This is a genomic window from Micromonospora sp. NPDC005197 (assembly GCF_040608295.1).
Classification (GTDB): Bacteria; Actinomycetota; Actinomycetes; order Mycobacteriales; family Micromonosporaceae; genus Micromonospora.
The window spans coordinates 1-57,671 of the sequence record NZ_JBEXHY010000026.1 but is presented as its reverse complement, the minus strand read 5'-3'; the positions used below and the strand labels follow the sequence as shown (position 1 = coordinate 57,671).

The 57,671-nt window shown below is 71.6% G+C and carries 48 protein-coding genes and 1 pseudogene (1 of these 49 running past the window's edge); 26 read left to right on the top strand and 23 right to left on the bottom strand.

What is annotated here, in order from left to right; genetic code table 11:
• Nucleotides 1-971, top strand: the 3' portion of a protein-coding gene (locus ABZU46_RS12365; protein ID WP_354856793.1) for an MBL fold metallo-hydrolase. Its footprint begins 172 nt before the window's first position; the window shows 971 of its 1,143 coding nt (coding positions 173-1,143); the start codon falls outside the window, past its left edge; it ends in the stop codon at nucleotides 969-971.
• A gap of 68 nt (nucleotides 972-1,039) precedes the next feature.
• Here ABZU46_RS12365 and dgt read toward each other — a convergent pair whose 3' ends face one another.
• Complete coding sequence (gene dgt / locus ABZU46_RS12360) at nucleotides 1,040-2,551, bottom strand: dGTP triphosphohydrolase (RefSeq protein WP_354856790.1); 1,512 nt, start codon at nucleotides 2,549-2,551, stop codon at nucleotides 1,040-1,042.
• Nucleotides 2,552-2,708: 157 nt separating this feature from the next.
• Here dgt and ABZU46_RS12355 point away from each other — a divergent pair, with 157 nt between their 5' ends.
• The 3 genes from ABZU46_RS12355 to ABZU46_RS12345 all read left to right on the top strand — a co-directional run bounded on the left by ABZU46_RS12355 (nucleotide 2,709) and on the right by ABZU46_RS12345 (nucleotide 6,999).
• Nucleotides 2,709-5,183, top strand: coding sequence for a Tex family protein (locus tag ABZU46_RS12355; protein ID WP_354856788.1), 2,475 nt, complete (start codon nucleotides 2,709-2,711; stop codon nucleotides 5,181-5,183).
• 448 nt (nucleotides 5,184-5,631) lie between these two features.
• Entirely contained in the window at nucleotides 5,632-6,516 is an 885-nt protein-coding gene (locus ABZU46_RS12350) for an aminoglycoside phosphotransferase family protein (RefSeq protein WP_354856805.1), read from the top strand.
• 21 nt (nucleotides 6,517-6,537) lie between these two features.
• Nucleotides 6,538-6,999 carry a hypothetical protein gene (locus ABZU46_RS12345; protein WP_354856786.1) on the top strand — a complete coding sequence of 154 codons (462 nt, stop codon included), beginning with the start codon at nucleotides 6,538-6,540 and terminating at the stop codon, nucleotides 6,997-6,999.
• On the opposite strand, the gene ABZU46_RS12340 is transcribed toward ABZU46_RS12345, so the two are convergent.
• From ABZU46_RS12340 to ABZU46_RS12325, 4 genes are all read right to left on the bottom strand, one after another.
• The gene (locus ABZU46_RS12340; protein WP_354856784.1) at nucleotides 6,935-7,882 is read right to left on the bottom strand and encodes a DUF389 domain-containing protein; all 948 of its coding nucleotides are present in this window, start codon (nucleotides 7,880-7,882) and stop codon (nucleotides 6,935-6,937) included. The two genes, ABZU46_RS12345 and ABZU46_RS12340, sit on opposite strands and share 65 nt — an antisense overlap.
• Nucleotides 7,883-8,028: 146 nt before the next feature.
• Nucleotides 8,029-9,270: a glycosyltransferase family 4 protein gene (locus ABZU46_RS12335; protein ID WP_354856782.1), complete on the bottom strand. Its 1,242-nt coding sequence runs from the start codon at nucleotides 9,268-9,270 to the stop codon at nucleotides 8,029-8,031.
• A gap of 5 nt (nucleotides 9,271-9,275) precedes the next feature.
• Nucleotides 9,276-10,202, bottom strand: a complete 927-nt coding sequence (locus ABZU46_RS12330; RefSeq protein WP_354856780.1) for an NAD(P)-dependent oxidoreductase — start codon at nucleotides 10,200-10,202, stop codon at nucleotides 9,276-9,278.
• Nucleotides 10,199-10,939, bottom strand: coding sequence for a sugar transferase (locus tag ABZU46_RS12325; RefSeq protein WP_354856778.1), 741 nt, complete (start codon nucleotides 10,937-10,939; stop codon nucleotides 10,199-10,201). Before ABZU46_RS12325 ends, ABZU46_RS12330 begins: the two co-directional genes overlap by 4 nt.
• Nucleotides 10,940-11,205: 266 nt before the next feature.
• Here ABZU46_RS12325 and ABZU46_RS12320 point away from each other — a divergent pair, with 266 nt between their 5' ends.
• Genes ABZU46_RS12320 through ABZU46_RS12310 form a run of 3 tightly spaced genes read left to right on the top strand, consistent with a single transcriptional unit; the run spans nucleotide 11,206 to nucleotide 14,766 of the window.
• On the top strand, nucleotides 11,206-12,249 hold the full coding sequence (locus tag ABZU46_RS12320) for a polysaccharide biosynthesis protein (protein ID WP_354856776.1): 1,044 nt from the start codon (nucleotides 11,206-11,208) through the stop codon (nucleotides 12,247-12,249).
• Entirely contained in the window at nucleotides 12,246-13,238 is a 993-nt protein-coding gene (locus ABZU46_RS12315; protein ID WP_354856773.1) for an SDR family oxidoreductase, read from the top strand. Before ABZU46_RS12320 ends, ABZU46_RS12315 begins: the two co-directional genes overlap by 4 nt.
• Nucleotides 13,239-13,296: 58 nt before the next feature.
• Nucleotides 13,297-14,766, top strand: coding sequence for an O-antigen ligase family protein (locus ABZU46_RS12310; protein ID WP_354856771.1), 1,470 nt, complete (start codon nucleotides 13,297-13,299; stop codon nucleotides 14,764-14,766).
• Between the two features lie 37 nt (nucleotides 14,767-14,803).
• On the opposite strand, the gene ABZU46_RS12305 is transcribed toward ABZU46_RS12310, so the two are convergent.
• Genes ABZU46_RS12305 through ABZU46_RS12290 form a run of 4 tightly spaced genes read right to left on the bottom strand, consistent with a single transcriptional unit; the run spans nucleotide 14,804 to nucleotide 19,627 of the window.
• Nucleotides 14,804-16,057, bottom strand: a complete 1,254-nt coding sequence (locus tag ABZU46_RS12305) for a glycosyltransferase (RefSeq protein WP_354856769.1) — start codon at nucleotides 16,055-16,057, stop codon at nucleotides 14,804-14,806.
• Nucleotides 16,054-17,241 carry a glycosyltransferase gene (locus ABZU46_RS12300; protein WP_354856767.1) on the bottom strand — a complete coding sequence of 396 codons (1,188 nt, stop codon included), beginning with the start codon at nucleotides 17,239-17,241 and terminating at the stop codon, nucleotides 16,054-16,056. Before ABZU46_RS12300 ends, ABZU46_RS12305 begins: the two co-directional genes overlap by 4 nt.
• On the bottom strand, nucleotides 17,238-18,665 hold the full coding sequence (locus ABZU46_RS12295; protein WP_354856765.1) for an oligosaccharide flippase family protein: 1,428 nt from the start codon (nucleotides 18,663-18,665) through the stop codon (nucleotides 17,238-17,240). The genes ABZU46_RS12300 and ABZU46_RS12295 overlap by 4 nt, the downstream gene beginning before the upstream one ends.
• A complete protein-coding gene (locus ABZU46_RS12290; RefSeq protein WP_354856763.1) occupies nucleotides 18,662-19,627 on the bottom strand; it encodes an NAD-dependent epimerase/dehydratase family protein in 966 nt (321 codons plus the stop codon). The genes ABZU46_RS12295 and ABZU46_RS12290 overlap by 4 nt, the downstream gene beginning before the upstream one ends.
• A gap of 168 nt (nucleotides 19,628-19,795) precedes the next feature.
• Between ABZU46_RS12290 and ABZU46_RS12285 the strand changes: the two genes are divergently transcribed.
• Nucleotides 19,796-21,826: a hypothetical protein gene (locus tag ABZU46_RS12285; protein WP_354856760.1), complete on the top strand. Its 2,031-nt coding sequence runs from the start codon at nucleotides 19,796-19,798 to the stop codon at nucleotides 21,824-21,826.
• A 27-nt stretch (nucleotides 21,827-21,853) separates the two neighbouring features.
• On the opposite strand, the gene ABZU46_RS12280 is transcribed toward ABZU46_RS12285, so the two are convergent.
• The gene (locus ABZU46_RS12280) at nucleotides 21,854-22,372 is read right to left on the bottom strand and encodes an acyltransferase (protein ID WP_354856757.1); all 519 of its coding nucleotides are present in this window, start codon (nucleotides 22,370-22,372) and stop codon (nucleotides 21,854-21,856) included.
• 129 nt (nucleotides 22,373-22,501) lie between these two features.
• Entirely contained in the window at nucleotides 22,502-23,668 is a 1,167-nt protein-coding gene (locus tag ABZU46_RS12275; RefSeq protein WP_354856754.1) for a glycosyltransferase, read from the bottom strand.
• A 238-nt stretch (nucleotides 23,669-23,906) separates the two neighbouring features.
• On the opposite strand from ABZU46_RS12275, the gene ABZU46_RS12270 reads away from it, so the two are divergent.
• The gene (locus ABZU46_RS12270; protein ID WP_354856803.1) at nucleotides 23,907-24,620 is read left to right on the top strand and encodes an acetyltransferase; all 714 of its coding nucleotides are present in this window, start codon (nucleotides 23,907-23,909) and stop codon (nucleotides 24,618-24,620) included.
• Here ABZU46_RS12270 and wecB read toward each other — a convergent pair.
• Together wecB and ABZU46_RS12260 are read right to left on the bottom strand one after the other, a co-directional pair.
• Nucleotides 24,549-25,673, bottom strand: coding sequence for a UDP-N-acetylglucosamine 2-epimerase (non-hydrolyzing) (wecB, locus tag ABZU46_RS12265; protein WP_354856752.1), 1,125 nt, complete (start codon nucleotides 25,671-25,673; stop codon nucleotides 24,549-24,551). The genes ABZU46_RS12270 and wecB overlap by 72 nt on opposite strands.
• A 55-nt stretch (nucleotides 25,674-25,728) precedes the next feature.
• Nucleotides 25,729-26,976 carry a glycosyltransferase gene (locus ABZU46_RS12260; RefSeq protein WP_354856750.1) on the bottom strand — a complete coding sequence of 416 codons (1,248 nt, stop codon included), beginning with the start codon at nucleotides 26,974-26,976 and terminating at the stop codon, nucleotides 25,729-25,731.
• Between the two features lie 214 nt (nucleotides 26,977-27,190).
• Here ABZU46_RS12260 and gmd point away from each other — a divergent pair, with 214 nt between their 5' ends.
• Genes gmd through ABZU46_RS12245 form a run of 3 tightly spaced genes read left to right on the top strand, consistent with a single transcriptional unit; the run spans nucleotide 27,191 to nucleotide 30,542 of the window.
• Complete coding sequence (gmd, locus tag ABZU46_RS12255; RefSeq protein ID WP_354856749.1) at nucleotides 27,191-28,204, top strand: GDP-mannose 4,6-dehydratase; 1,014 nt, start codon at nucleotides 27,191-27,193, stop codon at nucleotides 28,202-28,204.
• Nucleotides 28,201-29,421 carry a glycosyltransferase gene (locus ABZU46_RS12250; protein WP_354856746.1) on the top strand — a complete coding sequence of 407 codons (1,221 nt, stop codon included), beginning with the start codon at nucleotides 28,201-28,203 and terminating at the stop codon, nucleotides 29,419-29,421. The genes gmd and ABZU46_RS12250 overlap by 4 nt, the downstream gene beginning before the upstream one ends.
• Nucleotides 29,418-30,542 (top strand): DegT/DnrJ/EryC1/StrS family aminotransferase, encoded by a 1,125-nt coding sequence (locus ABZU46_RS12245; RefSeq protein ID WP_354856743.1) that lies wholly within the window; start codon nucleotides 29,418-29,420, stop codon nucleotides 30,540-30,542. The genes ABZU46_RS12250 and ABZU46_RS12245 overlap by 4 nt, the downstream gene beginning before the upstream one ends.
• 57 nt (nucleotides 30,543-30,599) lie before the next feature.
• On the opposite strand, the gene ABZU46_RS12240 is transcribed toward ABZU46_RS12245, so the two are convergent.
• Nucleotides 30,600-31,871 carry a hypothetical protein gene (locus tag ABZU46_RS12240; RefSeq protein ID WP_354856741.1) on the bottom strand — a complete coding sequence of 424 codons (1,272 nt, stop codon included), beginning with the start codon at nucleotides 31,869-31,871 and terminating at the stop codon, nucleotides 30,600-30,602.
• A complete protein-coding gene (locus ABZU46_RS12235; protein WP_354856740.1) occupies nucleotides 31,868-33,073 on the bottom strand; it encodes a hypothetical protein in 1,206 nt (401 codons plus the stop codon). The genes ABZU46_RS12240 and ABZU46_RS12235 overlap by 4 nt, the downstream gene beginning before the upstream one ends.
• A 250-nt stretch (nucleotides 33,074-33,323) precedes the next feature.
• On the opposite strand from ABZU46_RS12235, the gene ABZU46_RS12230 reads away from it, so the two are divergent.
• Entirely contained in the window at nucleotides 33,324-34,250 is a 927-nt protein-coding gene (locus tag ABZU46_RS12230; protein WP_354856738.1) for an NAD(+)/NADH kinase, read from the top strand.
• A 163-nt stretch (nucleotides 34,251-34,413) separates the two neighbouring features.
• A complete protein-coding gene (locus ABZU46_RS12225) occupies nucleotides 34,414-36,291 on the top strand; it encodes a nucleoside-diphosphate sugar epimerase/dehydratase (protein WP_354856736.1) in 1,878 nt (625 codons plus the stop codon).
• A 68-nt stretch (nucleotides 36,292-36,359) separates the two neighbouring features.
• On the opposite strand, the gene pgm is transcribed toward ABZU46_RS12225, so the two are convergent.
• Entirely contained in the window at nucleotides 36,360-37,997 is a 1,638-nt protein-coding gene (gene pgm, locus ABZU46_RS12220; RefSeq protein WP_354856734.1) for a phosphoglucomutase (alpha-D-glucose-1,6-bisphosphate-dependent), read from the bottom strand.
• Between the two features lie 28 nt (nucleotides 37,998-38,025).
• Nucleotides 38,026-39,258, bottom strand: a complete 1,233-nt coding sequence (gene glgC / locus ABZU46_RS12215) for a glucose-1-phosphate adenylyltransferase (RefSeq protein ID WP_354856733.1) — start codon at nucleotides 39,256-39,258, stop codon at nucleotides 38,026-38,028.
• A gap of 72 nt (nucleotides 39,259-39,330) precedes the next feature.
• Between glgC and glgA the strand changes: the two genes are divergently transcribed.
• On the top strand, nucleotides 39,331-40,536 hold the full coding sequence (gene glgA, locus ABZU46_RS12210; RefSeq protein ID WP_354856730.1) for a glycogen synthase: 1,206 nt from the start codon (nucleotides 39,331-39,333) through the stop codon (nucleotides 40,534-40,536).
• A gap of 13 nt (nucleotides 40,537-40,549) precedes the next feature.
• A complete protein-coding gene (locus ABZU46_RS12205; RefSeq protein WP_354856727.1) occupies nucleotides 40,550-41,044 on the top strand; it encodes a hypothetical protein in 495 nt (164 codons plus the stop codon).
• Here the strand turns inward: ABZU46_RS12205 and ABZU46_RS12200 are convergent.
• A complete protein-coding gene (locus ABZU46_RS12200) occupies nucleotides 41,016-41,960 on the bottom strand; it encodes an inositol-3-phosphate synthase (RefSeq protein WP_354856725.1) in 945 nt (314 codons plus the stop codon). The genes ABZU46_RS12205 and ABZU46_RS12200 overlap by 29 nt on opposite strands.
• A gap of 108 nt (nucleotides 41,961-42,068) precedes the next feature.
• Here ABZU46_RS12200 and ABZU46_RS12195 point away from each other — a divergent pair, with 108 nt between their 5' ends.
• Nucleotides 42,069-43,319, top strand: a complete 1,251-nt coding sequence (locus tag ABZU46_RS12195) for a DUF222 domain-containing protein (protein ID WP_354856722.1) — start codon at nucleotides 42,069-42,071, stop codon at nucleotides 43,317-43,319.
• Nucleotides 43,320-43,341: 22 nt separating this feature from the next.
• On the opposite strand, the gene ABZU46_RS12190 is transcribed toward ABZU46_RS12195, so the two are convergent.
• Nucleotides 43,342-44,520, bottom strand: coding sequence for a helix-turn-helix domain-containing protein (locus tag ABZU46_RS12190; RefSeq protein WP_354856720.1), 1,179 nt, complete (start codon nucleotides 44,518-44,520; stop codon nucleotides 43,342-43,344).
• Nucleotides 44,521-44,950: 430 nt separating this feature from the next.
• Between ABZU46_RS12190 and ABZU46_RS12185 the strand changes: the two genes are divergently transcribed.
• Complete coding sequence (locus tag ABZU46_RS12185; RefSeq protein ID WP_354856718.1) at nucleotides 44,951-45,178, top strand: winged helix-turn-helix domain-containing protein; 228 nt, start codon at nucleotides 44,951-44,953, stop codon at nucleotides 45,176-45,178.
• Between the two features lie 234 nt (nucleotides 45,179-45,412).
• Here ABZU46_RS12185 and ABZU46_RS12180 read toward each other — a convergent pair whose 3' ends face one another.
• Together ABZU46_RS12180 and ABZU46_RS12175 are read right to left on the bottom strand one after the other, a co-directional pair.
• Nucleotides 45,413-45,868 carry a type II toxin-antitoxin system VapC family toxin gene (locus ABZU46_RS12180; protein ID WP_354856715.1) on the bottom strand — a complete coding sequence of 152 codons (456 nt, stop codon included), beginning with the start codon at nucleotides 45,866-45,868 and terminating at the stop codon, nucleotides 45,413-45,415.
• Nucleotides 45,858-46,115, bottom strand: coding sequence for an AbrB/MazE/SpoVT family DNA-binding domain-containing protein (locus ABZU46_RS12175; protein WP_354856713.1), 258 nt, complete (start codon nucleotides 46,113-46,115; stop codon nucleotides 45,858-45,860). Before ABZU46_RS12175 ends, ABZU46_RS12180 begins: the two co-directional genes overlap by 11 nt.
• Nucleotides 46,116-46,231: 116 nt before the next feature.
• On the opposite strand from ABZU46_RS12175, the gene ABZU46_RS12170 reads away from it, so the two are divergent.
• Together ABZU46_RS12170 and glgB are read left to right on the top strand one after the other, a co-directional pair.
• Nucleotides 46,232-48,463, top strand: coding sequence for a maltotransferase domain-containing protein (locus ABZU46_RS12170; RefSeq protein ID WP_354856710.1), 2,232 nt, complete (start codon nucleotides 46,232-46,234; stop codon nucleotides 48,461-48,463).
• On the top strand, nucleotides 48,451-50,553 hold the full coding sequence (gene glgB / locus ABZU46_RS12165) for a 1,4-alpha-glucan branching protein GlgB (RefSeq protein ID WP_354856709.1): 2,103 nt from the start codon (nucleotides 48,451-48,453) through the stop codon (nucleotides 50,551-50,553). The genes ABZU46_RS12170 and glgB overlap by 13 nt, the downstream gene beginning before the upstream one ends.
• Nucleotides 50,554-50,669: 116 nt before the next feature.
• On the opposite strand, the gene ABZU46_RS12160 is transcribed toward glgB, so the two are convergent.
• Nucleotides 50,670-50,996, bottom strand: coding sequence for a hypothetical protein (locus ABZU46_RS12160; protein ID WP_354856707.1), 327 nt, complete (start codon nucleotides 50,994-50,996; stop codon nucleotides 50,670-50,672).
• 1,004 nt (nucleotides 50,997-52,000) lie between these two features.
• On the opposite strand from ABZU46_RS12160, the gene ABZU46_RS12155 reads away from it, so the two are divergent.
• Both ABZU46_RS12155 and ABZU46_RS12150 read left to right on the top strand, forming a co-directional pair.
• On the top strand, nucleotides 52,001-52,363 hold the full coding sequence (locus tag ABZU46_RS12155) for a hypothetical protein (RefSeq protein ID WP_354856706.1): 363 nt from the start codon (nucleotides 52,001-52,003) through the stop codon (nucleotides 52,361-52,363).
• A complete protein-coding gene (locus ABZU46_RS12150) occupies nucleotides 52,360-52,890 on the top strand; it encodes a DUF6036 family nucleotidyltransferase (RefSeq protein WP_354856705.1) in 531 nt (176 codons plus the stop codon). The genes ABZU46_RS12155 and ABZU46_RS12150 overlap by 4 nt, the downstream gene beginning before the upstream one ends.
• A 16-nt stretch (nucleotides 52,891-52,906) precedes the next feature.
• Here ABZU46_RS12150 and ABZU46_RS12145 read toward each other — a convergent pair whose 3' ends face one another.
• Complete coding sequence (locus ABZU46_RS12145) at nucleotides 52,907-53,947, bottom strand: phosphatase domain-containing protein (RefSeq protein WP_354856704.1); 1,041 nt, start codon at nucleotides 53,945-53,947, stop codon at nucleotides 52,907-52,909.
• An 84-nt stretch (nucleotides 53,948-54,031) separates the two neighbouring features.
• On the opposite strand from ABZU46_RS12145, the gene ABZU46_RS12140 reads away from it, so the two are divergent.
• From ABZU46_RS12140 to ABZU46_RS12125, 4 genes and pseudogenes are all read left to right on the top strand, one after another.
• Entirely contained in the window at nucleotides 54,032-55,738 is a 1,707-nt protein-coding gene (locus ABZU46_RS12140; protein WP_354856702.1) for a hypothetical protein, read from the top strand.
• Nucleotides 55,739-55,790: 52 nt separating this feature from the next.
• Nucleotides 55,791-56,588 (top strand): peroxide stress protein YaaA, encoded by a 798-nt coding sequence (gene yaaA / locus ABZU46_RS12135; RefSeq protein ID WP_354856700.1) that lies wholly within the window; start codon nucleotides 55,791-55,793, stop codon nucleotides 56,586-56,588.
• A gap of 106 nt (nucleotides 56,589-56,694) precedes the next feature.
• The gene (locus tag ABZU46_RS12130; RefSeq protein ID WP_354856698.1) at nucleotides 56,695-57,387 is read left to right on the top strand and encodes a hypothetical protein; all 693 of its coding nucleotides are present in this window, start codon (nucleotides 56,695-56,697) and stop codon (nucleotides 57,385-57,387) included.
• Nucleotides 57,388-57,467: 80 nt separating this feature from the next.
• A pseudogene (locus ABZU46_RS12125) lies at nucleotides 57,468-57,671 on the top strand (hypothetical protein); the annotation flags it as partial.

Sequence of the window (57,671 nt, the reverse complement as noted above, 5' to 3'; positions counted from 1 at the left end):
TTCGCGACGGGACCTTCCACAACCAGGCCGACACCCGCACGATGGTCGCCGAGCCGGGTCGCAACCTGGTCCGGGAGCTGATCTTCGGAAAGCAGAAGCGGCGGCCCACCGCGCCCGTGCCGCTGTCGCGCCCCAGCGCGTCGCCGGCCGCCGACACCGCCGACGAGCTGAACATCGTCTGGTACGGCCACGCCTCGGCGCTCATCGAGATCGAGGGTCGGCGGGTCCTGCTCGACCCGGTGTGGAGTGACCGCTGCTCGCCGTCCGGGCTGGTCGGGCCGCGCCGGCTGCACGAGCCGCCGGTACGCCTGGACGAGCTTCCCCCGCTGGACGCCATCCTGATCTCCCACGACCACTACGACCACCTGGACATGCCCACCGTGCGGGCGCTGGTGGCCGGGCAGTCGGCACCGTTCGTGGTGCCGCTCGGGGTGGGCGCCCACCTGGACCGGTGGGGTGTGCCCGCCGAGCGGATCATCGAGCTGGACTGGTCCGAGTCGCACCGGGTCGACGGGTTGGAGATCACCGCCACCGCCGCCCAGCACTTCTCCGGCCGAGGGCTGCGTCGCGACGGCACACTCTGGAGTTCCTGGGTGGTCGCCGGGACCCGACGCAAGGTCTTCTACACCGGCGACTCCGGCTACTTCGCCGGGTACGCGGCGATCGGCGCGGAACACGGGCCGTTCGACGTGACGCTGATGCAGATCGGCGCGTACGACCGGGCGTGGCCGACCATCCACATGTTCCCGGAGGAGGCGGTCGACGCCCACCTGGACCTGCGCGGCGGGCTGTTCATCCCGGTGCACTGGGCGACGTTCAACCTGGCCCTGCACGACTGGTCCGAGCCGGTGAACCGGCTGTGGGCCGAGGCGAAGGCCCGCGACGTCCGGCTGGCCGTGCCCCGCCCCGGCGAGCGGGTGGTCGTCGACGACCCGCCCGCCGTCGACGGGTGGTGGCAGTCCGTCGCCTGACGTCGTCAGGCCAGCGCAGGCCCGGCCTGACGTCGTCAGGCCAGCGCGGGCCCGGCCTGACGGTCGGGTCAGAGCACGAAGGCGTCCGTCCAGAGCGCGCCGGAGCGGCCGGAGAGCGCGTCCAGCATCGCGACCGCCTGGCCGTCGGTGAGCTGCGCGACGAAGTCCACGATGGCGCGGCCCCGGGCGCGGCCGATCCGGTGCGGCGTACGCGGGTGCAGCTCCGCCTCGGCCAGCTCGACCAGGTCGTGCAGCCGGCGGGGCAGCCGGGACTCCTCCTCCGGGTCGAGCAGCCACTCCCACAGCGCCTCGACGAGGGTGCCCAGCAGCCGGGCCTGACCACGCTGGTGCAGGGCCAGATCGGGGCGGGCCAGCACGAACCGGTGGTGGACGAACTTGAGCACCTGCACCTCGTGCCACTGCGCGCAGCCGAGCAGCACGTACCCGGAGCGCACCGACGGCTGGTCGGTCACCGTGATCGCCTCGACGAAGCGGGTGGACCAGCGGGCGGAGAACCGCGACACGTACTGTTCCGCCTCGATCGAGCCGTCGAACGGCATCGCCAGCAGCCCGTCCACCAACTCCTCGCGGACGTGCTCGACGGCGGCGGCGAACGCGTCGTCGTCGGCGATCCAGGCGTCCTTGCGGTGCAGCTGCCGACGCAGCCGCTCGATGGCGGCACCGGGCCGCCGGGAGGCGGTGGCCAGCGCGGCGTCGGTGATCGCCCGGAAGTGCCCGCTCTCGCGCTGCCAGGCCATCAGCTCGGCCGACACCGCACCCTGCTGGAGCACACCGACCCGGTAGAAGTCCTCCACGTCGTGGATGGCGTACGCGATGTCGTCGGCGGTGTCCATGACGGACGCCTCCACGGTCTGCTGCCAGTCCGGGATGCGGCCGGCGAACGGCTCCCGAGCCTGCCGCAGGTCGTCCAGCTCGGTCCGGTACGCCCCGAACTTCAACGAGCCGCTCTCCGGGTCGTCCGGCGGCGGGGTGGCGCCGCGGGGCGGCGGGTCCAGCAGGCGCGGGTGCGGGTCGGGGTAGTCCAGCCGCGTCCACGGGTACTTCAGCATCGCCGCGCGGACCGCGGCGGTCAGGTCCAACCCGGTGGTGGCCGCGCCCCGGATCTCGGTGCTCGTGACGATCCGGTACGACTGGGCGTTGCCCTCGAACCCGTCGGCGAGGCCGAGGCGCTGGCGGGCCAGCCGGTCGAGCACCCGCTCCCCCAGGTGCCCGAACGGCGGGTGGCCGAGGTCGTGGGCGAGCGCCGCGGCCTCCACCACGTCGGGGTCGCAGCCGCCGAGCTTGTCCAGCAGGCCGCGCCACCTGTCGTCGGCCGTCAGGCGCTCGGCGATCGCCCGGGCCACCTGGGCGACCTTCAGGCTGTGCGTGAGCCGGTTGTGCACCAGCAACCCGGAACCGACCGGGCTGATCACCTGGGTGACCCCGCCGAGCCGGGCGAAGAACGGCGAGCCGACGATCCGGTCCCGGTCGGCGCGGAACGGGTTGGCCGTGAGGTCGCCGAGGGCCCGGGCGCTGCCGCCGAAGAGCCGCCGGGCGCGCGGCTCCGCAGGTGATTCCATGATCGCCACGCTAGCGCAGGCCCGGCGGGGGTTGTCGACGGATCAACCCGGACGGGCGCGGTGGGCGAGACGGTGTACCCGGCCGGGCGCGGCGACAGCGGCCGGGGGCGCCCGGCACAATGCAGGCGGTACCCACTCCCGAAGGCGGATCGAGATCGTGACCCAGTCTGTTCATCAGCGGATCGCCGACGAGCTCGGCGTGGCCGAGCGTCAGGTGCGGGCGGCCGTGGAGCTGCTCGACGGCGGCGCCACAGTGCCGTTCATCGCCCGCTACCGCAAGGAGGCCACCGGCCTGCTCGACGACACCCAGCTGCGCACCCTGGAGGAGCGGCTGCGCTACCTGCGGGAGCTGGACGAGCGGCGGGCCGCCGTGCTGGAGTCGATCCGCAGCCAGGGCAAGCTGGACGAGGCCCTGGAAGCGCAGATCATGGCCGCCGACTCGAAGTCGCGGCTGGAGGACATCTACCTGCCGTACAAGCCGAAGCGGCGGACCCGGGCACAGATCGCCCGCGAGGCCGGGTTGGCGCCGCTGGCCGAGACGCTGCTGGCCGACCCGAGCCAGGATCCGCGGGCCACGGCCGCCGGGTTCGTCGACGCGGACAAGGGTGTCGCCGACGCCGCCGCCGCGCTGGAGGGCGCGCGGGCGATCCTCATCGAGACCTTCGCCGAGGACGCCGACCTGATCGGCACGCTGCGCGAGCAGATGTGGTCGCGGGGCCGTCTGGTGTCGCGGGTACGCGAGGGTCAGGAGACGGCCGGCGCCAAGTTCTCCGACTACTTCGACTTCTCCGAGCCGTACCCGAAGCTGCCCTCGCACCGGATCCTGGCGATGTTGCGGGGCGAGAAGGAGGGCGTGCTCGACCTGACCATGGAACCCGAGGAGGCCGGCGAGGCGGACGCCGTGCCGACGGGCCCGAGCCGGTACGAGGCGGTGATCGCCGGTCGGTTCGGGGTGTCCGACGCCGGCCGCCCGGCCGACCGCTGGCTGGCCGACACGGTCCGCTGGGCGTGGCGTACCCGGATCCTCATCCACCTCGGGGCCGACCTGCGGATGCGGCTGTGGCAGGCGGCCGAGGAGGAGGCCGTACGGGTCTTCGCCACCAACCTGCGTGACCTGCTGCTGGCCGCGCCGGCCGGCACCCGGCCCACGATGGGACTGGACCCGGGCCTGCGCACCGGGGTGAAGGTGGCAGTGGTGGACGCCACCGGCAAGGTGCTCGCCACCGACACGATCTACCCGCACGAGCCACGTCGACAGTGGGACGCGTCGATCGAGACCCTGGCCCGGCTGGCCGGGGCGCACGGGGTGGAGCTGGTCGCGATCGGCAACGGCACCGCCTCGCGGGAGACCGACAAGCTGGCCGGCGACCTGATCAAGCGGCACCCGCAGCTCAACCTGACCAAGGTGATGGTGTCCGAGGCCGGCGCTTCGGTCTACTCCGCGTCCGCGTACGCCTCACAGGAGCTGCCGGGGATGGACGTGTCGCTGCGCGGCGCGGTCTCCATCGCCCGCCGCCTCCAGGACCCGCTCGCCGAGCTGGTCAAGATCGACCCACGCTCGATCGGCGTCGGGCAGTACCAGCACGACCTGTCCGAGGTGAAGCTGTCCCGGTCGCTGGACGCGGTCGTGGAGGACTGCGTCAACGCGGTCGGCGTGGACGTCAACACGGCCTCCGCGCCGCTGCTGACCCGGGTTTCCGGGATCGGGGCCGGGCTGGCCGAGAACATCGTGCTGCACCGGGACGCCAACGGGCCGTTCCGCTCGCGGACCGAGCTGAAGAAGGTGGCCCGGCTCGGGCCGAAGGCGTTCGAGCAGTGCGCCGGCTTCCTGCGCATCCCCGACGGCGACGACCCGCTGGACTCCTCCAGCGTGCACCCCGAGGCGTACCCGGTGGTGCGGCGCATCCTCGCCAGCACCGGTCAGGACCTGCGCTCGGTGATCGGCCGGAGCGCGATCCTGCGCGGGCTGCGGGCCACCGACTTCGTCGACGACCGGTTCGGCCTGCCCACCGTCACCGACATCCTCGCCGAGTTGGAGAAGCCGGGCCGCGACCCGCGACCGGAGTTCCGCACCGCCACCTTCGTCGAAGGCGTGGAGAAGATCGGTGACCTGACGCCGGGCATGGTGCTGGAGGGTGTGGTCACCAACGTGGCCGCCTTCGGCGCGTTCGTCGACGTCGGGGTCCACCAGGACGGTCTGGTGCACGTGTCGGCGATGTCCCGGACCTTCGTCAAGGACCCCCGCGAGGTGGTCAAGTCCGGCGACGTGGTCAAGGTCCGGGTTCTCGACGTGGACGTACCGCGTAAGCGGATCTCGCTGACCCTGCGCCTGGAGGACGAGCCCGCCGCCGGTGGCGGCGGCCGGACGAGCCAGGAGGGCCGCGGCGGCCCAGCGCAGCGCGGACCGCAGGGTGGACGCGGCGGACAGGACGGTCGCGGCGGGTCCGGTGGCGGCCAGGTCGGGTCCGGCGGTCGCGGCGGGTCCGGCGGCGGCCAGGGCGGGTCCGGCGGTCGCGGCGGGTCCGGCGGTCGCGGCGGCCAGGGCACACGGGGCGGGCAGCAGCGGCAGGGCGCGCCGGCGCCAGCGAACGACGCGATGGCGGAGGCTCTGCGCCGCGCAGGATTGGCCTGATCCGTCAGCCAGCGCGAGGAAGCGCCGGGGATGCCCCGCAGGGGCGGTCATCCTCGGCGCCTCCCGAGCCCGGTCGCGCGGTGACCGACTCGCCGGGCCATCGGCGGGCACTGTCGAGCTGCCCCACCGGTGGGGCGCGCGAGCTGCCCCACGCCCCCAACCGCCCGCCCGACCCACGGCCTGGCTGGGCGCCTGCGGCTCCCGGTTTCGGTGCAGATCTTGGACAGTTTCCGTTCGGCGCGGACGGAAACTGTCCAAGATCTGGAGTTGTCGGCCTGTCCAGGCGAGCCCGCCCCAGATCTGGGGCAGCTCGACAGGGGGCGTTCGAAGGTCGGGTGCCGAGCCATCCGTGACCGTGTCAGCCAGCGGCGGGGACCGTGTCAGCCAGCGGCGGGCGGGAAACGGGTCGCGTGTCGGCGGGCTTCTGGGTGATGATCTCGCGGTGCGAATGCATGCCGACCAGGTGGACGTGAGCGCGGACGTGGTTGCCGCGCTGGTGGCCGAACAGTTTCCGCGCTGGCGAGGTCTGCCGGTGCGCCCCCTCCGTTCGGCCGGCACCGTGAACGCCCTGTTCCGGCTCGGCACGGAATTCGTGCTGCGGTTTCCGCTGCGCCCCTCCGCCGACCCCGCGCTGCGCGACACGCTGCGGCAGGAGCAGGAACACGCTGTGCTGCTCGCCGCGCACCTGCCGATCGCGGTGCCCGAACCGCTCGCCCTCGGTGCGCCGGGTGACGGGTACCCCGGGTGGTGGACGGCGTACCGGTTCATTCCCGGGGAGACGGCCCAGCCCGATCGGATCGACGACCCGGACGTCTTCGCCCGTGACCTGGCCACCGTCGTGGTCGCCCTGCACGGCGTCGACACCGGCGGACGGTCGTGGCCGGGGTTCGGCCGGGGCGGGCCCCTGGCGGACCAGGATGCCGACGTACGGGCAGCCCTCGCCGTCAGCGGCGAACTCACCGACACCGCCGCGCTCGCCGAGGTGTGGGACCGGTGCCGGGACGCGCGCCGGGACGACCCGGTCGACGTATGGATCCACGCCGACCTGATGCCGGGCAACCTGCTCGTGCGCGATGGGCGGCTGGCCGCGGTCATCGACCTGGAGTTGGTCCAGGTCGGCGACCCCGCGGTGGATCTGATGCCGGCGTGGAACCTGTTGGACCCCGGGTCGCGGGAGACGTACCGGCGGGCGTTGGGCGTGGACGACGCCACCTGGGAGCGGGGGCGCGGCTGGGCCCTGGCGCAGGCGATCAACGCGCTGCCGTACTACGTCGACACCAACCCGGTGATGGCCGACATCGCCCGGCACACCCTGCGGGCCGTGCTCGACTGAGTCGGGGCGTACCGTCGGCTCGTGGGTGAGGACGACGGCCGCGAGTGGCGGGAGCGGCAGCAGCGCGCGGTGCGGGCGCACGCCGACGCGGACGCGCGGCGGCGGGCCGCCGAGCAGGCGCAGGCCGCGGAGCTGGTGGCCTGGTTCGTGGCCGAGGCCACCCGGTGCGGGCTGCCCACCACGCGCCTGGTCGCCCGGGGTTACGACGGGCGCGGGCGCTACCGGACCCGGCTGACCGGCTGGTACGTCGACCGGGCCGAGACCCGGGCGGTGGACGTGTCCGGCCGGTTCCACCTGCTGACCGTGCCGGGCGGTCTGCGGGCCCGGCTGTTCGGCGCTGACCCGGAGCCCAGCCCGGCGCCGTTGGTGGTGGGGGCCGGTGGCCGCGACGGCGAGTCGATCCCGTTGCGGACCCTGCTCACCCGGTTACTTGACGACGGGACCGGCGAGCCAGACCCCACCACCAGACCTGCTGCACCATGAGGGTGAGCAGTCCGGCCAGGACGATCGCACTCAGGTTGATCACCAGTTGGAGTGCCGAGCCGCCCGCTTCGTCCCATACGCCGTAGGCGGCGGCGACCGCCACGTTCGCCGCGGCCGGGACCGTGGTCACCGAGATCAGCACCCCGACCAGGCTGCCCGACTTCTTCGACGTCAACGAGAGCATCCCGGCCACGCCGGCGAGTAGACCGACCACCCAGGACAGCGCGTCCGGCCGCCAGATGAAGTCGGTGAGCGGGCGTTCGGCGAGCAGCATCTCCCGACTGACCAGGCCGGCTGCGGTCAGCGCCCAGGTGCTCAGCACGGTCGCCACCATGGCCGCCAGGAAGCCGACCACGAGAGCCTGCACCGAGCGGCCGATCACCCCGAGCCGGCGGCGCAGCAACGCCACGCACAGCGCGGCGAGGGGGCCGAACTCCGGACCGACGACCATCGCCCCGACGATGAGAATCGGCTGGTCCAGCAGCACCCCGATGCCGGCGATCATGGTGGCCACCACGATCAGTACGAGGTACGTGCCGGACAGTTCCGTCTGCTCGCCGGTCTTCGCGGCGATCTCGTCCCAGACCACCGCGTCCGCGCCACTGCCCGGTGCCCGGTCCGCCGCCCGGTCGGCCGCCGCGGAGATGGTCAGCTCGATGTCCTCGGCCGCGATGCCGCCGCTGGTGTCCACGCCGATCCGCCGCAACTCCCGCAGCACGCGGTCGGCGCTCTCCCGCACCACGTCGCAGAGGATGAGATCACCCTGCGGTTGCCGGGCGGCACCAGGCAGCACAGCGAGGTGAGTCACCCCCGCCTCTGCGGAGAGCAGGTCGACGACCTCCGTCGATCTGCTCTCCGGGGTGATCACCCTCAGGTGCAGCACGCGCCATCCCCTCGCCGGTCCGGCCGGCGCTTCCCTCGCCCGACCGGCCGTCGCGACTCTACAGCTCGCTCCGTCGTGACCGGGAGCTGCACAAGGCCGAGGTCACAACGTGCGCCTCGGCCTGGTCGGAGACTGCTGCACCGGGGTCAGCGCCGCCGGTGACTCTCCATCGCCTCGCGCAGCGCCCGCTCGACCCGCTCGGCGCCGGCGGCAAGGGAGAAGACCCGGTCGTAGTGCGCCCGACCGGCCTGACCGAGCAGCTCAAGCTTCTCCCGGCCCAGGTCGCAGAGTTCCCGCAGGGCATCGGCGATCGAGTCGGGGTCACCCGGTCGCGCGGTGATGCCCGCCCCGCTGTCCCGTGCGACGGCGGCGGCGTCCCCCTCCGCGGCGACCAGCAGGGCCCGCCCGGCGGCGAGGGTGGCCTGCACCTTGCTCGGCATCGTGTACGCCGACATGCCGCCGGGCCGCAGGCTCACGTAGTGCGCGTCACCGGTGGCCATCAGCGCGGGCATCCGTTCCCGGGGCACCCGCCCGAGGAACCGCACGTGTGTCACGTTCGCTTCCTCGGCCCGGCGTCGTAGCCGCTCCTCGGTGGTTCCGGAGCCGGCGATCAGGCAGACCAGCCGCGGGTCGCGGAGCCGGGCGCAGGCGTCGATGAGTGGGTCGAGCCCCTGCGCCTCGCCCAGCGTGCCGGCGTACACCAGCACCACCTGGTCGTCGCGGAGCCCGAGTTCGGCGCGCAGGTCCGCGACGCTGGTACGCGGTGTCTCGTCGGCCCACACTGGAATGTGGACGAGCTTCTCCCGGGGTACGCCCCGGCTGGCGAGCAGGTCGGCGGCACCGGGCGAGACGTACGCGATCCGGCCGGCGCTGCGGTACATCCCACCGCACCAGCCGGCCATTCCCCGCTCGATCATCCGTGACACCCGGTCGGTGCCGAGGAAGCCGCTGGCCACCGCGCTGTCGGGCCACAGGTCCAGCACGTGCAGCAGCACCGGCACCCGCTGCACGTACCGGGTGAACCACATCGGCACCGCCACGCTGATCGGTGAGTTCCCGACCCAGAGGGCGTCCAGGCCGCGCAGCGCCGACGTGCCGGAGACCAGCGCGGAGGCGGCGAACGAGCCGTAGTTGGCCATCCGTCGCAGCGCGGAACGGTCGTGGCTGGGATAGAGGGCCACCCGGCGGATCCGGGTCGGCCCGTCGACCTCGTCGAGTCGGCGGGTCACCCGGTAGCCGGGCGCCAACTCGCCGGTGGGGTAGTTGGGGAAGCCGGTGAGGACCTGGACCTCGTGCCCCCGGTGGGCGAGGGCCCGGGCGAGCATTCCGGGGAGGGCGGCGGCGCCCGGCTCCGGGTCGAACCACTGGGTGAGCAGGCCGATCCGCATGGGCCTCACCGTGCCGCTGAGCCGGCGACGGGGCGGGTGGACTGCTCGCCGTCTGCCTGCCACAGCGTGGTCAGCGACTCACCGAGGTCGTACGCGGGCGCCCACCCGAGCACCCGGTTCGCGCGTTCGATGTCGGCGCACATCCAGGGCACGGCGGCCGAGCGGCTGGCATCCGGCGCGAAGCTGCCGTCGCGGATGTCACCGGAGAAGCCGGACACCTCGGCCAGCAGTTGGACGACGTCGCGCGTCGCCACCGCCTTTCCGCTGCCCACGTTGAAGACCCGCGCGGGCCCCGGCCGGCAGTGCGCGGCGGCGAGGACCGCCGTGGCGACGTCCCGCACGTCGACGAAGTCCCGGTACGTGTCGTGCAGGCCCACGGCGATCTCCTCCGTTCCGGTGGCGACCGCCGACCTCACCATCGCGGTCACCCGAGTGAGCACGTTGCCCGGCGGCATTCCCGGGCCGACCGGGTTGAAGATCCGCAACACCATCGTGTCGAGTCGGCCGGCCCCGCCCGCCAGCTCCGCCAACCGGGTGGCGGCCAGGTGGCTGAGCCCGTACTCGCTGACGGGTGTGCCCGGGTACTCCTCGGTGACGGCGAGGCCGTGCGGCACGGTGCCGTACTCGGCGGCCGAGCCGATGCGGATCAGGCGGGCACCGGGGGCGGCGGCGGCCACCGCCTCGATCAGTTTCGCGGTGGCCACGACGTGCGCCTGCACGAAGTCGTACCCGGAGCCGACGATCCGTCCGGCCGCCGTCACCACCGTGTCCGGTCGCTCCCGGGCGACCAGCGCGGTCAGGTCGCGCAGCTCGATCCGGACCAGGTCACACTCCGCCCGGGTGATCGACCGGACGGTGGTGTGGGCGGCCAGCGCCGTCCGGATGTGCCGGCCGAGGAATCCACCGGCGCCCAACAGCAGGACCCGGTTCATCGCCGGTGGGCGGAGTCGTGGTCGGCGGTCGCCCGCGCGGGCGGGTTGCCGGTGAACTCGTGCCAGGTGGCCGCCCCCGGCGCGGAGATTCCCTGGCGGCTGAGCACCACCCAGACGGTGGCCAGGACGATCCGCAGGTCCAGCAGGAAGGACCGGCGGTCGACGTACTCGACGTCGTAGGCGAACTTCGCGCCCCAGTCCAGCGCGTTACGGCCGCGTACCTGGGCCAGCCCGGTGATGCCCGGTCGCACGTCGTGCCGACGGGCCTGTTCGGAGTTGTAGAGGCTGAGGTAGCGGACGAGGTGCGGGCGGGGACCGACCACGCTCATCTCGCCCCGCAGCACGTTCCAGAACTCCGGCAACTCGTCGAGGCTGCTGGCCCGCAGCCAGCGGCCCACCCGGGTCAGGCGGTCCGCGTCGCTCACCAGCCCCCGGTCCGGGTCGGGGTGGCGCATCGTCCGGAACTTGACCACCTCGAACAGCTTGCCGTGCAGCCCGGGGCGGGTGTGCCGGAACAGCACCGGCCGCCCGTGCGCCACCAGCACGACCAGGGCCACCAGCGCCAGCACGGGAGCGCCGAGCAGCAGGACGAGAAGAGCGCCGAGGACGTCGAGCAGCCGCTTCCAGCGATCGTAGGGTCGCCGTGTCGTAGTGCCGTCCGGAGGTGTTTCCCGACCGGTCGTCAGGTCGGAAGCACCGGCGCGCGGGTGCGCCGCGTGGAGAGCAACTTTTGGCATGGAGTACGCATACCAGCTTTTCCAAGCGCCAACTCCGACTTTCACGATAAGCGGTTCAGGCGCGTCGACAATGGAAGCCGAACAGCCACTTCGACAGCACCGAGCGCGGTTCACATATTTGTCGGCGGGGCGGTTGAGAACAGCGAACGCGACTCGAACTCCTTTTGCCGGAAGAGGTCACGGCGTCTCTTGTGCACGCGTAGGGTCGCGTTCGACGAGAATCCGTTTCCCGAGGACGGCACCCCGGGAAACAGGCAGGAGAAGATGTGGTTTCCTCGCTTTCGGACCGGCGATTCCTGATCACCGGTGGCACCGGATCCTTCGGCCAGACGATGGTCTCCCGACTGCTCGACGCCGGGGCCGCCGAGGTGCGCGTATTCAGCCGTGACGAGTCGAAACAGGACGCGATGCGGCACCGCCTCGGTGACGACCGGGTCCGCTACTACGTCGGCGACGTCCGGGACTACGACAGCGTACTCAAGGCCGCGCGGGGAATGGAGTTCGTCTTTCACGCCGCGGCTCTCAAGCAGGTTCCCTCGTGCGAGTTCTTCCCGATGGAGGCCGTGCGCACCAATGTGCTCGGCAGCGCGAACGTGGTGGACGCCTGCGAGCGGGTCGGCGTCGAGGCGCTGGTGCTGCTGAGCACCGACAAGGCCGTCTATCCGGTCAACGCGATGGGCATGACCAAGGCCCTCATGGAGAAGGTCGCGCAGGCGCACTCCCGCAACAATCCCCACGCCCGTACCCGGGTCTGCTGCGTGCGCTACGGCAACGTCATGTACTCGCGCGGATCGGTGATCCCGCTGTTCATCGACCAGATCCTGCGGGGCGGGCTGCCGACGGTCACCGAGCCGTCGATGACCCGGTTCCTGATGTCCCTGCCGCAGTCGGTCGACCTGGTGGAGCACGCCTTCCGGTACGGCCAGCCGGGTGACGTCTTCATCCGCAAGGCCGACGCCTGCACCATCGGCGATCTGGCCACCGCGCTGTGCAACCTGTTCCGGGTCCCGGCGAAGTTCAACGTGCTCGGCATCCGGCACGGGGAGAAGCTGTACGAGACCCTGGCCAGCCGCGAGGAGCTCGCCCACGTCGAGGATCTCGGCGAGTTCCTCCGGGTGCCGGTGGACAGTCGCGACCTCAACTACTCCCTCTACTTCGAGGAGGGTGACGTCGAGAGCGGCAACCTGGCCGACTTCCACTCGCACAACGCCCGGCGGCTGTCCGTACCGGAGATCGAGGCGCTGCTGCTGACGCTGCCCGAGGTGCGGGCGCAGGTGGAGGCCGCGGCGGCGGCGGTCGTAACGGCATGAGCACCGGTACCGGTGGCCAGCGACCGGAGCTGGTCCCCCGCCGACGCAGCGGTCCCGGCGAGGAGGAGCCGCGCCCGACGCGACGGGTCCTCGTCGTCGGCGTCACCGGCATGCTCGGCCACGCGGTCATCCGCGAGCTCAGCGATGCTCCGGACCTCGACGTCCACGGCGTCGCCCGGAGCATCGAGGACCGCGCGGGGTGGTACCCCCGGCGCCTGCTCGACCGGATCACCCCGGCCGTCGACGCGACCCGGTTCGGCCAGCTCCGGCAGCTTATCGAGGACCTGCGGCCGGACGTCGTGGTCAACTGCGTGGGTGTGATCAAGCAACGCCCGGACGTGCAGGACGCGGTGCAGACGGTCACGCTCAACGCGCTCTTCCCGCACCTGCTCGCCGACGCCTGCGGGCAACTCGGCAGCCGCCTGATCCACGTCAGCACCGACTGCGTCTTCTCCGGTCGGCGGGGCGGCTACGTCGAGGACGACCTGCCGGACCCACCCGACCTCTACGGGCGGTCCAAGCTGCTGGGTGAGGCGCGTGGCGGTTCCGCGCTCACCCTCCGCACGTCGATCATCGGGCACGAGCTGGTCACAAACCGCTCGCTTGTGGACTGGTTCCTCTCCCAGCGCGGGCAGGTACGCGGCTTCACCCGGGCCGTCTACAGCGGCGTGACGACAGTCGAGTTCGCCTGCCTGCTCCGGACGGTGATCCTGCCCCGCACGGAGCTGACCGGGCTCTACCACGTGGCCGCCGAGCCGATCTCCAAGTACGACCTGCTCCGCCTGATCGCCGAGGTGTACGGGTGGCCCGGCGACATCGTGCCGGACGACCAGTTCACCTGCGACCGGTCGATGAACGCGGACGCTCTCGCCCAGGCCACCGGCTATCGGCCACCGAACTGGCCGGACATGATCCGGGCGATGCACGCCGCCAGGGCCCGCTGGGCTGTCGAACCGGCCCAACCGGGCCTACAGGACGCGCCTCGCTGAGGGCTGTCCACCCGACGACCGCCGGCATCGCCAGCGGCCGGACTTCGAAGGACATCACGTGGGAAACCGGATAGGCCAACTGGGCCTGCTCGTCGGCGCGGCGTGTCTCGTGGTGGTCACCACCATCGCGGCCATCACCGTCCCGTTGGTCGCGACCGGGTTGGTGGCGCTGGTGCTGCTGCTCGCCTTCACCCGGCGGGTGGACGGCTGGCGGTGGATGCTGGCCCTGACCATGGGCCTCCTGGTTTGCGCCTCGTCCAATATGCCGGCGCTGGTCGAGGCCAGCTTCTATCCCCGGTACGCGGCGGTCGCCGGCCTGGTCCTCTGGGGGCTCTGCCTACCGGGCCGAACGCCGGCCCGCACCGATGTCTGGACCCGCGTGTTCGTCGCGGCGCTCTGGGCGATGGCCGGCCTCGCCACGGTGAGCTTCGCCTGGTCGGTGGTTCCGATGGAGACCCTCCAGCGGGGTGTCGCGCTGCTGCTGCTGGCCGCCCTGGTGCACGTCCTCATCCGGCGGCGGTGGCCAGACCGGACGGTCATGATGGCTGACCTGCACGTGGTCTACCTGGTCCTCACGGCGTCCATCGTGGTCAGTCTCGGCATCGGCTTCGCCGACGGCACGCTCGTCGCGGCGACCTCCAGCGTCACCCGGTTCCAGGGCCTCTTCAACAACCCGAACATGCTCGGCATCGTCTGCGCCCTGACGATCCCGTTGGGCTGGGCGGTCTACCGGCAGTCCCGGCGGCACGTCGCACTGCTCGGCATGATGCCGGCCGCCGCCAGCCTCCTGCTGTCCCAGTCGCGTACCGCGCTGATCGCCGTGCTCGTCGGCGCGCTCTGGCTGGTGCTGCGCTACGGGTTCGGCCGGATGGTCCGGCTGGCCGCGGGGGTGACCGCCCTGCTGCTGATGGCACAGCTGCTGAACCTGCTGCCCACCATCTTCGCCGCACCCTGGATGCGCCAGTTCGCGCTGCGTTTCACCGACCCGACCGGCGGCGACCTGTCCAACGGGCGGACCCAGATGTGGCAGGCGACGATCGACCTGTGGTGGCAGAACCGCCCCACGCTGGGCTTCGGGTACGCGTCGCGGAACCACCTGTTCGAGCTCGCCAGCGCCGACGAGTTCTTCGGCGCCGTCGGCGTCAGCGTGGTGCACAACAGCTACCTCCAGTTGCTGCTGGAGTTGGGGCTTGCCGCCGTGCCGCCGCTGCTACTGCTGCTGCTGGCCGCCGGGCGGGTAGTCCTGCGGGCGCCGGTACGCCGGGCCGACGCGGGTCTGGTCTGGCTCGTCGTCACCGGCCTGCTGATCCAGGTCACCGAGTCGGCGATGTTCGGCACCGGCCAGACCTACCCGTACGTGTTCTGGACCGTGGTCGCCGCCGCGCTGCTGCACCTGCCGAAGAAGCGGAACCCCGTCGACCGGGACGCCGCCGTCCGCGCCGGCCTGCCCCACGCGGAGGCACGCCAGCGGCGGGCCGGCGTGTTCGACGACGAGGCGCCGCGCCGACCCACCGCCGTGCTGCGCTAGCTGTTTCCCAAGGGCGGTCGAGCCGAGGGGCGTCGGCTCAGTTGTCCCGGCCCGCCGTCACGAAGGCGCTCACCCGGTCCCGCCAGGCCCGGTAGTCGAACGACTCGCGGGCCCGCGACCGGGCCGCCGCGCTCATCGCCGTCCACTCCTCGTCCCGCAGCCGCAGCGCCCGCTCGATCGCCGACCGGACATCGTCCGGGCCGTTGCCGTCGAGCACCAACCCCTCGACCCCGTCGTGCACGTAGGCGGCCAGGTCACTGGTGTGGTTGAGCAGCACCGGGCATCCGGCGGCGAGACTCTCCGGCACCTTGGACGGAAATCCGCTGGCGGCGTAACCGCCGGAGGGGCGGACCAGCATCGAGAAGTGCGACTCCGACAGCAGGGTCAGCACGGTCTCGCGCGGGACGCGACCGAGGAACCGCACGTCGGCCGAGACCGCGTCCAGCACCCCGACGTCCAGGTCCGAGTGGGCGGCGGCGTCCGCGGCGCTGACCCCGGCGATGGTGAGGCTGACCCGACGCTGGTGCTCCGGGGCGAGCCGGCTGACCCCCCGCAGGATCACGTCGAGCATGTCCTTGCGCCCGGGAGTGCCGGCGTAGAGCAGGCGCAGGCCGTCGCTGATCGCTGGTGGTTGCGGCGCCCGGAACTCATCGCAGTCCACCTGCGGCGGCACCACCAGCACGTCCAGGCCGTGGCCCGTCAGGTAGTCGGCCAACGTGGTGGAGACCGCCGTGGCCCGGTCGACGAGCCGGGTCGCCAGGAACGTCGACCAGCGGTGCCGGACGAAGTACGGGGTGAGCCAGCCGCGGCGGAACTGGTGTCGGTCGTGGCGCTCGCTGGCGTCCACCACCACCGGGCAGCGCAGCACGAGGCGCAGGGTCGCCCAGTTGCCGAGGGTCAGCAGGGCCATCGGCAACAGCACGACGCTCACCTCGCCGCGCCCCACGCCGGCCCGGCGGACCGCCCGCAGCACCCGCAGCGGTCGGGCCAGCCGGGCCGACGCGCGGGTGAGGTGGTGCCGACCCCGGATCCGCAGGGTGACCAGGTCGATGCCGGCCACGCCGGACTGCCCGGCCGGGACAGCCACCTCGCAGGGCCAGTCGTTGACGACAAGCGTCTGCGTGCCGTCGGGCGCGGCGGACCGGGCGAGCTGCAACAGTCGGTTCGATGTGGCGTCCCCATGTGGGAAGGCGTACGCGCCCACCAGCAGGGGACGCGGCCGGCCGGCCCGCCCGGTCGATCCCGCGTCCAGAAGTGGTTGCCGGCCGATCACGGTCGTCTGGTCGTTCATCTCTCTCCTCGTGTCGAGAAGGCTGGCGGTCGGGGTCGCACCGGGCGGTGCGGGCGGGCCGACGCCCACCGTCGGTAGATCGTCAGGTGGGTGGCGGCCGCCGTGTCGATGGCGAAGACGCTGCGCGCGAACCGGTCCGCCGCCGCCGAGGCCGAGGTCTGCTCGGTGTACGCCGCCGCCGCGCACACCGCGCTCGCCCACCGCCGCGGCGCGGCATCGGTGTCGACGATGGTCACGCCGGGCAGGTGCTCGTCGATGAAACGCACCCCCGGCAGGTCGGCGGCCACCGTCCCGACGCCCAACGCGACGGGCTCCAGCACGCCCCCGGGCAGCCCTTCCAGGCAGGACGGGTGGATCACCACGTCGGCCTGGCTCAACAGCCCGCCCACGTCGTCACGCGGGCCCAGCAGGTGCACCCGGTCGGCGAGACCGGCGGCGGCCGCGGCCACCCGGACGCGCTCGTCGTCGGCGTCGTCGCCCGGCCCGACGAGGACGGCGTGCGCCTCCACTCCCCGGGCCCGCAGCTCGGCGAGGATCGGCGGCAGGAGCGAGCGCCGCTTCTCCGGCGAGGCCCGGCCGACGCTGACGCAGACCAACTCGGCCGGGCGCGCGCCGATCAACTCGCGTAGGTCGTCCGGGCTGGGTAGGCGGAGCCGGTCCAGGTCGAGTCCGTTGAGGACCACCTGACAGCGGGGGTCGTCGCGCCAGCGCGGATCGTAGGCGAAGGTGAGCGAGCTGGGCGAGACGCCGAGGATGTCGGTGGCGGAGATCCGCAGCAACCGTCCACAGATCCAGCGGTAGACGCGTCGGCGCAGGTTGCGGTGCTGGTTGTCGTCCCCCCGGAAGTGGGCGACGCGGCCACGCACACCGCACAGGGCGGCGAGCGCGAGCAGCACCCCGGAGAAGTTGGCGCAGTCGACGTGCACCACGTCCGGTCGCAGCCGCCGCAGCAGGCCCAGGAAGCGGGCGACGAAGCGGAGGTCGAGCGGGATCGGGGTGACCGAGCCGCCGTGCCGGCCGACCACGCCGGCCAGCGGGCCGGGACCGATCCGGTCGCTGAGCGTCACCAGGTGCACCTGGACGCCGGCGGCGGAGAGCCGGGGCAGCAGTTCGGCGGTCCGCATCTCGGTGCCGCCGAAGTTCAGCTCACCGACGACCCGCAGCACCCGGCACTCCCCGGTCACGTCGGCTCTCCCCTGCGCAGCGCCCGGCGGTACCCCACCAGCGCGGCCGGCCACATGGTGAGCACGTAGGCGAGGCAGGCCGCCACCGGCAGACCGGCGAGCCCGAACTCCCGCAGTGCCCAGACCTTGAGAGCGGTGGCCAGCAGCAGGAACGTGGCCCAGCCGACGAACTGTGGCCGGAGCAGCCCGATGCTGTTCTGCACCAGGATCAGCGGGGAGGTGACCGCGATCAAAAGGGACCAGCTCGCCAGCCCGATCAGGACGCTGACCGGGATTTCGGCGCGATCGATGCCGCCCACCCAGAGGTCGATCAGCCGGTGTCCGTAGCCGACCAGCACGACCCCGATCGTCCCCACGATCACGCCGTAGAGCAGCACCATGCGTTGCGTGTTGCGACGCACCCAGGCCACCTCGCCCCGGGCCAGAGCCGCGCCGTTGACCGGCCAGACCGTCATGCCGACCAGCCCCACGAAGATCGACAGGGCGCCGAACAGCTTTCCCACCACCGCGTAGTGCGCCGCCGTGGTGGGCCCGAGGACGTTAGCGACCAGCGGGCTGTCCACGTTCAGCGCGATCGCCGACATCGTGGTGAGTGCGAAGAACCGCAGACCCAGCCGGAGCAGACCGACGGCGGTGGCCCGGTGCACGAGTTTCGGGCCGGGCCGCGGCCCGCGATCCTGGAACCAGAAGTAGGTCACGCAGTTGAGCAGGTTGGTCACCGGCACGGCCAGCACCGCGCAGGCGATCACCGCCAGTGGTTCCCACCCGGCGGCGATGGTGCCGAGCACGGCCACCATGGCCGCCAGCGCCCCGGCCGACTGCCAGATGTTGCTCTGTACCACCTGGCCGCGGGCGTACTGGATCCGCTGGATCAGTGAGAGCGGAATGTTGACCACGAAGGCGCCGAAGCAGAGCAGGACCAGGGCGGACGCCTCCGCGGCGACACCCGGGTCACTGACGTTGAACAGCCCGGCCCAGGGCACCGCGGGGACCACCAGCACGAGACCCACCAGCAGCGCCACCGCGACCACGCCGAGGGTGGCGAACGCGCTGGAGACCTCCCGGGCCTGTTGCCGGGGGTCGTCGGCCAGGTGACTGAGCCGGGTGAGCAGCCCGTTGCCCAGCCCCAGATCGGCGAACCACGCCATCCCGGTGAGGGCGGTGACCGCCATCCACAGGCCGTACCGCTGGTCGCCGAGAAACCGGAAGCAGGCCGGGGTGATGACCAGGGGGGCGGCCAGGCCGATACCCTTCGCCACCATCGCGGCGGCGATGCCCACGGTGACCGTGCGGTCCCGATCCTTCGACGCCGCCGAGGTCGGCGCGCCGGGCGCGGCAGTGGTGCCAGCCGGTGGCGCGGCAGTCGCGACCGCCGCCGCCGCGACCACCGGCTCCGGTACGGCCCGACTCGCTGCCCGGGTCACCGAGGTGCGGCGGCTACGGCACGCTCGGCGTCCAACCGACCGGCCATCCACTCGACGGTCGCGCGCAGGCCCTCCGAACGGGCGACCGGTGCGACGTCCGGGAACAGCTGCCGCAGCGTGGCGTTGTCGGCCAGGGAGTGCGCCACGTCGCCGGTTCGCGGCGGCGCGTACTCGCGGGCGATCGGCCTGCCGCACAACCACTCAAGCTCGTCGAGGACCCGCAACAGGCTGGCCCGGGCGCCGAAGGCGAGGTTGACCGGGTGCGGGTGGTGCACCCGGCGGCGGAGCGCGTCGACGATGACGTCGCAGACCGTGCCGACGTAGGTGAAGTCGCGCGACTGCGTCCCGTCGCCGTGCACCACGGCGGGTTCCTCGCGCAGCGCGGCGTGCACGAAACGGGGGATCACGGCCGCGTACGCGTGGTCGTGGCGCTGCCCCGGGCCGAACACGTTGAAGAAGCGGAAGGCCAACGTCGGCAGCCCGAACGACGCCTGGTGGGCCAGGGCGTACGCCTCGGTGGCGAGCTTGCTGGCCGCGTACGGGCTCATCGGGCGGGTCCAGGTCAGCTCGGTCTTGGGCAGCGCCGGGTTCATGCCGTACACCGACGAGGACGACGCGACGAGGACGTGCCCGACCCGGTGTCGCCGGGCCGCCTCCACCACCATCAGGGTGCCGGTCGCGTTCGCGTGGTGGGAGGCCAACGGGTCGCTCAGCGAGCGGGGGACACTGGGCAGCGCGGCCAGGTGGACCACCGCCTCGCAGCCTGCCATCGCGGCGTCCAGGGCGGCCGGGTCCAGGATTGAGCCCTCGATCAGCTCGACGTCCAGCCCGTCGAGGTTGGTCCGTAGCCCGACCGAGAAATCGTCGAGAACGGTGACTCCACGGATGGTGGGCTCGACCATCGCGGCGCGGGCCAGGTTGGACCCGATGAAACCGGCTCCGCCGGTGATTAAAATGCGCATAAAAACCCCCGTTTACGCCAGAACACCTGTTCATCGACTGAACACCGCCGGCGTGACGGCGACGGCGAAAAATTCACTCTGTCCGGGTGCTGACCGAAAAGGGGCAACTCCGCTCCGAAGGCGCACAGTGAGGTTCGTCGTCAGCGTGTTCGCGGTGGAGGTGCCGACATGCCCGAGCTGATCGTCTACCGGTCCAATGCCCTGATGTCCGTCCGGTCGCGCTTCGACAGCACCCGTGACCTGGTCATGCCCGCCAACCTGGCGTACGCCGAGGCGATGGTCGGCATGTGGCACGCCGGTCTCCCCCAGGTCACCCTGGTGCCCTCGACCGCTACCGACGCCCAGGTGTGGCCGGTGATGTCCGCCGTCGGGACGAAGATCCATGACACCGCCGACGACAACTGCCCGATCAACACCGGCTGGTCGTACGTCGGCGGCAACCACGGCTACAACGTCGGCAACCAGATCGTCGTCACCAACCACGGCAAGACGACAGTCGACGTGGGCTCGCAGTGGACCGACGGAACACGCACCTTCACCCTGCTGGCCATCACCAACGCGAACAGCCTGCTCTTCGGCAACCCGTACACGATCGTCGACGGCATCGCGCAGGGCGCCCGGGTCAAGCCGGCCGCGCCGCTCACCCACCTGTCGGGGGCGACCCACACGGCCACCGTGCCGATCACGGGTCTGACGCCCGACGTGCAGATCCGCCCGGCCACCCACTCCCACACGGTGGCTGTCGAGCTGGACGGACGACCGGTGCCGGACGGCCGGTCCACCGGGCAGGAGCTGACGATCCGGGAGTCCTACCTGATCCCGTCCTACCGGGGGATGATCGACACAGCCAGGGCGAACATCGGCACACCCATCGCGACGATCATGTCGCGGATCCCGTCCCTGTGCCGCATCTCGAACGTCTACCGCTGGTCGCAGGGCGGCCTGCTGATCGGACAGACGGTGGCCGCGCTGGAGCGGTTCACCCTGAACGCCGGAGTGACCCAGTGCGGTCCGTTGACCCCGGTGGCCGGCGGTAGCCGCCGGCAGTTCATGCCGAACGTCGGCACGGCCGGCGGCCTGAACTGGTCGGTGTGGGCGAACATCGACACGCTCGCGGCTCTCACCGACTTCACCCCGGCGACCCTGACGAACCGGCTGATTCCGGCGAGCAGCATGACCCAGTGGGTGGTGAACAGCGGCCAGGTCCAGCAGTGGGGCATCGCCGTCGGGTTGCTGCCGGTCGCCGACGGCGTGCCCGAGATCCGGGCCCGCTACACCACGGCCAAGGGCTGGTTCATCACCTCCAGCCTGAAGAAGAACTATCCGCAGTTGGTGTGGGGTCGCACCATGGAGGCCGGCGAATCCGTGACCGGTACCGCCTACCGGCGCTACCTGGCGCCGCCCTCGGCGGCCACCGAGATCGTCGTGTCGGACTCCACAGACGACTTCGTGATGATCGAACGGGTCGAGGCGGTCGCCCAAGCCCAGATGCCGGCTCCGCAGCTGTTCCACCGGCTGCTGGTCCCGGCCGGCCCGACGAACCTCACCGTGCCGGACCGGGTCGCCGTCGGCGGGATCTCGTACAGCATGCCGGTCCCCACCGGGTACGGGATGTGGCGCGCGGAACCCGACCCGGCGTCGGTGGGGCCGCTCCCCGGGGTGACCGGCCCGCGCGGTAGCTACTTCCTCGTCCTCGCCGGCCCGACCGAGCCCGTCACCTACACCGGCAGCTACCAGTCGCTGCTGCTGCACCCGATGTACCTGGCGGAGCCCACCCCGGTCGACCGGGTGTGCGTCGAGGTCACCGCGACGGGAACCGGGACCATGCGGCACGGCGTGTACGCGCACGATCCGGCGACCGGACGTCCCGCCGTCCTCGGCCCGATCGCCGACTTCGGCAGCGTCGCCGTGACATCCGTCGGCGTCAAGGAGTCGGTGTTGAGTGTCCCCGTGGTGCTGCCGGCGGGCTGGCACTGGTACGGGCACGTGTGGCAGACGAGCGGTGTCACCCCGCCCACGTTGCGGGCCAGCAGCGCCGGCGCCGCCACCACCACCCTCAACCTCGGCACCAGTTCGGCGGCGATGACCGGGGACCGGTTCGGTTACGAGGTGACCGGGACGACCGGCGCGTTGGGGGCGATCACCATCGCCGGCGTCCACCAACTGCCGCCACCACGGGTCGCGTACCGGCGGGCCTGAGCTGTCGGTCGCGGCCGGCGGGCGGGGTCAGACGGTGGTGACCCCGTAGATCCTCTTCATCGCCTCGTGCTTCTCCGGGACGGGAAGGTGCCCGATGCCAAGCGACTTGGCCTGCAACCGTTCGAGGTACTCGTCGGTGGTCCGCAGCGGTCGCGCCGGGACACCGGCCGCCACCGTGTTGTCCGGGATGTCGCGCGTGACGATCGAGCCCGCCCCGATGACGCACCGGTTCCCGATGGTGACGCCGGCCAGGATCATCGACCGCATCCCGATGTAGACGTCGTCGCCGATCGTGATCGGGGCGGTCCAGTCCAGGTCGGGATGGTCCTTGCGCAGGATCAGGGTGCCGCCGTCGTGCGTGACGAACTGCACCTCGGAGGTGATGTAGACGTTGTTCCCGATGGTGATCAGCCACGGCTCCGAGCCGAACATCGCCCGGCTGACGCCGTAGAACCTGACCCGTCCGGTCAGCTTCACCCCCAGGGACCGCGCGAACGCCTCGGGGTCACGGGTGGCGGCCAGGTGGTCCCGGACTCGTCGGACCATCGTACGAACGCGACTGGGCACGTGCTGTCCTCGCTCATCGGGCCTACCGGGGTGGCGGACGACGGACCCACCCACGCGGGCCCCACCATTGCAACGAGGTAGCTCCAGCCCGAGTGACGGCGAGCCGGGTCAGGCGCAGAATCGCCGGGCGTGGTCCAGCACGTTGAGTTCCCGGAGCTGCTGTCGCCAGAGCTGGTACCGCCGGCCCGCGGTCTCCTTCGCCTCGGCGCGCTCCCCGGCCGAGCGGTCGGCCAGCCGGTCGAGGGTCTCGCTCAGCGCGGCCGCGGTTGCCGGCCGGACCACCGCTCCCCCGCCGTCGGCGATCAACTCGCTGAACGGCGTCGCGTCGGAGCAGACCACCGGGCAGCCGGACGCCAGGCTCTCCAGGATGACGTGCCCGTAGTTCTCGCCCAGCGTGGGGAAGAGGAAGGCGTCGTATCGGCTGAAGGTCGCCATCACCTCGTCCGCCTCGAGTTCCCCGAGGTAGCGGACCCGTACGTGGTCGGGCATCGCGTCGATGAGGCGCCGGCAGCCCGCCCAGTACTGCTCGTCCTCCCGCGGACCGTAGATGTCGAACTCCAGCGGGTGCGTGGCGCCGGCGACCGCCTCCAACGCCCTGGTGAGGTTCTTCATCGGGGAGATCCGGCCGACGAACACCAACCGCAGCGGCCCGTCGTGGGCTACGGCCCGGGGCGCCGGCAGCTCCGGGATGGGGCACTCGTTGCCATTCACCATGATCTGCGCCCAGGGCATGGCGGCGCGGATCTGCTTCTCCTCCAGCCAGCTGCACGCCTGCCAGCGCACGTCGAGCCGATGCAGCAGCGGGGCCCAGACCGCCAGGAAGAGCCGCTTCTTGCGCGACTTGATGGCGAGCGCGCCGGGCGAGAGCTCGCCGCGCGGGGCCAGCATGATGGCGCGGACGCGTACCAGTCGCAGCGCCACCGCCAGGATCGGCAGCACCGAGAAGAGCGACCAGAGGCTGTTGACGTAGATCAGATCGACCGGGCGGGACCGGACGTGCCGCGCGAGTCGGACCCAATGCCGCAGCGCGAACGGGCCGAGGTAGAAGACGGCGCAGCGGTCGTCGCGCCGCACCAGTCGACCGGACAGGCCCGGGTAGGGTGCGGACGAGCAGAGGTCCCGGTCCCCGGTGACCAGTGTGACGTCGAGGTCGTCCGGCAGGGTGTCGAGGATGAACCGCAGGGAGCGGATCGGCCCGCCGCCGCGAAAGCCTGGCTCGAACACGCGAGCGGTGGCGAGCACCCGGTACCCGGGCGCGGTCGTGGATCGCGCCATCCTCTGTGGTGTCTCGGCACGGTCGGGGAGACGCGTTCCTGCCAACTCATTCACCTTCGACTCACCTTCCAGACTGCTGTCCCGGCGTCGGCGCGGGCACGCCAGTGCCTGGCACACGCGAGGATTGACGGGAGCGCCGGCACTCGCCCGTCACCATCGGCGCCGGTAACCGGTTCAGATGACGGAGAGCGGCCAGCGTTCTCCGTAGCCGAGGGAGCCGCGGTTGACGACCGACGTAGTGATCGTAGGCGCGGGCGGGATGGGCCGTGAGGCATATGGGGTAATTCGGCTGTTGAACACCATTGCGAAGAATGCGCCGCCGTGGCGGATGCTGGGCTTCGTCGACGACTACCCCACCGAGTCCAATGTCGAGGCGGTACACCGCCTCGGCGTCGCCTTCCTCGGCCCGACCCGGTGGCTGGCCGCCCAACCCGCCAGCACCCACGTGGTGCTCGGTGTCGGGCATCCGAGGTTGCGTCGCGAGACCGACCAGACCATCGCCCGGTACGGCCTGCCGGCGGCCACAGTGGTGCATCCGGCCGCCGAGATCGGCCCCGACTGCGTCCACCAGCAGGGGTTGTTCGTCGCCGGTGGCGCCCGGGTGACCACGAACGTGCTGCTGGGGCGGCATGTGCACCTCAACCAGAACTGCACGGTTGGGCACGACAGTGTGCTCGGCGACTACGTCTCGGTCAATCCGCTCGCCGCGGTCTCCGGGTACTGCCGGCTGGGGGACGGCGTCCTGGTGGGCACCACCGCCGCGATCCTGCCGAAGCTGACCGTCGGCCGGGACGCCACAGTGGGCGCCGGCGCCTGCGTGACGCGCGATGTCCCCCCGGGTGTCGTGGTGACGGGTGTGCCGGCCCGGCCGGCGGCCGGCTCAGCGGCGGATGCCCGCCCAGTCGTGATGGCGGCGCACCGTCGACAGGATGAAGTCGACCACCCGGCGTGACGTGTCGGGGACCTGGTAGTCGAGCGGACAGGCGACCGAACCCTCGGCCACCTGCGCCACCACCACCCGGATGGCCTCGACGACCCCGTCGGGCTCCAGGCCGGTCATCACGATCGCCCCGCTGTCCATTGCCTCCGGACGCTCGATGGACTCGCGCAGGGTCACCGCCGGGAACCCGAGAATCGCGGCCTCCTCGCTGACCGTGCCGCTGTCGGAGAGGGTGCATCGGGCATGCCGTTGCAGGGTCACGTAGTCGAAGAAGCCGAACGGCTCGTGGAAGGCCACGCCGTCGAGGTGCAGGCCGTCGCCCGCCAGCGCCTCAAGCCGTTTGCGGGTACGCGGATGCGTGGAGACCAGCAGCGGCAGCCGCCACTCGTCGCGGACCACCCGCAGGCACTCCAGCAGCCGACGGAGCCGGTCCGGGTGGTCGACGTTCTCCTGCCGGTGGGCGCTGACGACGAAGTAGCCGCCCGGTTCGAGTTCGAGTTGGGCCAGCACGGTGGACCGCTCGATCTGCCGTCGGTAGTGGTCGAGCACCTCGCGCATGGGTGAGCCGGTGTGCAGGATGCGGCGCGGATGCAGCCCCTCGGCGAGCAGGTTGCGTCGAGCGTGTTCCGAGTAGACCAGGTTGAAGTCGGCGATGTGGTCGACCATGCACCGGTTGGTCTCCTCCGGCACGTTCAGGTCGAAGCAGCGGTTGCCGGCCTCCATGTGGTACACCGGCACGTTCATCCGCCGGGCCATCAGCGCCGAGATCGCGCTGTTGGTGTCACCGAGCACCAGCAACGCGTCCGGGCGCAGCTCGGCGATCGCCTTCTCGGTGCCGACCAGGACGGCGCCGAGGAGGTTGCCGAGCGATTGGGTGTCGGCGCGCAGGAAGAGGTCCGGCGCTCGGACCCCCAGCTCGCTGAAGAAGACGTCGGAGAGGGACGGGTCCCAGTTCTGCCCCGTGTGCACCAACGTGTGGTCCACGGTCCGATCGAGCGCGTCGATCACCCGGGCCAGTCGGATGATCTCCGGCCTGGTTCCGACGACGGTCATCACGCGGGTCACTTGACGCCTCCTGGTGGCAGATGTGCGGGTCGTGGAAGGCAGGGCCGGGTACGGCTCACGGGGTCCGCCCCTGCGGCGGCACCCGGTACGCAGGGTCGCGGATCACCCGCCACGCCTGGTCGAGGACGCTGATCGGCGCCCGGCTCGCCCGCCAGCGGCGGTAGGCCTCTCCCGCCTCGACCCGGGCCGCGTGCCGCTGCTCGGGGGTGGCGGTCGCCACCTGGGTGACGAGGGCACCCAACGCCGCCGCGGTCAGCTCGGTGAGGACCAGCCCGCCGCCGTCGCGCAGCACCGCCGTCCAGGGTGTCCGGTCGGAGCAGAGCACCGGGCAGCACGCGGAGAGGCTCTCTGCGATGGCGTTGCCGTAGTTCTCCCCCCGGGTCGGCATGACGAACGCGTCGTAGCGGAAGAAGGTCGCGCGGACCTGCTCGGGTGGCAGCTCACCCCGATAACTGACGGTGACCGACTCGGGCAGCTCGGCCAGGTGCTCCCGGCAGCGTCGCCAGTACGCCTGGTCCTCCACCGGGCCGTAGATGTCCAGCCGCACCGGCACCGGCACCGGCACGAAGGCGAGCGAGGCCAGCACCAGGTCGAGGTTCTTCATGGGCGAGATCCGCCCGATGAAGACCAGCCGCGCGTGGTGGGTCGCGGGTGTCGCGACCGGCGACTCGTCCGGCTCGGGGCCCCGGCTGACCGCGACGACACCGATCCGCGCCCGGGGCAGCACCCGCTGGATGTCGTTGGCCTCGACCGGCGTGGTGGCGTGCCACAGCACCCGAGGGTCGAGCAGCATCCGCCGCCAGGCGGTCAGGAAGACCCGCTTACGGAGTCGGTGCACCTGGAGCGCGGCCGCGCCGAACTCACCCCGGGGGGCGACCAGGATGCGGCCCACCCGCAGCAGACCGAGCCGGGCCGCGGCCATCGGCAGGATGGAGAAGGTCGACCAGACGCTGTTGACGTACAGCAGGTCGTACCGGCCGACGCGTAGCGAGCGCCAGAGCGACCGCCAGTGCCCCAGCCGACGTACGCCGAGATAGAAGACGTTCGTCCGGCCGACCCGGGCCCAGCGACCGGAGAGCCCCGGATAGGGGTCGCGGCAACCGAGGTCGCGGTCACGGGTCAGCATTGACGTCTCAATGTCGTCACTGGCCAGGGCGAGCACCTCGGAAATGGACCGGACCGGCCCTCCAGCCCGCCAACCGGGAGCGAAATAGCCGGCGGTCACCAGGACGTGGAATTTGCTCTCGTCGACAGTCGCCGGCCTTTCTCGGGTGTCCGCCGCGGGGGTGGGATCGCCGGCCATCCTCGCTCCTCGCTCGTGCCACAGGATCGATTCGCCTAACGATCGGATGCTCGATCCGTGACTGAGCCCTCCTCCGAACTGAGCTGCCGCGACTGGGCTGCGCAGGGGCCGCGAAGAATAAATTCCGCCAGTTACATGAAACCGCAGGAGTGCCGACTCCGAGAGCGATATAAGGATCCGGCGGGGAAAACCGGCCCAGCAGGAGAGGGACTTCATGTCACGAACGGCACTCATATCCGGCATCACCGGTCAGGACGGCAGTTACCTGTCGGAGTTCCTGCTCGACAAGGGATACACGGTGCACGGCATCAAACGGCGGTCGTCCTCTTTCAACACCGAGCGGATCGACCACGTGGACGTCCATCCGCGCAGCGGTGACGCCCGACTCTTCCTCCACTACAGCGACCTCTCCGATCCCGCCTCGCTGACCGCGCTGATCCGCGACATCCGCCCCCACGAGATCTACAACCTGGGCGCGCAGAGCCACGTCCGGGTCTCCTTCGACATCCCCGGGTACACGGCGGACGTCACCGGACTCGGGGCGCTGCGCATGATGGAGGCGGCCCGCTCCGCCGACGTCGGTTGCCGGTTCTATCAGGCGTCCTCGTCGGAGATGTTCGGCTCGAGCCCGCCGCCGCAACGCGAGGAAACCCCGTTCCACCCGCGCAGCCCGTACGCGTGCGCGAAGGCGTACGCCTACTGGTCGGCGGTGAACTACCGCGAGTCCTGGAACATGTTCTGCGCCAACGGCATCCTGTTCAACCACGAGAGCCCACGCCGGGGCGAGAACTTCGTGACCCGCAAGATCACTCGTGCGGTGGCGCGGATCGAGGCCGGCATCCAGGACAAGCTCTACCTGGGCAACCTGGACGCCGTTCGGGACTGGGGCTACGCACCGGAGTACGTCGAGGCGATGTGGCTCGCCCTCCAGCAGGACACCCCGGACGACTACGTGGTCGCCACCGGCGAGGGCCACACAGTGCGCGAGTTCGTCGAGGCCGCGTTCGACCGGGTCGGGTTGGACTGGCAGCGGTACGTAGAGCTGGACCCCGCCTACTTCCGCCCGGCGGAGGTCGACGCCCTCATCGGCGACTACTCGAAGGCCCGACGCAAGCTGGGCTGGGCCCCGAAGACGCTCTTCAGCGACCTGGTCCGGGTCATGGTCGACGCCGACCGGCAGCTCCTCGAGGACGAGCGGATGGGCCGACTGATCCGGGTGGACCGGTGAGGGTCGCGGTCGACGCCGCACCCATCCGCCCCGGTCACGCCGCGGGGCTCGAAGCCTTCACCTACGGCCTGCTGACCGGTATGGCCGCCGACGACTCCTGCGACCTGCGGGTGAACATCCTGCGGGGCACGCTGGCCGAGTGGCGGGACCAGGTGCCCGACGCGCGGATCGGCTGGACCGAGGTGGCGCAGCCGCTCCGTTCCGACAACCCCACCGGCCAACTGCTGCGCCGGTGGACGCCGCGGGCCGTGCGCAACTCCCGTACGGTCCGCACGGCCGTCAACGCCATCCGGCAACGGTCCGTCATGCGGCACACCGACGTCGACGTCACCCTGTTCCCGTTCCACTGTGCGCCGATCGGGTCGACCAGATCGGTCGTCGTCCTGCACGATCTGCGCCACCTGGGGGCCGAGTTCCACGCCCCCGGCTTCGCGGCGGTGATCCGGGAGAATGTGGCCCACGCGGCGGCGATCGTGGTGACCTGGCCCCATCCGTACCGGGAGACCCTGCGCCTCTTCCCGGAGGCCGCGGAGCGGACCGTGCTCATCCCCACCCCGGCGTTCCAACCCGCACCGGAGCAGGCGCACACGCGGCCCGAACCGGGGCTGCTGGTCTATCCGTCGTCCACCGCGGAGCACAAGAACCACGCGACCCTGCTGGAGGCGATGGCGCTGCTGCCGGAGTGCCGCCTGATCTGTCCGGGGCCGCTGGTCGAGCCCGAGGCGAGCCGGTTGCTCGCCCGCGCCGCGCAACCCGACCTGCGCGGCCGGGTGTCCTTCCCCGGCTACGTCAGCCTGGACGAGCTGAACGCCATCTACGCCCGAGCGGACGCGGTGGTCGTACCCTCGCTCTGGGAGGCGGCCAGCGGCGCGCTGCTGGAGGCGTTCACCTGGGGTCTCCCGGTCGCCTGCGCCGACGTCGAGCCGCTGCTCGACCAGCTGGAGTTCAATCGCGCCGAGGCGGCGGTCTTCCGGGCGCGGGATCCACTGTCCCTGGCCGCCGCGGTGCGGCACCTGCTCGACGAGCGGGAACGCTACGCCGCCGCCTCCCGCCGGGCGAACGACCGGCTGGCCGGGCGTACCTGGGCGGCCACCGGGCGCGACTACCTGGACGTCCTGAGCTGGGCCGCGCGGGGCGGATCGGGTCCGGTGCCACGGTCCCCGTTCGTCGCCGAGGCCGCGAACGACGCCGTCGACAGCGGAGAGGTTGGAACATGAGCATCGCGGAGGACACCTATCCGGTGGCCCGACCGAGCCTCTCCACGTTGGAGGAGCGGTACGTCCTCGACGCGCTGCGGAGCGGGTGGATCTCCTCACAGGGCCCGTACCTGCGTGACTTCGAGGAGCGTTTCGCCCGTCGCTGTGCCGCCGACACCGCCGTGACGACCAGCAACGGCACTGTCGCGCTGCACCTGGTCCTCGCGGCGGCCGGCATCGGGCCGGGGGACGAGGTGATCGTGCCCGCGCTGACCTACGTGGCGACGGCCAACGCCGTCGCGTACTGCGGCGCGCGCGCCATCTGTGTGGACGTCCTACCGGAGAGCTGGTGTGTCGACCCCGCCGGGGTACGCGCCGCGATCGGCCCGCATACCCGGGCGGTCATCGCCGTCGACCTGTACGGGCACCCGGCCGACTACACCGCGCTGCGCCAGCTCTGCGACCGGCACGGTCTGCTCCTGGTCGCCGACGCGGCCGAGTCGTTCGGCGCCACCCTCGACGGGCGGCCCACCGGATCGCTCGCCGACGTCACAACGTTCTCGTTCTTCGGCAACAAGGTGCTCACCTCCGGCGAGGGCGGCTGCGTGACCACCTCCGACGCGGCCCTGGCCGACCGGATGCGCCTGCTGCGTAACCAGGGCATGGATCCGCACCGGCGGTACTACTTCCCGGTGCTGGGCTACAACTACCGGATGACGAACCTGTGCGCCGCGGTGCTCTGCGCCCAACTGGAGCGGGCCGACGAGATCATCGCCCTCCGGGACCGGGTGATCGCCGGCTACGAGGAGCAGTTGGCCGACGAGCCGGCGCTGTCGGCGCAGCCGGTGGCCGCCGGAGTTCGCCGGGCGCCCTGGATGGCGGCCTTCCTCGTGGGGGCCGAGGGGGACGCGACGTCCCGGGACGCGCTGGCCCGGGCGCTCGCCCGGCTCGGCGTGGAGACCCGCCCGTTCTTCGTGCCGATCCCGGACCTACCCGCGCATCGTGATCCGGGCGCGGACTGTCCGGTGACCGAGGACCTGAGTCGGCGCGGCATCAACCTGCCCACGTACGCCGATCTGGCCGAACCGGCGGTCAAGGCCGTGGTGGAGCGCGTCCGCGCCGCCCTGGCCACCATCGCCTGACCCGCCACCCGACCCGTCACCCGACCCGCGCCGACCCCGTCGGCGCGGGTCCGGCGGTCAGACCGGTTGGACGACCGGTGGGCGCTCCACCGCCCGGTCGGACAGCAGCAGGAGATAGCTGCCGCCCCAGGCCACCGCGCTGAGCAGGGCCAGCACGACAAGCGCGCCGGCCGCCCCGGGCGCGCCGAACAGGACCGCCCCGGCGACGACCGCCGGCACACGGAGCCCGCCGAGCAGGATGCCGAGCACTATCGCCCGCCGGCTCGCCCGCTCGATCCGCAGCCCGGCGAAGCCGATCGTGGCCGGCACGGCGAGCAGGCTCTCCAGCGCGAGCAGTACCAGCAGGCTCCGGGCGACGGTCCAGTTGGCGCCGAGCAGTTCCTTCCCGACCGCGTCCGGCAGCAGGGCGACCACGATGGTCAACGGCAGAACGGCGGCGGCCACGAGCAGCGCGAGCCGGACAGCCGCCCGAGTCCGCACCGCGCGGGACTCGGCCCGGGTGCGGGCCAACTGCGGCAGGATCAGCGTGGCCGCGGTCGACAGCACCAGGTTGACCGGCCCCAGCAGCGTGCGCCCGGCGCTCAACGCGCCGACCACCGCCGTGCCGGCGACCAACGCCACAGCGGTCAGCGCCAGCTGCGCCGACCCGGTGGTCAGCAGGAACTGCGCACCGAACCCCGCCGCGACGCGGCTCTCGGCGCGGCCGACCCGCCAGCCGGGCACCAGCGCGTACCGGCGCCGGGCCGCCACGACCACGCCGATCAGAGCGCCGCCGACGGCCCACAGGGCGAAGACGTACGGCGCGTCGATCACCCGGAGCAGGCCGGCCAGCGCGGCACACCCGGTGAGCACCGCCCAGGCGATCTCCTGGGCCATCGCCGCCGAGGGAGCGCCGATGCCGACGGCGACCGCCTTGGTGTAGTCGTAGAGGACCAACCCGGGCAGGGCGAGGCCCGCGAACAGCAGGTAGGTCGAGCCGTACGCCACGCCGGCCGCGCCGACCAGGGAGCCACCGACGAGGCCGAGCAGGATCGCCCGCCGGGCGGCCGGCGCGACCCCGATCCCGGTGGCCAGCACGGTGTCGGTCACTGTGCTCCGCACCAACCCGGAGCCGACGATGTAGAACGAGAAGGCCAGGGCGAACTGACCCAGCCCGCCGACCGACTCCAGTCGGGTCACGGTGATCGCCAGCAGCAGGTTGCCGCCGCTGGAGAGCCCGCCGACGACCAGCGCGAGCAGCGCCCGGCGACCGGTGCGTGGACCGTCCGGAGCGTCGGCCCGGCCGACGGCGTGCCGGCCGACCGCGTGCCGGCCCACCCGTACGGTCACCGGATCGCGCCGCGGGCGGTGGGCAGTCGGCCGGTGCCCGCGTTCTTGCGGGCCCCGTGCAGGGGGCGGCGGGTGAGCCCCAGGAGGACGAAGACCGGCAGCGCCGCCACCACGTGCTGCAGAAAACTGATGGTGGAGTCCGGGTAGGTGTTGGACCAGAGCAGCGGGTCGAAGAGCACCAGGCAGAAGAGGCTCAGCCGGACCGGGCCGGGCGGCCCCCGCCAGCGCAGCAGCATTGCCGCCACCGCGGCCCAGAAGGCGTGCACGGCGACCACGCCGACCGGGCCGTCGAAGAACCAGATGTTGCCCAGCAGCAGGAAGGTGTAGGCCGACGTCGACCCACCGCCGATGTACAGGTTGATCCGCTGCCCGGTGGAGAGCACCGGCCGGTCCGGGTCCAGCACCCGGGGCACCAGCCCGTACCGCAGGTAGTCGGTGACCCCGGGCTGACCCAGGTCGACCGGGACGTCGAAGCCCGCCACCACACTGAGCTGACTGTCCAACCGCAGTCGGTCCGTGGCGGTGACAGTGGTGTCCACCGCGACGCCGCGATCCTCCCGAATGTTGTTGCGGTGTTCGAACACGGCCGGCCAGGCGAGGAAGAGCACCACCGCACAGACCACCAGGTAACGCAGTCGGAAGACGCCGCAGAGCGCTCCGGTGGCAGCCATGAAGAACGCCAGCGCGACCAGCGGAGCGGTGACTGCCGTCAGCAGGGCGACGTAGAGCTCCGCGCCGACGAGGACGGCCAGCCAGCCGTACAGTTTCACCCGCGACAGCCGACCGCTCAGGTGGCTGGCCACCAGCAACGCGAAGCCCAGGGCTGTCCACCCCGAGAAGAGCGTGCTCACCATTGCAAGTGGCCCGTCGGTCAGGTCACCGGCGACCTGGTTGACGATGGTGCCGCGCCCGAGGTGGGCCCCGAGCACGTTGGCGGTGATGCTGGTCAGCGTGACCACGATTGCCACCGGGTAGAGCCGCGGGTACCGGGCGTGGGCGCGCCGGAAGCCCTCCCGCCAGCGCGGGTCGGGCCGCCCGAGCAGCCGCCCGACCGTTTCCACGGCGGCGCTGCCCAGCACCGCGAGCCCGACCAGGGAGACGATGAAGCCGGTCTCCGGATTCCGGTAGAAGACCGCTGTCGGCAGGATGAGCAGCGCGTACGGGGCGAGCACGACGACGGTCACCGGGTAGCAGCGGAGCACCCGACCGACGAGATCCCGGTGGGCAGCCGACGCCCCGTCCCTGGTTGGCCGATCCGTCCGCGCCTCGGTTCCACCGGTCGGCCCGCCGGGGTCGAGGGCAGCCCCGGGCCAGGTCATCGCGCGCGCCCCCTTTGGGATGTTGTTGGTCGCTCCTGACCCAACGAACCAACCGACCGGGCGAAACGCCCTTGCGTACGCGGTCGTCGCGGGTCGGCCCGTGCGGCCGCCCAAACTGTGATGAGCTGGGAACATGGATCGGTTCCGGCTCGGGCTGGTGCTCCATCCCACCCGGGACGTGTCCCCGGTGGTGGGCACGATCGTGGCCTGGGCCGCCGAGCACCACGCCGTCCTGGCGGTTCGCGAACAGGACCGGCACCGGGTGCCCGAGCCGGTCCGGGGGGTGCCGGAGGAGGAGCTGGCCGCCGGGTCGGACATGCTGGTCGCCATCGGCGGGGACGGCACGATGCTGGGCGCGCTGCGGCTGGCCGTCCACGACCCGAAGCCGGTGCTCGGCGTACACCTGGGCAAGCTGGGGTTCCTCGTGGAGGTCGAACCGCCGGACCTGCCGGCGGCGCTGGCCCGACTGCTGACCGGGGAGTACACCATCGAGGCACACAGCTGCCTGGCCTGCACGGTGTGCGGCGACGACGTCGTCGCGTTCAACGACATCGCGCTGGTCCGCCATCCGGGGCAGGGCTTCGTCAGCGCGAACCTGAGCGTGGACGGGCAACAGTACGGCTACTACCGCTGTGACGCGGTGGTCGTGTGCACCCCGACCGGGTCGACCGCCTACAGCTACGCCGCCGGTGGACCCCTGATCTCGCCGGCGACGCGGGCCGTGGTGGTGACGCCGAGCGCTCCGATGGCCGGCATCTCCCGGTCGGTGGTGCTCTCGCCGGAGGAGACGGTGCGGCTGGACCTGCGGCCCGGGTCCGGGCCGGTCTCGGTGGAGGTGGACGGGCGGGTGATCCGCAACAGGTCGACGACGGGTGCGGTGGAGGTGCACTACCGCCACGGCGCCGGCCTGGTGGTCCGCCTCGATCCGCGCCGCCACCAGGAACGCAATCAGCTCAAGCTGGGGCTGCTGGATCTTCCCCTGTTGCCGGAGCAGCTTCGCGAGTTGCTTCCCGAGAGCCTGCGTCGCCAGCTCGGCCGCCGCGAGGAGCCTCGCCGGTAACGGCACTTTCGTCGGGCTTCCCGACACTGAATCAGACAAACGGTTATGGAAATGTGAAAACCGGATTCCGTGTCGCAAAATCCGTTAAGCAGTTAGGGGACGTGTGTGGCCCCCTGACCTGCCCTGGGTCACCCCCGGCCACGGACAGGACAGGGAGTCGTAGATGCCGCCGGAGATACAACGGGTTGAGCCAACGACATCACCAGCCACCGGCCGGGCCAGGGTGAGTCGTCGTCGGACCGCCGTCTTCCTCGCCGCCGACGCCCTCGGCTGGGTCGGCGGGTTCACGGTCGCAGGCTGGGCGAGGTACGAGTTGGCTCTCACCATCGACCAGGCGGTCAACGCGGTACTGCTCGGCGGCGGGGCCGCCGTGCTGCACGTCGGCGTCAGCGCGCTGCGTCGCATCCGTTCCGGTCGTCAACCCCTCGGCACCGTCGAGGAGGTTCGTGGCCTCGCCGGCACCACCGCCACCACCGCGGCGATCGTCCTCGTCGCCCTTCTCACGCTGGGCGAACGCCCGGTGCCGGCCAGCACCCCGGTGATCGGTGCCGCGCTGGCGCTGCTGCTGATGCTCAGCTGCCGGCTCCTGCACCGCCACCGACGGGACCGTGCGATGCGACCGGACGCCCGCTCGGCCACCCCGGTGCTGCTCTTCGGCCTCGGCGAGGCCGGGCAGGGGCTGGTGCGCGCGATGCTCAGCGACCCGAAGGGCCGCTACCTGCCCGTCGGCGCACTCGACGACGACCCGGGCAAACACGACCTCCGCATCGCCGGTGTCCCGGTGCTGGGCGGCCGACAGCACCTCGTCGACGTGATCCGCCGCACCGGCGCCACCACAGTGATCTTCGCGGTGGCCAACGCCGACGCCACGCTGATCCGCGAGGTGCGGGAGGCGACCCTGCGCACCGGCGCAGCGTTCAAGGTCCTGCCACCGGTCCGGGATCTGGTGGATCACCGGATCACTGTCAGCGACGTGCGGGACGTCCAGATCAGCGACCTGCTTGGCCGACGCCAGGTGGTCGGCGACCTGACCTTGGACGACAACGGGCTCACCGGTCGACGCGTTCTGGTCACCGGCGCCGGAGGCTCGATCGGCTCGGAGTTGTGCCGGCAGATCATGCGGGCCAACCCCGGTGAGCTGATGATGCTGGACCGGGACGAGTCGGCCCTGCACAGCCTCCAGATGTCGCTCACCGGACGTGCGCTGCTGGACGGCCCCGAACTCATCCTCGCCGACCTGCGGGACGACGAAGGTATCCGACGCATCATGCGGGAACGCCGCCCCGAGATCGTCTTCCACGCCGCCGCGCTGAAGCACCTGACCCTGCTGGAACGGCACCCGGGCGAGGCGGTCAAGACCAACGTCTGGGGAACGCTCAGCGTGCTGGACGCGTGCCGGGACGTCGCCCGTTTCGTCAACATCTCCACCGACAAGGCCGCCGACCCGATCAGCGTGCTCGGCTACTCAAAGCGCATCACCGAGATGCTGACCGCGCACGCTGCGGCGACCTACCCGGGCACCTTCCTGAGCGTCCGGTTCGGCAACGTCCTGAGCAGCCGGGGCTCGGTGGTTACTGCCTTCCAACGGCAGATCGAGGCGAGGCAGCCGCTGACAGTCACCGACCCCAACGTGACCCGGTACCTGATGACGGTGCAGGAGGCGGTGCACCTGGTCCTCCAGGCGGCCGCCATCGGCCGCGACGGGGAGGCCCTGGTGCTCGACATGGGCGAGCCGGTCCGGATCGACGACCTCGCCCGCCGCATGGTCGAGCGGTCGGCCACTCCGGTCCCGATCGTCTACACCGGGCTACGCCCGGGGGAGAAGCTGCACGAGGACCTGCTCGGTCAGGGCGAGGCCGACCACCGGCCACTGCACCCGCTGATCTCGCACGTGACCGTTCCGGCCCTGGACCCCCTCGAGGTCAGTGGACTGGATCCGTTCGACGAACCTGCCAAGGTCGTCGATCAGCTCGCCCGGCTCTGTGGCAGCCCGCACGGCTCGCTCCCCCAACGGCGCGGGGGCGTACCGCTGGCTCGCTGACCTCGCGGAAACGGGGCCGACGCCTTCTGGCGTCGGCCCCGCCGCGTTCGAGGTAGAAGCCCGACCGCTCAGCCGAGAACCTGCGTGACCAGGTCCTGGGCCTCCTGCTGGAGACGGCGGAGGTGCTCCGGGCCCTGGAAGGACTCGGCGTAGATCTTGTAGACGTCCTCGGTGCCGGACGGGCGGGCGGCGAACCAGCCGGACTCCGTGGTGACCTTCAGGCCGCCGATCGGTGCGCCGTTGCCGGGGGCGGTGGTCAGGGTCGCGGTGATCGGCTCACCGGCCAGCTCGGTGGCGTCGACCTGGTCCGGGGAGAGCTTGGCGAGCACGGCCTTCTGCTCCCGGGTGGCCGGGGCGTCGATCCGGGCGTACGCGGGCGCGCCGAAGCGCTCGGCCAGCTCCGCCCAGTGCTCGCTCGGGCTGCGCCCGGTCGTGGCCAGGATCTCGGAGGCCAGCAGGCAGAGCAGGATGCCGTCCTTGTCGGTGGTCCAGGTGGAGCCGTCGCGGCGCAGGAACGACGCCCCGGCGCTCTCCTCACCGCCGAAGCCGACCGAACCGTCGAGCAGGCCGGGCACGAACCACTTGAAGCCGACCGGCACCTCCAGCAGCGGCCGGCCCAGGTCGGCGGCCACCCGGTCGATCATCGAGGAGGAGACCAGGGTCTTGCCCACCGCGGCGGCCGGACCCCAGTTGGCGCGGGTGCGGAACAGGTGCCCGATCGCCACCGCCAGGAAGTGGTTGGGATTCATCAGGCCGGCATCGGGGGTGACGATGCCGTGCCGGTCGGCGTCGGCGTCGTTGCCCGTGGAGATCTGGTAGTCGGCGCGGGCGGCGATCAGGGACGCCATCGCGTTCGGCGAGGAGCAGTCCATCCGGATCTTGCCGTCCCCGTCCAGGGTCATGAACCGCCAGGTCGGGTCGACCGTCGGGTTGACCACCGTCAGGTCCAGCCGGTGCCGCTCGGCGATCTCGCCCCAGTACGCCACGCTGGCCCCGCCGAGCGGGTCCGCGCCGATCCGCACCCCGGCGTCGCGGATGGCGTCGATGTCGATCGCCGCCGGCAGGTCGTCGACGTAGTGCGCGAGGAAGTCGTACTCACCGGTGGTGTCGGCGGCCCGGGCCCGCGCGTAGGTGATCCGGCGGACGTCCTTGAGCCCGGCGGCGAGGATCACGTTGGCGCGGTCCTGGATCCAGCGGGTGACGTCGGTGTCGGCGGGCCCGCCGTTGGTGGGGTTGTACTTGAAGCCCCCGTCGTCGGGCGGGTTGTGTGACGGGGTGATGACGATGCCGTCGGCGAGCCCGCTGGTGCGGCCTTGGTTGTGGGTGAGGATCGCGTGCGACAGCGCCGGGGTGGGGGTGTAGCCGTCGCGGCTGTCGACCAGCACGGTGACCCCGTTGGCGGCGAGCACCTCCAGCGCGTCCACGGCGGCCGGCGCGGAGAGCGCGTGCGTGTCCCGGGCCAGGAACAGCGGGCCGTCGAGGCCCTGCTCCCGCCGGTAGTCGCAGAGCGCCTGGGTGACCGCGAGGATGTGGTCGGAGTTGAACGCGTTGCGCAGGCTGGAGCCCCGGTGGCCGGAGGTGCCGAAGGACACCTGCTGCGCCGGGTCCGCGGGGTCCGGATGCTCGGCGTAGTAGGCGGTCACCAGGCGCGGCACGTCGACCAGGTCGGCGGGCTCGGCGGGCTGGCCGGCACGGGGATGGGTCACGGGGTCTACCTCCTTGATAGTGCGACGGTCACAGCTCGACCCGCTGGCCCTTGCCGATCACCACGATGCCGTTGTCGGAGACGGTGTAACGCTGCCGGTCCTTCTCCAGGTCGACGCCGATCTCGGCGCCCTCGGGGACGAACACGTTCTTGTCCAGGATGGCCCGGCGAACCACCGCGTGCCGGCCGATCTCGACACCCTCCATCAGCACCGAGCCCTCGACGTGCGCCCAGGAGTGCACCCGCACCTTCGGCGACACGATCGAGTTCTCCACCAGCGAGCCGGAGATCACCACACCCGGCGAGACCATCGAGCCGACCGCGCGGCCGACCCGCTCACCCCACTGGTGGACGAACTTCGCGGGCGGCCACGGCGGCTGCTCCGTGTAGATCGGCCACTCGAAGTTGTAGAGGTTGAAGACGGGGTGCACGTTGATCAGATCCATGTGCGCGTCGTAGAACGAGTCGAGCGTCCCGACGTCGCGCCAGTAGCCGCGGTCCCGGTCGGTGCTGCCCGGCACCTCGTTGTCACGGAAGTCGTAGACGTTCGCCTCGCCCCGCTCGACGAGCATCGGGATGATGCTGCCGCCCATGTCGTGCTTGCTGGACTTGTCCGCCGCGTCCCGCTCGACCACCTCGCACAGAGCGCGGGTGGTGAAGACGTAGTTGCCCATCGAGGCGTAGATCTCGTCGGGCGCGTCCGGCAGTCCGACCGCGTCGGTGGGCTTCTCACGGAACGCACGGATCTTCCGGCCGTCCTCGCCGACCTCGATGACACCGAACTGGTCGGCCATCGAGAGGGGCTGACGGATGCCGGCGACGGTGACCGCCGCGCCGGAGGCGATGTGGTCCTCCACCATCTGCCGCGGGTCCATCCGGTAGATGTGGTCGGCGCCGAAGACGATCACGTAGTCGGGCTGCTCGTCGTTGATGAGGTTGAAGCTCTGGTAGATGGCGTCGGCCGAGCCGGCGAACCACCACGGACCACGACGCTGCTGCGCGGGCACCGGGGTGACGTAGTTGCCGAGCAGGGTGGACATCCGCCAGGTCTTGGTGATGTGTCGGTCGAGGGAGTGGGATTTGTACTGGGTCAGCACGACGATCTTGAGATAGCCGGCGTTGGCCAGGTTGGAGAGGACGAAATCGACCATGCGGTACATCCCGCCGAACGGGACGGCCGGCTTGGCCCGGTCCGTGGTGAGTGGCATCAGGCGCTTGCCCTCCCCACCCGCCAGGACGATCGCGAGCACCTTGGCAGCCATGCCCAGACGCTATCCACCCGCGTCGCACTTCACCACTCGTACGGGGAGTCTTCTGCACTAGGGTGCGGGGTCATGACGGAACCCACCCCGCTGCGCGTCGATCTGCTCACCCGCGAGTACCCACCGGAGGTCTACGGCGGCGCGGGCGTGCACGTCGAGTACCTGGCCCGGGAGTTGCGCCACCTCACCGACGTACGCGTGCACTGCTTCGGCCTGCCGCGCACCGAGCCGGGCGTCACGGCGTACGCCGATCCGCCCGGCCTGACCGGCGCGAACGCCGCGTTGCGGACGATGGGTGTGGACCTGGAGATGGCCGCCGGCACCGCCGGCACCGACGTGGTGCACAGCCACACGTGGTACGCGAACCTGGCCGGGCACACCGCGAAGCTGCTGCACGGGGTGCCGCACGTGCTGACCGCGCACAGCCTGGAGCCGCTGCGACCGTGGAAGGCCGAGCAGCTCGGCGGCGGCTACACGCTCTCCTCCTGGATCGAGCGCACCGCGATGGAGGCCGCCGACGCGGTGATCGCGGTCAGTGCGGGAATGCGCAACGACGTGCTCGCCGCCTACCCGCAGATCGACCCGGACCGGGTCCGGGTGGTCTACAACGGCATCGACACCGTGCAGTACGCCCCGGACTCCGGCACCGACGTGCTGGAGCGGCTCGGCATCGATCCCGCGCTGCCCAGCGTGGTGTACGTGGGCAGGATCACCCGGCAGAAGGGCCTGCCGTACCTGTTGCGGGCGGCCCGGGAGCTGCCGGCCGACACCCAGCTCGTGCTGCTCGCCGGCGCACCCGACACGGCCGAGATCGCCGCCGAGGTGGAAGAGCTGGTCGCCGAGCTGCGGGCCAACCGCTCCGGCGTGGTCTGGGTGGCCGAGATGCTGCCCAAGCCCGAGGTGATCCAGGTGCTCACCCACGCGACAGTCTTCGTCTGCCCCTCGGTGTACGAGCCGATGGGCATCGTCAACCTGGAGGCGATGGCCTGCGAGACGGCTGTGGTGGCGACCGCCACCGGCGGCATCCCCGAGGTGGTGGCCGACGACGAGACCGGCCTGCTGGTGCCGATCGAGCAGGCCACCGACGGCTCCGGGACGCCGTTGCGGCCGGAGAGGTTCGTGGCCGACCTGGCGTCGGCGATCAACACGCTGCTCGCCGACCCGGCCCGCACCGAGCGGTTCGGCCTGGCCGGCCGTCGGCGCGCCGTTGAGCACTTCTCCTGGGACGCCATCGCCCGCCAGACCCTGGAGGTCTACCGCTCCGTCGGCGCGGCCTGAGGGAGCCGGCGAGATGCGGTACGACGAACTCGAAGCGGCGATCCTCCAGTTGGTCGTCGAGGCTGACGAGGCCAAGCTGCGCGTCTTCGGCCTGGAGACGGTCACCCGGCTGGTCCGGAGCGAACTGCTCGACACCGCCTCGGACGACGAACTGACCGAGGACGCGTGGGCGGCGCTAACCAGCGCCCGCGAGAACGTCCGGACGGCCGACGCGACGGAGCTCCGCGCACGGTTGACGCGGATCGACGCGGGCATCCTCGCCGACGGCGACCTGGATCAGGGGATCCTGATCGTCCTCACCGCGCTCGAACACTGGACCACCTACCTGGAGGAGGACCGGCGCGAGGAGCTGTACGAGTTGGCCATCCGCTCCGTCGAGGAGGTCGACTTCCAGGTCTCGGCCGACCTCGACGACGTCCTCGCCACCCCGGAGATGACCGCCGAGTACGAGCGGATGAAACGCCTGCTCACCCCCGGCCTCAGATCGCCGTCCCCGGCGGCGACTTGAGCAACGACGTCGCTTCGGCGCAGTAACCACCACGCCCGTTCCGGAGCGCGCTGGCGGCGATGCGGATGAGGTCGATGTTGACCCCCGCAGCGCCACTCGGATCGTGCACCTTCAGCTTCACGTCGAGGCTCACCGCTGTCTCACCCCAACCCTGCGCCTCAAGGTTGAGGTGGGCCACCTTCTGCGACGCGAGATGCGGCAGGTACCCGAGCGGGGCGACCTCGACGCTGTCAGCGCCCGACAGGGCGTTGAGCTTGGACTGCTTCTTGGTGTTGGGGTTTTCGACCAGGTTGCGGAAGTCTTCGGTGCCGCCCAGATTGACCTGGTAGGAGCTGACCAGGGTGAGGCCCCGCTCCGCCAGCAGCCGCAGCAGCGCGTTGTGCAGCACCGAGGTGCCGAACTGGCTGGCCAGGTCGTCGCCGAGCAGCGGTAGACCGGCTGCCGCGAACCTGTCGATCCAGCGTGGATCGCGCGCGACCGGGTCGGAGGTGGTGTTGATGAAGGCTACACCCGCCGTGTGAGCTGCCTCGGCGTACGCCTGGGCGGTCTCTGGCCGGCCGCTCGGCGCCGAGTAGAGCAGCACCTCCGCCCCTGCCAGCGCCGCTGCCACCCGCTGCACCTCGGTCGCGTCGACGAGGCCCTTCGTGACCGGCACACCCGCTTCGGGCAGGTCGCAGTCCAGCCGAGGGAAGTTGTTGGGCGCCAGAAAGATCGCCTCGGTCAGATCCCGGCCGATCTTCTCCGCGGAGGTGGCGAAAGCCGCCACGACGTCGATGTCCCCCACCCCGAGCCCGTCGATCATCGGCCGGCGAATGCCGACCAGGCTGCCGCTCTGGCGGTAGAGAGCAAGCCCCTGCACCAGTGCCGACGTGTTGTTGCCGACACCGACAACCGCGACCTTCACCCGTTCGATCATGGCGGGAGGCTACGTCACCTCCGCGCGTTTCGACGGGGTGGCGATCCGCTCCGACGGGACCACGAACGGTCTCCGGAAAGTGTCGTACAGGTGTTCTAGTCTCCTACTGTGATCGATGCGTTGGAGCAGGCCGAGGCCGCCGTGGCGGCCTGCTTCGACACGGCCGCCTGGGCTGCCAACGAGCGCGATCTCGTGGCGGCGCTGGATGCGACGCACCGCCTTGAGCAACGCCTGGCCGCGGTCAAGTTGACCCTCGTGCGCGAGCTGGACGGTCGAGGCACCGCGACTACGCAGGGCGCGTCCTCGACGGCCGTGTGGCTGCGTGGCCGGTTGCGCCTCGGGGTCGGTGCCGCCCGTCGTCTGGTCGAGCTGGCTGCGACGCTCGATGCTGCCCCGGCCGGGGTGCGTGACGCGTTGGCCGGCGGAGTGGTCGACGTGCAACAGGTCCGGGTCATCGCCGAGACGGTCGAGACCGTTCACGCCACGGCCGGCGCGGAGGCCGCCGACAAGGCCGTCGGTGTCCTCGTCGACTGGGCGGCGCAGTTCGACGCCGCCCTGTTGCGCAAGCTCGGCACCCGCATCCTCGACCACGTCGCCCCAGAGGTCGCCGACGCCGCCGCCGATGCGGCGCTGCGGGCGCAGGAGTCACGGGCCGCCCGCGACCGGCACGTCACCGTGAGCGAGCAGCCCGACGGTCGGCTGCGCCTCACCGGCGTTCTCGATGTTGAGGCTGCGGCCCTGCTGCGCGCCGCCATCGACCCGCTCACCACGCCCGGCGGCCCCGATGACACCCGCACCCCGGGCCAACGCCGCCACGACGCCCTGGCCGACGTCTGCCGACTCGCCCTGCGCACCGGCGAGCTGCCCGAGCACGGCGGTGACCCCACGCAGGTCGTCATCACCACCGGCTACGACGCGTTGGCCCGGCAGTTGGGCGCCGGAGCCCTTGACACTGGCCTTCAGCTCACCCCCGAGGCCGTGCGTCGGCTCGCCTGCGACGCCGCCATCCTCCCCGCCGTCCTCGGCGGCGTCGGCCAGGTCCTCGACGTCGGCCGGCAACGCCGCCTCATCACCGGCCCGCTGCGACGCGCCCTCGTCCTGCGCGACCGGGGTTGCGCGTTCCCCGGCTGCGACCGCCCACCCCGCTGGTGCGACGGCCACCACATCCGGCACTGGGCCGACGGCGGCGACACCAGCCTCGACAATGCGGTGCTGCTCTGCGGCCACCACCACCAACACGTCCACCGCGGTGACTGGACCGTCCACCTCGGCGGCGACGGCCACCCCGAGTTCGTTCCGCCCGCCTGGCTCGACCCCGAACAACTCCCCCGCCGCAACCACTACCACCGGCGCAACTAACCAACGGCTCACCGTCAGCGCGTCAGGCGACGCCGAGAGTGGCGGCGAGCTGGGCCAGGCCGGTGGGCGCATCGGCGGACCGCCACACGACGGCAACCAGCTTCCGCACCGCCGGCCGGTCGTGCACCTCACCGTGCGCGGTGCGTTCGGCGTCGAGCAGCGCGCGGCCGGCCCGGAGCATGTCGCCACCCCGGATGTACACGCGCGCCACATCAAGCAGGTACGCGGCCCGGTGCTCGGGTGACAGCCACCGCCACCCGTCGGTGGCGAGCAGCCGCTCATGCCGGACCGTCGCCACCGCGACATCTCCGAGCGCCGCCTCGACGACCACCCGGGCTGCCTCCACCGCCGCCGACCCGAAGTCAGTACACCCAGCGGAGCCACCACCGCGGTCGACGGTGCGGGCCAGCTCTGCGGCCCGGTCGAGGGACTGATGGGCGTTGCGCGCTCCTCCCCCGCGCGCGGCGGCGAGGGCGGCCTGGATCAACAACGTCCCGCGCAGCGATGCGGCATCCGGGGAATTAGCACCGGACGCCTCGATCCCGTGCGCGGCTCGGAGTGCGACGTCCGCGGCCGAGCGCCGACGCTCCCGGGACCGCAGGGCCTGACTCAACGGCACGGTGGCGACACCGGAGAGCCGGGGATCGTTGGTGGCGAAGGCGACGGCGATCCCACGGTCGGCCGCCAGCCACGCCAGCTCTCCCTGGTCGACCTTCACCAGCGCCAGGGCGATGAGCGCGTACACCGACACCAGCAGTGTGTCGCCCGCCCCGCCGGCGCGGGCGGCCTGCGTCGCACGTGCGGCGTCGAGCAGGCTGGGTAGCAGGGCGAGTAGCGCCGGGTACCGGGCATGCCGGTAGCTCTGGTCGGCGTGGTCCAGACGGGCTCGCAGCTCCTCGGCGGAGGGCGTCTGGGTCGAGCCCGGCAGGTGGTATCGGGCCAACGCCGCCCGGATCCCGTCCACCCCGGCCGCGACGGGCTGCGGACGGGCTGAGCGGGTGGCCAGCAGGACCTCCACGTCGATGCGGAGCGTCTCGGCGATCTCCCGGAGGTTGGACACCCGCTCCAACCGGCGTACCCCACGCTCGACCTTGTCCACCCAACTCTTCGACTTGCCGAGCCGGTCGGCGAACTGCTGCTGCGTCATGTTGCGCCGCACCCGCCACTGCGCGACCCGGCGACCCACCGGCAGCTCGTTCACCGCAGGCCCGTCGCGCTCACCGCACGATCCCGACCACAAACAACAGGAGTACGACCACCGCGATCACGAGTCCGTAGGTGTACTGCCGCCGGGTGAGCGGCGCCCGCGTCGGGTGCGGCGGACAGGGCACCCGGTCTCCGTCCGGCTGCGGAGGCCGGCCGCCGGCAACCGGGTACGCCGGCGGCAACGGCCCATCCGAAGAACGCTCGTCCAACTGTGCCTCCTCGAACATGGCGGAAGGGGTGGTAACGACGCAGGTCAGGGCGGAGCGACACGGGGGAACCGCCCCGCCCTGCCAGGAGGAACTCCGCTGCTGACGAGAGATCCCCTGCCCTCAACTTAGAAGGCACTGCCTTCACAGTCAACAGAGCATGCACGGTGAGTTACCCACAGTGCGAAGATCGGTGCGCTGACGAGAGGTGGCGCCACCATGCCGCAAGCACCGCTGTACGAGCAGATCATCGATGACGTTGCTGCTTCGATTCAGGCCGGCACGTTGCAGCCGGGCGACAAGCTGCCCTCCATCGCCGAGATGCGAGAGCAGTACCAGTCGAGCGCCTGGCCGGTGCGTTACGCCCTGCGGATCTTGGAGGAGCGAGGCTGGATCGTCACTCGCCAAGGCAAGGGCTCGTTCGTGGCGCCGAACCCGCCCGCCTGAGCCTGAGGACATACCCCGACTTCGTTGATCGTTGTCAGCTGAGCAGTGCGACACGCCGAGGGTGATGCTGCTGAGGTGCCACGGATCGTCGCCGCTCGCCTGAAACCACAGGCTCCTCGTGAAGATCCGCGCAACTTCGGGGAAACTGCTGCGTCGGCGCGCGTTGAGGCAGCAGTTTCCCCGAAGGCGTGCGGATCTTGGCTTGCGCTCCGGGAGCGGGGCGGGGCGGGGCGGTCAGTCGACCGGCGTGATCAGCGTCAGGGTTGGGAAGTACGTGTGGTATCGCGCCCCATCACGGGTCAGCAGGTGGTACCGGCACACGGCGGCATGCGCGCCGATGTAGAAATCGGCTACCGGCGACCGCTTCGTGCCACCCAGTTTGCGGTACCGCGCGTAGGCCTTGCCGGCGAGGAAGCCGGCCAGGTACGGAAGCTCCTCGCGCAGAAAGTCCCCTGCCGGCAATGCCTCGTCCAACTCCTCGATGCGGGCGAAACGGACCGACACCTCGGCGTACACGATGGGGTTGATCACCAGGTTGCCCGCGTCGCGGGCCTCGGCGAGGGCGGCGCCGGACCACTCCGCCCACTTGGCGTCGTCGGTCAGGATGTCCAGCAGCACATTGGTGTCGACCAGGGTCGTCACCGCGTCGGATGCACGCGACGGCACCGCGCGGAGCCGTTCACTCGCCACGCAGCAACTCCATCAACTCTTCGGTGGACATGTGCTCGGTCTCCTTGGCGCTGCCCCGACCGCGCATGTGGCGGACGAGTCGCTGACCCCGGGTGTCGGAGCCGTGTACGCGCACGATGCGCAGGGCCCCGCCCTCCTCCACCACGTCGACCTCGTCGCCCTCGTGCAGGTTGTAACGGGCTCGCAGCGCGGCCGGGATGGTCACCTGGCCCTTGCTGTTCAACCGCATGCTCTGTACCTCCGTCACGTAATACGAACGATACGTGACACCCACCGTTACGCGGTGCGTCCGATGAACCGCGCAGGGGGCTGAGCGGGGTGCTTGGCCGCGCGCGAAGGGATCTCGCACAGTAGGTTGGCGGGGTGACAGGACGGTTCCCGATCGAAGACGTCTCCCCCGTCGTCTCGTGCGGGCGGTACCCGGCGAAGGCAGTCGTCGACGAGCCGGTCCCGGTGTCGGCGCGCGCCTACCGGGAGGGGCACGACGCGCTGGGCTGCAACGTGGTGTGGGCCGGCCCGGACGGCGAGCAACGCCCGTTCACCCGGATGCGCCCCGGCGAACCGGGCCAGGACCGCTGGCACGCCACCATCGCACCGGACGCCGTCGGCTCCTGGACCTTCGCCGTCGAGGCGTTCCAGGACCCGTACCTGACCTGGCAGAACGCGGTGACCAAGAAGATCGCCGCCGGGCAGGGTCCGGAGGACCTGGCCAACGACCTGGCCGAGGGCGCCCGGGTGCTCGCCGCCGCCCGGGAGCTGGTGCCGGCCGCCGACCGGCCCCGGGTCGCCGACGCGCTCACCGCGCTTGTCGACACCGACCTGCCGTTGCCGCAGCGGGTCGACCCGGCGCTGGCCCTGGCCGACCTGCTCTGGGAGCACCCGGTGCGGGAGCTGGTGACCGCCGGTGAGGCGTACACCCTCTGGGTTGACCGCAAGCGGGCGCTCTTCTCGGCCTGGTACGAGTTCTTCCCGCGCTCCGAAGGAGCGGCGGGTGGGCGCTCCGGCACCTTCGCCACCGCCACCGAGCGGCTGCCGGGTGTGGCGGCGATGGGCTTCGACGTGCTCTACCTGCCGCCGATCCACCCGATCGGCCGGATCAACCGCAAGGGCCGCAACAACGCGCTCACCGCCGGGCCGACCGACGTGGGCTCGCCGTGGGCGATCGGCGCCGCCGAGGGCGGCCATGACACGATCCACCCCGACCTGGGTACGCCGGCGGACTTCCACGCCTTCATCCAGGCGGCCGCGGCGCAGGGCCTGGAGGTGGCGATGGACCTGGCGTTGCAGTGCGCGCCGGACCACCCGTGGGTCACCGAGCACCCGGAGTGGTTCACCACCCGGGCCGACGGCAGCATCGCGTACGCGGAGAACCCGCCGAAGAAGTACCAGGACATCTACCCGGTCAACTTCGACAACGACCCCGACGGCATCCGCGCCGAGGTGCTGCGCGTGGTGCTGCACTGGGTGGGCGAGGGCATCCGGATCTTCCGGGTGGACAACCCGCACACCAAGCCGTTCGACTTCTGGCACTGGCTGATCGCCGAGGTCAAGAAGGTCGACCCGGACGTGCTGTTCCTGGCCGAGGCGTTCACCCGGCCGGCCATCATGCACGGGCTCGGCAAGATCGGCTTCACGCAGTCGTACACCTATTTCACCTGGCGCACGACGGCCGCCGAGATGCGGGAGTACTGCGAGGAGCTGGTCGCGTCGGCCGACCACATGCGGCCGAACTTCTGGCCGAACACGCCGGACATCCTGCACTCCTCGTTGCAGCACGGCGGCCCGCCGATGTTCAAGATCCGGGCGGTGCTGGCCGCGCTGCTCTCCCCCTCCTGGGGCCTGTACGCGGGCTACGAACTGTTCGAGCACGTGGCCCGCCCCGGCGCGGAGGAGTACCTGGACAACGAGAAGTACGAGCTGCGCCCCCGCGACTGGGCCGGCGCCGAGGCGCAGGGCCGCTCGCTGGCGCCGTTCCTGGCCACCCTCAACCGGGTACGCCGCGACAACCCGGCCCTGCACCAGCTCCGTAACCTGCGCTTCCACGAGATCGACAACCCGGCGCTGCTCTGCTGGTCGAAACACGATCCGGACACCGGCAACACCGTCATCGTGATCTGCTCGTTCGACCCACGTGTGGTGCAGTGGGGCAACACGACGCTCGACATGCCGGAGCTCGGGTTCGACTGGCACGAGCGGTTCACCGTGTACGACGAGCTGACCGGCACCAGCTACGACTGGGGTCAGCGCAACGCGGTGCGGCTCGACCCGTACCTGCAACCGGCGCATGTGCTGACCGTCCGCCGTCCGACCCCGCCCGCCGCGCCGGCACCCGCGGGCGCCGAGCTGGCGGACCTCACCGTCGCCGACGTCCCGGACGACCTGTCCGGCGGCACCGCGCCGACGAGCCCGGCACCGACGAGCCCGGCACCGACGGCCGGCGCTGGCACGACGGCGGCTGCGCGCCGGCCCGCGGCCCGCCCGTCCCCGCCCCGCTCCGCGGCCGCCCGCGCATCCGCGGCCCGCTCGGCGAAGCCCCGCCCGTCCGCCTCCGCACCGACCGACGCCGCCCCGAAGGACGACCGATGGACCAGCTGATCACCGGCGTGACGCACGACCCGCACGCGCTGCTCGGCGCGCACCCCGCCGACGGATGGACGACGATCCGCACGATGCGCCGGGGCGCGGGCGACGTGCTGCTGCTCGTCGGCGACGAGCGGCACCCGATGAAGCGGGTGCACGACCTGGGCGTCTTCGAGACCCACATCGAAGGCACCGTGCTCGACTACCGGGTGGAGGTCGACGGCACCGTCCACGACGACCCGTACCGCTACCCGCCCACGCTCGGCGAGCTGGACCTGCACCTGATCGGCGAGGGCCGGCACGAGCGGCTGTGGGACGCGCTCGGCGCCCGGGTCTTCGACGAGGGCGTGGCGTTCAGCGTCTGGGCGCCCAGCGCGCGCGGAGTGCGGGTGGTCGGCGACTTCACCGGCTGGGGTCCGGACGACGGCTGGCCGATGCGGTCGCTCGGCTCCAGCGGCGTCTGGGAGCTGTTCGTCCCCAACGCCCGGGTCGGTGCCCGCTACAAGTACCGGGTGCTCGGCGCCGACGGAAAGTGGCGGGACAAGGCCGACCCCCTGGCCGCGTACGCCGAGGTGCCGCCCGCCACCGCGTCGGTGGTGCACCACTCGACCTACCGGTGGAACGACGCGGACTGGCTGGCCCGCCGGGCCGAGCGCCAGCCGCACCAGGAGCCGATGAGCGTGTACGAGGTGCACCTCGGCTCCTGGCGGCCCGGCCTGGGCTACCGCGAGCTGGCCGATCAGCTCACCGCGTACGTCACCGAGCTGGGCTTCACGCACGTCGAGTTGCTGCCGGTGATGGAGCACCCGTTCGGCGGTTCCTGGGGCTACCAGGTGACCGGCTACTACGCGCCGACGTCCCGCTTCGGTGACCCGGACGAGTTCCGCCACCTCGTCGACTCCCTGCACGCCGCCGGCATCGGCGTGATCCTGGACTGGGTGCCCGCGCACTTCCCCAAGGACGAGTGGGCCCTGGCCCGCTTCGACGGCACCCCGCTCTACGAGCACCCCGACCCGCGGCGCGGCGAGCACCCCGACTGGGGCACGTACGTCTTCGACTTCGGCCGCAACGAGGTGCGCAACTTCCTGGTCGCCAACGCGCTCTACTGGTGCGACCAGTTCCACGTCGACGGGCTGCGGGTCGACGCGGTCGCCTCGATGCTCTACCTGGACTACTCCCGCGACGAGGGCCAGTGGGCCCCCAACCAGTACGGCGGTCGGGAGAACCTGGAGGCCATCGCGCTCATGCAGGAGGTGAACGCGACGGTCTACAAGCACCACGCCGGAGTCGTGATGATCGCCGAGGAGTCGACCGCCTGGCCGGGCGTCACCCGCCCCACCGCGGACGGCGGGCTGGGCTTCGGGTTCAAGTGGAACATGGGCTGGATGCACGACACCCTGCTCTACACCTCGAAGGACCCGATCTACCGCCAGCACCACCACCACCAGCTGACGTTCTCCCTGGCGTACGCCTGGAGCGAGAACTACGTGCTGCCGATCAGCCACGACGAGGTCGTGCACGGCAAGGGCTCCCTGGCCGGCAAGATGCCCGGCGACACCTGGCAGCGGCTGGCCAACGTGCGGGCGCTGCTCGCGTACATGTGGGCGCACCCGGGCAAGCAGCTGCTGTTCATGGGCTCCGAGCTGGCCGACGACCGGGAGTGGAGCGAGGAGCGCGGCCTCGACTGGTACCTGCTGCACGACCCGGCCCGCGCCGGCGTGCAGCGGCTCGTCGGTGACCTCAACCGGGTCTACCGGGACACCCCGGCGCTGTGGGCGCAGGACACCGAGCCGGCCGGGTTCCGCTGGATCGCCGGAGACGACGTCGCCAACAACACCGTGTCCTTCGTCCGGATCGCCCCGGACGGTTCGACGCTGGTGTGCGTGGCGAACTTTTCCGCGTCTCCGCTGCACGACTACCGGATCGGCCTGCCGGCCGGCGGCACCTGGGCGGAGGTGCTCAACACCGACGCCCACCATTACGGCGGGTCGGGCGTGGGCAACCTGGGCGAGGTGCACGCCGAGGACGTGCCCTGGCACGGCATGGTCGCGTCGGCGGCCCTCCAGGTCCCCCCGCTGGGCGTCGTCTGGCTCCGCCAGAGCTGAGCACCGCCCCCAGCCTCATAATCACTTAATGCTGACCAGTTGCCAGGAGGCTCCTGGAACTGGTCAGCATCAAGTGATCAAGGCGCAGCTTGTTTCCAGAGCCGGCTCGACCTGTCTCACCATCTTCGGAAGTTGCAGATGTCTCTGACAAGGTGCTGCATCATAAGCCAGGTGCGAACCGGATCGACAAGCCCGGACTTCCCCACAGCCATCCTCGTGGTGTCTCGGGCAAGCAGGATCGCCGCAAACCATCCGGTGATCACCACAATTCCGCCCATGACGAACAGGATCACGGCCAACGGTTCGACTGTGGTTTCCAGGTCATCGAACCCTGCCAGCAACGTCAAGATGATCAACAACGGAAAGATGACGAGGGCAAGCCGGAAGCTCCGCACCGCCAGTCGCCACCTTGCTGTCTGCGTGATAGCCGTCAACTCTTCCACGTCATCAGCCTCCTGACCAGACAAGAGGGTGGAAGCCTCCGGCGCAGCCGATTTTCAGCGGCTCTACTACAGATCGCATGGAGGAAGAGCAACGCAGGGCTCGATTCCACGAGATGGACGTCCACCTGCATCTCCTTGCGAGAAGCAGCTGCCGGAACGATCGTCGTGGTGCCAACAATCTCCGCTGAGGGCAACCTCTCCCCAATTGACCCGGACCAGGCCGGCAACTGCGTGTATGGAAGCAACTCGCCCCGATCGACGCCGACCACCGCCAGCGCCTGCTCCAGACACGACAAGTCAACGGAACCTCTGTAGACAAGGCTCCTATTCAGGTTGTCCGGACTGTCCCAGAAGCTGGCTGCCTGTCGCGCACATTCGGGCAGGGGAAGATCGTATGCCGCCAGGACTTGCGCGGCCGTCTCGTCAGACCTGCCGCTGGGGTCATCCGATCCATTGGCCGCACATCCCGACAGCATGATCACAGCCATCACCACCGCTAAGGAAACTGCGCGCCGCGCCATGTCATTGCCGCCAAACACTGTCGGTAATCGCCCTACTGCACGGCGACCCTTACGATCCACGCCTCGCCACGTACCGATGCTGAATAGCGCTCGAGGTCAATCCGAACCACCACGTTCGATCAAGAGGAAAAGACCTCACCGTCCGCCAAGCCAACCGGCGATTCCAGCCGTTGACACGCGACATCGGGATAAGGGCCTATCGGGCGCAGCACCATCCACCCCGCTTCCCCGGCGCAGGATAGGCGGGTCGCCATGGACCATAGCGAAGCCTGGCAACCCACCGCCGCCCGCCGGAGCGGCGTCGGATCTGGCGGGCGGCCTCGGGGGGTCCGCGCCGAGACCCGGATGACTATCCCACCCGCGCAGGCCGCCACACTCGGTGCCGTCTGGCTCTGCCCCCGACAGGGAGGGCCTTGCGGCGGATTGGCGCAGCCTTGTACTAGCGTTGATGCTGTGAGCAATCGTCCTACGAGGTACGAGCCAATGACGATGGCACACCTGGGCGTCCTGCTCGTCGGGGCCGACGACACCAGGCGGTGGCGGCTGGTAGCGGAGTTCCTGGAGGAGTACGGCTGGGAACCTTCCGAGCATCGTGCTGACCTACTGATCCAGGAGCCGGCCCCGACAGGTGACGACCACTGGGACGTATTCCTCGCGGCACTGACGGAGTACCTTGCCGCCCGGGACGGGCGCGGCGCACCCGCCTGGGTCGAGACGCGGTCGCTGCGGCGATTCTGGTTCCCCTTCAACACCCGCGCTGCCCGCGTCGACGCCGTGGTGCACGCGCCTGCGGCGTTCCGGCGACGTGGGGTGTTCATCTCCCCAGAGGAGCTGAAGGTCGCGTGAGCGCCGACGACCCACTGCTCGACCGCACTGCCATCGAGGACGCCTTCCGCAGGCTCGGTGACCGGCTGGCCAGGCGGGGCGTGGTCGCCGACCTGTACATCTTCGGCGGGGCTGCCATGGCACTCGCTTACGACGCCCGTCGGGCAACCAGGGACATCGATGCCGTGTTTCAGCCACACGGCATCGTGCTCGACGAAGCGCGGGCTGTCGCCGATGAACTCGGGCTGCCGCAGTGGTGGCTGAACGAGCAGGCAAGCGTGTACGTCGCCGCTGGCGGGGATCCGGAGGCACCACGCGTCTTCGATCATCCGGGCTTGCGGGTTTCGGCGGCGTCCCCGGAGCACCTGCTCGCCATGAAAGTCCTCGCCGCACGACGTCGGGATGCCGAAGACATCCGCTTCCTGGTGGACCACCTCGGCCTCACGAGCCCCGAGGAGGCCCTGGGTCTCTGCGCCGAGATCTTCCCGGAGGAAGAGGTGCCGGGTCGGGCGAGACTGGTTCTGGAGGACGTGTTCGAAGGCCGCTAGGTCGGCAACGAATGCCTCAGACCAGGCCGGCGTCGCGCAGCAGTTGCCACAGGCCGGCGCCGTCCGGGGCGGACAGCCACTTCTGCCCCACCGGCCCCGACGAGGGGCGGCCGGCCGGGGCGGGCAGGCTACCGGCCAGCACCGACTGCGTCGGGGACAGCCTGCGGATCGCCACCCCGGCGACGTTCTCCGGGTGGGCGGCGGCGAACTCCCGGTAGATCTCCTGGTCGTGCTGGCCGTCGTCGCCGACCAGCAGCCAGCGCACGTCGGGGAACTCCTTGGCCAGCCGGGCCAGGGTGGAGCGCTTGTGCTCCATGCCGCTGCGGAACCAGCGGTCGGCGGTCGGACCCCAGTCGGTGAGCAGCAGCGGCCCGGCCGGGTAGAGGTGCCGGGACAGGAACCGGGTAAGCGTCGGCGCCACGTTCCACGCGCCGGTGGACAGGTAGAAGACCGGGGCGCCGGGATGCGCGGTGACCAGTCGCTCGTAGAGCACCGCCATGCCGGGCACCGCGTTGCGGGCGTGCTCGTCGAGGACGAACGTGTTCCACGCGGCGAGCAGCGGCCGGGGCAGCGCCGTCACCATCACCGTGTCGTCGATGTCGGAGAGGATGCCGAACTTCACGTCCGGGTCGATGATGCGCACCGGCGCGTCGACCGGCTCGGCGTCCGCCACGCTGAGCCGGACGGTGCCCCACCCGGGCGGCAGGTCGGCCTCGACGAGCGTGTCGACGAAACCGCTGCGGTCGGCCTGGGCCTCGTGCCGCACCCCGCCGGCCTCGATCTGCACCGTGACGTGCTTGGCGGGCAGGGTGGCGAAGCTGCGCCAGCCCCGGACCTTGTCCAGCCGGCCCCGCTGGCGGGTGTCCGGACGACCCAGCAGCACCCGGCACATCACCCGCACCCAGCCCGGACGGCCGTAGCCGGTGTAGGCGACGATGTTCATCCGCCAGCCGGTGCGCCGCAACCGACGCTCCACGAGCTGGTGCACGGCGTCCTCGATCCGCGCGGCCCGGTGCAGGTTCGGCACGGCCAGTTGGCCGGCGGGTGTGGGTGGCACGCGCCAACCCTGCCACACGTCGACGGTCACGGCCACGCGAGCCGGTCCGGACTGGGCGGAACCACCCCGACCGGCTCGTGGTCCGTGAAACACTCCGGTCGGGACGACGACGGGGGCGTGGTCGTGTCGCATCCAGAGCAGCACCGCGGGCGGTGGCGTCCGCGACTCGACCGGCCGGCGCTCGTCGCGCTGCTGTTCGGTCTGGTCGGTGTCGGGTACCGGCTGGTCCTCACGCTGTACACCGTGCCGGTGTCGAACAGCGACGAGGCGACCTTCGGGCTGGCCGCCCTGCACATCGGGCAGGGCCGGGAACACCCCGTCTTCCTCTACGGCCAGCACTACATGGGCATGCTGGAGTCGTACCTGGCCGCGCCGCTGCTCGCCGTGGCCGGGCCGAGCTGGCCGGTGCTGCGGCTGCCGATGCTCGCCCTGTACGCGGTCTTCCTCTACCTCGTGTACCGGCTCACCCGCCGGCTCTACACGCCGTGGTTCGCCGTCCTCGTCGTCGGCCTGCTGGCGCTGGGCCCGGAGCGGGTGGTGCGCGACCAGCTCACAGTGGTCGGCGGCCGGCCGGAGGTGAAGCCCGCGGTGCTGCTGATGCTGCTGATCACGGTGGGGCTGGCCGCCGGGACGGTGCGCCACCGTCGACTCGCCGTCGCGCTGTTCGGGCTGCTGGCCGGGCTGGCCGCCTGGTCGGACTGGCTGATCCTGCCGTACCTGGCGGTGGCCACGGTGGCCCTGGTCTGGGCGGTGCGGCGGGAACTGCTCGGCTGGTCCGGGCTGCTGCTGGTGGCGGGTTTCGTGGCCGGGACCGCGCCGATGATCGTCGACAACCTGCGCGCCGGGCCGGGTGAGGACTCGCTGACGGTGTTCCGGGAGGTCAGCACCAAGGCCGGCCCGCTGCCGTCGTGGACCGACCGGATCCGGGGCGGCCTGCTGGAGGGGGTGCCGTTGGCGCACGGGCTCTGCCCGGTCGACGGCTGCGGCCGGTGGCAGCAGTGGTTCGGCGTGTTGTACCCGGTGCTGCTGGTGGCCGCCGCGGCGCTCGCGCTCCTCGCGTACCGCCGGGCCGTCAGCATGCCGCGCGACAGGCAGGCCGCGGGGCCCGGCACGCCGGTCGCCGGCACGCCGCGTGGCGCGCGGGTCGGGCCGGTGGTGCAGCTCGCGCTTGTCGTCGGCGCGGCGTTGACCCTGCTGTCGTACGTCCGCAGCCCGCTCGCCGCGACGAGTCCCCTGGCCAACGCCCGCTACCTGTCGGTGCTGCAACTGTCGCTGCCGGCGGTGCTGTGGCCGCTCTGGGTGGCGGCCCTGGCCTGCTGGCGGGGCACGGTGGGCGTGCTCGGCCGGTTGGCCGGCGCGCTCGCCACCGCCGTGCTGGCGGCGTTGGCCGCGACGACGCTTGTGGTCACCGTGCTCTTCGCGACCACCGGCGCCGCCGCGTCGCGGACCGAGGAGCGTCAGGCCCGGGAGCTGGCCGCCGCGCTGCGCGCCGACGGGCCGCACGAGGTGTACGGGGACTACTGGACCTGCAACCGGCTGATCTTCAACACCGATGAGACGGTGGTCTGCGGGGTGCTCGACGGGGACCTGTCCCCCGGGCAGAACCGCTACCGCCCGTACTGGCGGCAGGTTGGGCGGGCCGCCCGGCCGGGTTACGTGGTGGAGATCGACTCGCCGATGGACCGGCGGCTGCGCCGGCTGCTCGCCGACCGGCCCGACGCCGCACCGGTGCGCGAGGTGGGCGGCTATCGCGTGTACCACCCCGACACCCCGGTGCGGCCCTGGCGCTAGCGGCGGGTCGTACGCTGGCCGGGCTGCCGCTTCACCCGCCCGAGGAGACCCGATGCTCATCCTGCTGCCGCCCTCGGAGGGGAAGGCCGACGCCGGCACCGGACGGCGGTGGACCCCCGACAAGCTCTCGCTGCCGGAGCTGAACCCCGCCCGCGAGCGGGTGCTCGACGCGCTCGTCGCGCTCAGCGCCGGGCCGGACGAGGAGGCGGCGCGGACGGCGCTCGGGCTCAGCGACGGCCAGCGGGGCGAGCTGCGCCGCAACGCCCGGCTGCGCGCGGCGGCCACCGCGCCGGCCGAGCGGCTCTACACCGGGGTGCTCTACGAGGCGCTGGAGCTGGCCACGCTGCCGTCGGCGGCGCTGCGGGCGGCCCGCCGGTCGATCCTGATCAGCTCCGGCCTGTGGGGGGCGGTGCGTCTCGCCGACCGGATCCCGCCGTACCGCTGCCCGATCGGCGCGCGCCTGCCGGGTGTCGGGGCGCTGTCGGCGTACTGGCGCGCGGAGCTGGCGCCGGTCCTGCCCGAGGCGGCCGGTCGGGGCCCGGTGCTGGACCTGCGCTCCGGCGCGTACGCCGCCACCTGGACGCCGCGCGGCGCACTGGCCGAGCGGACGGTGACCGTACGGGTGCTGCACGAGCGGGAGGTCGACGGTGTGCCGGTCCGCTCGGTCGTGAGCCACTTCAACAAGGCGACCAAGGGGCGGCTGGTGCGTGACCTGCTGGTCGCCGGGGCCCGACCGCGCACCGCCGCGGAGCTGATCGGCACGCTGCGGGAGCTGAAGCACACAGTGGTGGAGGAACCCGCCGTCCCCGGTCGGGTCCGGCAGGTGGACCTGGTGGTCACCGACCTGTAGCGGCGCGGGAGCCGCAAATTTTCCTCAAGGCTGGACGGGAGGCGTTCCGCAACGGCCGCGCAGGGGCCACGGTAGGGGAACCCAGACTCCGACAAGGGAGCCTCCGTTGGCCCGCGATCCCGCCCTGCTCGACCGGCCCCGTTCGCCGGCGACGCCACCCCCGCTGGACTGGCTGACCCTGGGCGACGCGTTCGAGGCCGCCTGCCTGCTGCGCTGCACGGCGCCGGCGACCGGCGCCCGGTCGGGCACCGCGCTGCCGTCGCACGCGCCGGGGGTCGAGTTCAACCGGGAGGACGCCGCGCAGCGGATGCGGCAGTTGCTCGCCCGCCTCGACATTCCGGTCACCCAGGAGGTGGCCGTCGGCGGCCTGCGCCGCCGCTACGAGCTGCACCGGCTCTGGGTGCCACCGGAGCACCGGAAGGCGTACGCCCGGATGGTGGATGCCGGTTGGTGGCAGGGGCGTCGGGAGCTGCTGGGCGGTCCCGTGCCGGGCGCCTCGCCGGCCCGCCGCCGGTGGATGTCCCGGCTCGCGGCGGCGGCGTGGCGCTCGGCGCTGCTGGCCGGCGGGCGGCACGTGCGGCGGCACATCCTCGGTGTGCGGCTCACCGACCGGGAATTGGCCGCCGTGCTGATCCGCAGTGCGGCCGTGCTCGACGTGCCGGCCGTGCTCCGCCCGGGCACCGGCTGTTTCCTGGTCAGCGTGGCCGACGGGCCGGACCGGGCGCGCATCCTGCGCAGCGCGTCGATGGAGCCGGCCCGCGGCGCGGTGCCCGAGCCGGCCCGCCACCCGGTCTGCTGAGCGGAGCCCGCGCCGCACCCACGGCGGCATCGACGGGTACGGGCTTGCGCGCGTCCGCCGGAGCGCGCACAGTGCACCGCGTGAGTCGTACCTCGTCGGGTCGGGCCGGTTCGCGCCGCGCGGGAGCGGCGGCGCTGGTGCTGGTCGCGGCGCTGACCGCCGCCGGCTGCCGGGACGAGCGGGCCGAGCCGCGGGGCGGATCTCTTGCCCCCAGCCGCCCCCCCCCCGCGAGCAACCCGGTCGGGGAGGGCCACCCGGCCCCCCTCAAACAGAACAGAAAAGAG

Coding starts and splice junctions, on each gene's coding strand:
- dgt (WP_354856790.1), bottom strand. CDS start 2,551: ATGGAATCACCTGCGGAGCCGCGCGCCCGGCGGCTCTTCGGCGGCAGC.
- ABZU46_RS12350 (WP_354856805.1), top strand. CDS start 5,632: ATGCATGCCGACCAGGTGGACGTGAGCGCGGACGTGGTTGCCGCGCTG.
- ABZU46_RS12335 (WP_354856782.1), bottom strand. CDS start 9,270: ATGCGGATCGGCCTGCTCACCCAGTGGTTCGACCCGGAGCCGGGCGCC.
- ABZU46_RS12330 (WP_354856780.1), bottom strand. CDS start 10,202: ATGAACCGGGTCCTGCTGTTGGGCGCCGGTGGATTCCTCGGCCGGCAC.
- ABZU46_RS12325 (WP_354856778.1), bottom strand. CDS start 10,939: ATGCCAAAAGTTGCTCTCCACGCGGCGCACCCGCGCGCCGGTGCTTCC.
- ABZU46_RS12315 (WP_354856773.1), top strand. CDS start 12,246: ATGAGCACCGGTACCGGTGGCCAGCGACCGGAGCTGGTCCCCCGCCGA.
- ABZU46_RS12305 (WP_354856769.1), bottom strand. CDS start 16,057: ATGAACGACCAGACGACCGTGATCGGCCGGCAACCACTTCTGGACGCG.
- ABZU46_RS12290 (WP_354856763.1), bottom strand. CDS start 19,627: ATGCGCATTTTAATCACCGGCGGAGCCGGTTTCATCGGGTCCAACCTG.
- ABZU46_RS12285 (WP_354856760.1), top strand. CDS start 19,796: ATGCCCGAGCTGATCGTCTACCGGTCCAATGCCCTGATGTCCGTCCGG.
- ABZU46_RS12280 (WP_354856757.1), bottom strand. CDS start 22,372: ATGGTCCGACGAGTCCGGGACCACCTGGCCGCCACCCGTGACCCCGAG.
- ABZU46_RS12275 (WP_354856754.1), bottom strand. CDS start 23,668: ATGGCGCGATCCACGACCGCGCCCGGGTACCGGGTGCTCGCCACCGCT.
- ABZU46_RS12260 (WP_354856750.1), bottom strand. CDS start 26,976: ATGGCCGGCGATCCCACCCCCGCGGCGGACACCCGAGAAAGGCCGGCG.
- gmd (WP_354856749.1), top strand. CDS start 27,191: ATGTCACGAACGGCACTCATATCCGGCATCACCGGTCAGGACGGCAGT.
- ABZU46_RS12245 (WP_354856743.1), top strand. CDS start 29,418: ATGAGCATCGCGGAGGACACCTATCCGGTGGCCCGACCGAGCCTCTCC.
- ABZU46_RS12230 (WP_354856738.1), top strand. CDS start 33,324: ATGGATCGGTTCCGGCTCGGGCTGGTGCTCCATCCCACCCGGGACGTG.
- ABZU46_RS12225 (WP_354856736.1), top strand. CDS start 34,414: ATGCCGCCGGAGATACAACGGGTTGAGCCAACGACATCACCAGCCACC.
- glgC (WP_354856733.1), bottom strand. CDS start 39,258: ATGGCTGCCAAGGTGCTCGCGATCGTCCTGGCGGGTGGGGAGGGCAAG.
- glgA (WP_354856730.1), top strand. CDS start 39,331: ATGACGGAACCCACCCCGCTGCGCGTCGATCTGCTCACCCGCGAGTAC.
- ABZU46_RS12205 (WP_354856727.1), top strand. CDS start 40,550: ATGCGGTACGACGAACTCGAAGCGGCGATCCTCCAGTTGGTCGTCGAG.
- ABZU46_RS12200 (WP_354856725.1), bottom strand. CDS start 41,960: ATGATCGAACGGGTGAAGGTCGCGGTTGTCGGTGTCGGCAACAACACG.
- ABZU46_RS12185 (WP_354856718.1), top strand. CDS start 44,951: ATGCCGCAAGCACCGCTGTACGAGCAGATCATCGATGACGTTGCTGCT.
- glgB (WP_354856709.1), top strand. CDS start 48,451: ATGGACCAGCTGATCACCGGCGTGACGCACGACCCGCACGCGCTGCTC.
- ABZU46_RS12155 (WP_354856706.1), top strand. CDS start 52,001: ATGACGATGGCACACCTGGGCGTCCTGCTCGTCGGGGCCGACGACACC.
- yaaA (WP_354856700.1), top strand. CDS start 55,791: ATGCTCATCCTGCTGCCGCCCTCGGAGGGGAAGGCCGACGCCGGCACC.